Consider the following 57,671-nt stretch of genomic DNA (forward strand, 5'->3'; position numbering starts at 1 on the left):
ATTGAGAACTTCCTTCAGAGCTGGATTGCGTGACTGCGGATTCCAGATGGCATGCAGTTCGACGATGTCGATTGGGGCACCCCGCAACGGCACGTATGTCACCCCATCCACACCGAGACGTGCAGCGGATTCAGATACGACAGCAATGCCTCGGCCTGCGGCGACGAGGTTGACGATGGTGAGAATCTGACTGAGGGAATGGGCGACCTCGTTGGCTTCGACGTCGATGTAGCGCACTGTGAGGTCGTAGAAGTAGCGAGCCTTCGTGGCATCGTGCATGAGCAGTCTCTGCCCGGAGATGTCCTTCGTGCCGACCGAATCGAGAGCAGCGAACTCGTGGTCCGAGGGAACCGCGAGTACCAGTTGTTCGGATAGTACGAGAGCGGCACCGATGGTCTCTGGGATTCTGCCTGCGCGGCCGAGACCGATGTCGATCCGACCTTCCGAGAGGGCTTTGATCTGTTCAGCTGTGACCATTTCCGCGATCTCGACGCTGACTCCCGGAAGCCGCTCCGCCAGCGTCGAGACCAAGTCACCGAGGACCCCAAAGGTCGAAACCGCGGTGCAGCCGATGGTGATCTGCCCCCAGGACCCCTCGGCGATCTTCTGGGCACGTCGTGGTGCGCGTTCGACCGATGCGAGCAGACCATAGGCCTCCGCCAGAAATGCCTCGCCCGCCGGAGTCAGAGTCACCGTGCGGTTGTTGCGCTCGAAGAGGTGGACACCGATCGACTTCTCAAGCTTCTGGATCTGCCGACTTAGCGGCGGCTGAGTCATATTGAGTTCCTCCGCGGCGCGTCCGAAGTGGAGATTTTCGGCCACCGCGATGAAGCCGGTGATCTGTGCCAGGGTGAACTGCATTGCTCGCTCGATTTCTATCGGGGTCTCGTGCCGCTGCTGTTCTGCAGTGTATCCGCCACCGAAGCCCCCTCACCCCTCGATATCGACGACCGTCCGCAATCCTTTGCTGGGCTCGGCGAATTCCTGTGCCAGGTCTGACAGTCCGATCGGGCCGCCGAGGATGCTCTCCCACGGCATATTCCCGCCGTCTGCGGCCAGGAAGTCCACGGCTTCCTGCAGGTGGTGGGGCTCGAAATTGTGCACACCGGTGATGGTGCGCCACCCTCGCACGAGCTGTTCGGGATTGATCTCGATGTTGGGTCCAGGACTCACGCTTCCGGCGAGAACTGCGGTGCCGCCGATTCCCAGGCTGGCCACGCAGGTCTCCACGCCAGCGGTGGTGCCGGAGAGCTCGAGGGCGACGTCGACGTCTGTCGGCATCTCCTCTTCCAGGATCGTGCTCGCCCCGGTGAACAGGGCAAGATCCTGGCGCTGCGGCGTCGGATCGAAGGCGAGGACCTCGGCGGCATCGCGGGACTGGGTGGCTGCCACCGCGGTGAGACCCAGCATCCCGAGTCCGTTGACGAAGACTCGACGGCCTCGCAAGTCACCGGCGGCCTCGAGCATCGCCATGACGGTGGCGACGGCGCACCCTGCTGTGGCGGCCACGGCGTCTGGCACCGAATCCGGTACCGGAACGACTGCCACGCCGGCTGGCAAGTAGATGTGGGAGGCGTAGGTGCCGGACAATGCCCACCCGCTGCCGGTGGATTCGTGCCCGACCTTGGCCACCGACTGACATTTTGCGCTGAGCCCGCGTCGGCAGTTCTCGCAGTTCCCACACACCGAGGTGACCGAGAAGACCACGCGTTGGCCGAGTAGGAGCCCAGCCCGCGAATCCTCGACCACGCCGACGCCCTCGTGCCCGAGCACGGAGGGGCATGCTCCGGGGCGACGCCCGCGCACGGTGTGACGATCCGAGCCGCAGACGGTGGCGGTGGTCAGGCGAATGAGGCTCTCACCCTCGGCCAGTTCAGGACGGTCGAAGGACCGGGTCTCGAACTGATCCCCGCCGAGCCAGACGACGGCTTCGACCGTGTCCGCGAAGACTCCAGCATCGAACGAGGCCACCGCATCCGCCGAGGTGTCGGCCGGGGAAGCCTGAACCGGTGACGGTGCTTGAGCCTGCGTTTGAACCTCCGCCGTCACTGGTTCACCGCAGTCGAGGTTGCATCCGAGGCTGGCAAGTCGGCCAGAGCATCGGGAAGCCCCGCAACGGAATCGAGCACCAGGTGGGCACCTTCGGAAGCGAAGTCCTTCCGACTCAGGTGGCCGGTGAGCACACCCACCGAGGTGACTTCGGCGCGCAGTGCCGACTGCACATCCGCCGAGGTGTCGCCGACGCTGACGACCGCGGCCGTGTCCTCGACGCCGAGTTCCTTCATGACCGTCTCGATCATGTCGGGTGCTGGCCGACCGGCCTCGACCTCGTCGCCGCAGGAGGAGGCGTCGAAGGTCTCGCCCTGCTTCCATCCCATGGAGGAGAAGATGAGATCGGCGATCTCCCGAGCGAATCCGGTCGTCAGAGCGACCTTGATGCCCTGCTCGCGCAGAGTCGCCATCGCCTCCTCTATCCCGGGCAGCGGCTTCGGCGGATTGTCGGTGTAGGTGCGGCGCAGCTCCTGTCGAAACCATTCCCAGGTCTTCTCATGGAGTTCGTCATCGACCTCGATACCGCCGAGGCGGAGCAGATTTTCGATCGCCCACTTCTTCTCCGTGCCCATCCACTTCTGGAACACCTCGTCCGTGTAGTTCGCACCTTCGCGTTCCGTGGCCTCGCGCAGAACGCGGTAGACCTCGTCTCGGTCGTCGATGGTGGTGCCGGCCATGTCGAAGATGGCGAGTTCAATCATGCTGTTTCTCCTTTGAGCTGGGACAGAGTGTGTGGTGTCGGGTATGTGAAACGGGGTGTGTGAATGCGCAGGAGTGTCAACTGACGGTTGGACATCAGCGAATGGCTAAGCATCAGCGCACGGCCTTACGCAGCCACATCGACAGTGCTTCGACTGCGAGGACGACGGCGACCATGAGGATGAGGACCATGGTGACCACATCGAACTGGTTGACCCGCGAGGCGTTGAGCAGCAGGAATCCGATGCCGCCGGCGCCGACGACTCCGAGGAGTGTGGCCGAGCGGATGTTGTTGTCGAGTAGGTACATGGTGTGGGCGACGAAGGCCGGTGCCGCCTGGCGCAGTGTGGCCGAGAAGAACACCTGTGCCTCGCTGGCACCGGTGGCCCGCATAGCCTCCTGCACCTGGGTGTCCGTCTCCTCAAGCGAATCGGCGATGAGCTTCGACAGCAGGCCGATCGCTCCGATCGACAGTGCCAGCGTGCCGGCGACCTCGCCCAGGCCGGAGATGACGACGAAGATGATCGCGAGGATGAGCTCGGGAATGCCGCGCACGATCACGATGATCACCCTGAACGTCTGGTGCACATAGGCATTCGCCACGGCATTGCGGGCGGCGAGGATGCCGATCGGTATCGCGAGGACAGCACCGATGAGCGTGGCCGCGAGCGAGATCTGGATCGTCACCAGCAGCTGTTCGAAGAGGTTGGACATGGATCCGCCGGCCGATGGCGGGAAGAACAGCGCCAAAGTCTTCGGCAGGTCGAAGATCCCCTGCGCGAGTGCCGACCAGGACACATCCACGCGCCACAGGGCCGCGACAGTGAAGACCACGATCAGTGCGATTGAGAGGAAGCGTCTGATCCGGGCCGAACTCCACGGTGGTGTCAGGTGGAGATCGTTGACGCCGGACTCGCGGCCGCGGTTGAGCAGACGATCGACCCAGGTGCCGCCGGTGATTCTCTGCCCGGCCGACCTCATCAGCGCAGCGCGGATAGCGCCGGAGACGAGTTCGAGGCCGATGCACAGCAGCAGGACGAGCACTGCGAGAGCCATGCCCCGCTGATAGTCCAGGGTCCGCAGTGAATCGGCGATCGCCAGTCCGATGCCGCCCACGCCGACATAGCCCAACAGCACCGAGGTGCGCAGATTGATGTCGAATCTGTGCAGCGCCGTTGCGATGAGCTGGGGCATAAGGGTCTGTGGAATGGCCGCCATGATCTGCTGTGCGCGGCTGCCGCCGAGGGACTCCACGGATTCCCGTGGGCCGTCGTCGAGTTCCTCGATCGCGTCGGCGTAGAGCTTGGCGATCATGCCGACCGAATGGATGCCCATGGCGATGATTCCGGCCGTGGCTCCGAGCCCGAACATGCGCAGGAAGATGATTGCAAGCACCAGGTCGGGGACTGCCCGAGCCAGCACGGTCAGAGCGCGAGCGACCCACTGCGAGGTGACTCCCCACCGAGTCGGTCTGGCCGCAGCCAGCGCCACGGGAACAGACAATGCGACCGAGAGGAGGGTTGCCAGGAAGACGATGGCCAAGGTCTCGAACACCAGGGAGAGGGTCTCTGCCACAGGTGGGAAGTCGAGGGGGAACATGCGGGCGAAGAAGTTCACCGCCTTATCGAAGGAATCGACGATCGTCGCAATATCGATGCCGAGCGCACCGACGGACCACGCACCTCCGACGACCAAGGCGATCATGACGAGCGCGGCGGCGATGCTGGGCCCGGCCGGACGCGGACGAGCTGGAGCCTCGCGAACTTCAGGTGGGGCCTCGGTGAGCCTGGACATCAGCGGGTGACACCACTCGACATCGGGGTGCGGACGGATCCGGTAGCCGACGTGGATGCGGAACCTGCCCCAGCCTCGGCGGCGGAGATGTCCATACCGGAGACACTCGAATAGATCGTCGAGGCCTCCTCGGCGCTGAGGCCCTGCGTGGTGCGATCGAGGACCGCCTGGCCGCTGCGCAGGCCGATGATCCGATCGGCGAACTCGATGGCGAGCTGAACCTGGTGGAGCGAGGCGATGACGGTGAGGTCATCCTCCTCGGCGATCTGGCGCAGCAGGTTGATCACGTCGAGCGCGGAGACGGGATCGAGCGAGGCCACCGGCTCATCGGCCAGCAGCACCGTCGGATGCTGCATGAGCGCCCGGGCGATGGCCACGCGCTGCTGCTGACCGCCGGAGAGAGTGTCCGCACGCTGATAAGCACGATCGGCCAAGCCGACACGGTCGAGCTTCTCAACGGCTTCGCGGCGCACCGACTTCGGATACATCATCAGCGAGATGCGCGGTCCCTTGAGCGAGCCGAGCTGCCCGGCGCAGACATTCTCCAACACGGACATCGGACCGACGAGGTTGAAGGACTGGAAGATCACGCCGATGTTCCGGCGCAGCTCCCGCAGTCCTCGTTTCCCCACCGAGCTCACGTCCTGGCCCAGGACACGCACCGTGCCCGAGGTGGGTGAGTGCAGGCCGTTGATGTGGCGCAGCAGCGTCGACTTTCCCGATCCCGACAGGCCGAGCAGAACGGTGACCCGACCGGTGCGGAAGCCGACGTTGACGTCGTCGAGTCCGAGGACTCCGCCGCCGAAGTCCTTGGTCACATGGTCGAGCTGGACTGAGTAGATATCGTCGATCTCTCGCTGGAGTTCAGTGGTCTTGTCGTGGCTGGTGGTCCGATAGCTGTTCATGGGTGCGTCTCCTAGCCGACGTTCTTGCAGGCGTCTGCCTGGGTGGCGTCGCAGATGTCGCGGATGGAATCGAAATCTGAGTCCTCGACTGGTTTGTAGCCGTATTCGATCTCTTCAGGTAGGACGCAGTCGTCCTCGGAGGAGCAGATGCCGGCGTCGACCATGGCCGGAACGTTGGCCTTCTCGCGCAGGACGGTCGTGATCTGCTTGGCCAGTTCAGGGTCCAGGGACTCGTTGTTGACAGCGATCGGGTCCTCGGTGATGGGCTCGGACTCCCATGCGGGCTCCAGACTGCCGGGCTTGACCTGGTCGGATTCCTCGAGGGTCCCCAGCATGGTGTCGTGGGCGAAGGCCGCATCGCATTCGCCGGAGTCCAGAGACAGCAGCGAGGCATCATGACCGCCGGTCAGAACCTGTTCCATGTCCTTCTCCATGTCAAGACCTTCATCCATGATCCCCTTCATAGGCACGAGGTAGCCCGAGGTGGAGGCCTTGTCGACGAAGCAGACCGTCTTGCCCTTGAGGTCGCTCAGGCCCTTGACGTCCGAGCCCTTCTTGACGTAGGCCAGCGAGGTGTAGGCCGGGTCCTTCTTCGGATCACTCGTCGGAGCCGCCGCTGGTTCCATGTCGATGCCGGAGTCCTTGGCGATGACATAGGCGAATGGGCCGAACGAGGCGGCATCGATCTGGCCGGCCCGCATGCCTTCGATCACCGCTGCGTAGTCGGAGGCATTCTGGAACTCGACCGTCTTGCCGGTCTCTTCTTCGAGCAGCGCGGTGACGTTTTCGAAGGTCGATTCCAACGTGGACGATGACTCGGCCGGGACTGCGGCAAAGGTGATGGTGTCGCCGTCGTCGCCGGAGGAGCCGCAGGCGGCGAGCAGCGGGAGTGCGAGTGCTGCCGCCGTGAGTGAGCGGACGGTGCGGGTGCGAGCAGTGCGAGAACGGGAGGTGCAGGAACGGACGGCACGGGAGCGGAAGCGTGGGAACAGGGCCATGGGCGGCCTGCCTTTCGAGTGGTCGGGGTGATCGCTTGGCTTCATTCTTCGACACCTCGAAACAACATGTCTATACAATTCGACCCTGTTCACCGATCAGACATGACAACTTCATCGGCGGTTGGGGTGAGGGTCCGCGAATGTGGTGTCGGTCTCAGATGGAGGGCTGTGCGTCGGTCTCGGCCGGGGGGCCGCCGAGGATGCGGTCCGCGATCCCGAACGACAGAGTCATCCCGATGCCCGAGGTGACCACGGCGACCGTCGTCTGCGCGTCAGGGCGCACGAGGATCAGATTCGTCTCGGTGCTGTCGGCATACTGACCCAACCACCGTTGGCGAACCACGGGTTCATCGATGCCGAGGATGCTGGTGGCGCGATCAAGCAGCAGATCACCGACCCGTTCGTCGATGAAGGGTTCGGGACTGAGATCATAGGCGTGGGAGTCGCCGATAAGCAGTCCGCCGGGAATATCGGTGACCATGAGGTTGGCGATGACATCGACGAGCTCCGGCTCCCGCTGTGCCAGATCCTCACGCAGGGCCGATGCTCCCGGCATGGCAGCAAACCCGTCGTAGCGGGCCAACGAGCTGCCCGTGAGCATGGCGAACCCGCTCGGGATCCGCTGCGGGCGCTCAATCAGGGACATCACCAGCGTGCAGATACGCACCCCGTGCGCCTCGGCGATGCCCGGGAACAGGGAGGTGAGCTGGTGGCCGGGGCAGACGACAACCTGCTCACCGTGGACATCGCCACGGTTGGTGGACACGGTGCCGTCGGCCACCTCGGTGACGGTGGTATTCCAAGAGAAATCGACCCCCTCTCCGGCCAGCCACTCGGCGAGGGCAGGGGCGGCCTCGCGTGGGTCGACACGCATATCCAGGGGCAGATGAGCCCCGCCGATGGCGCCCAGGCTCGGGCTCCCGATGGCCGCAGCCACCTCCTCGGCACTGAGCATCGTTGCCTGAGTCGGACCTCGGTGATCTGTGAACTCCTGGAGGACGCGCAATTCCGGTTCGGTCATGGCGAGAATGAAGGACCCGGTCTCTGCCGCCCAGATCCCGGTCGCGGCGGCGGCTTCCAGCCAGCCGTCTCGAGACGCCATCGCCAGATCCTGGGCATCGTCGGCCTGCCCGGTGAAGCAGGCGTGCCCGAAGTTCTGGATCGATGAGCCCACGGGGCGGGCGGAACGGTCGATGACACGGACGCTGCGGCCCTGACGGTGTGCGCGGAATGCGGTGGCCAGGCCCAGAATTCCGGAACCTACGATGATGAGATCAGTTTTCGACATTCCCCCATCTTGGTCGCTTGTTGTCGTACGATGAGCACATGTATGTACAAGTTTGGCGACTGTTCACCTGAACGTGACATTGCGCTTCCCGGTCGGCACTCCCGGTTCATTCGCCCCCAATAGGAAGGAAGAGATGCCGCTGATCGGAGAGAGCGAGACCTCGAGCAGCGCAGTATCACGGCAAGTACAGCATCACGGCAGCACAGTTGGAAGCACGTGTCCCCATCCCGACCCCGACGAGGCCAGCACACATGACTCAGCAGCACACGCGACAGCAATACGACGAGATCGCCCACTACCTGCGGACAGCGATTCGTGAGGGGTATTTCCAGCCCGGCGACGAGCTGCCCTCAGAAGCGGAGCTGACCCGCAAATTCACCACCTCCCGCGGCCCTGTCCGGCAGGCCATGTCGACCCTGCGGACCGAAGGGCTGATCTCTTCGGGGCGCGGACGCCGTACGGTGGTGTTGGACAATGTGCCCACCCAGTCCTTCGACGACATCATCTCCTTCTCCCAGTGGTGCCACAATGCTGACATCGTCCCCGGTCAGCGCACCCAGTGGGTGACCCGCAGGCCTGCCGAGAAGTCGCTGGCCGCGAGTCTGCAGATTCCTGACGGTGATCCGGTCGTCTCCGTCTTCCGGCTCCGACTCATGGACGATGCCCCCACGATGGTCGAGCGATTGAACTATCCTCTCGAGTTCGGACGCCACGTCCTCGCCTTCGACACCGACTCCGGTTCGATCTATCAGGAACTCATCGACCAGGGCGTCGATATCAGCCGAACCTCACGGACAATCGACGCGATCGGCGCCAACGAGGACGACGCCGGACTGCTCGAAGTTCCCGTCGGAACACCGTTGCTGCGCGTTCGACGCCGCGCCTTCACCGGTGCGGGTGCACTGATCGAGTCCTCCGACGACCGCTACCTCCCGTGGAAGGCCAGCTTCACCATGAACTCCACCCGGGGCAATCCCAGCTCGATGGCCCTGACGTCGACCAACCTCGGCGATATCTGAGGTTGACCAATTCGGAGTAGGCTCACGACAAACGCATCGTCTGTTGGAAGGATCTGATCATGGCTGAGAACAATCACGACGTCGATTCGCACGAGCAGGTAGACCTCCTCGTCATCGGATGGGGCAAGGGCGGCAAGACCCTGGCGGGAACTATGGCTCGGGCCGGAAAGCGGGTCGCCGTCGTCGAGCAGTCCGATGCCATGATCGGCGGATCCTGCATCAACATCGCCTGCATCCCCACGAAGATCCTCGTCCACGACGCAGAGAACAAACGCGAGGGCGATGACACCGACGAGTACTTCGCCAAGGCCGTCTCGCGCCGCGACACCCTCACCGGTGCGATGCGGAAGAAGAACTTCTCCATGCTTGATGACCTCGACTCGGTTCTGCTGGTCTCCGGCCGTGCCGAGTTCACCGGCGAACGCGAAGTCCTCGTCACCGGCGGCGATGACACGATGACGATCACCGCCGACACCGTCGTCGTCAACACCGGTTCGGTCGCGAACATCCCACCGATCGACGGTGCGGAACTCGGCGGACGCATCTTCGACTCCGAAGCCCTGCAGCACGTCTCCCCGTTCCCTCAGCGCCTGGTCGTCGTCGGCGGTGGCTACATCGGACTCGAGTTCGCATCGATGTTCACCCACTTCGGATCCCAGGTCACCGTCCTCGACCGGGGTGAACGTCCCCTGGCCAGCGAGGACACCGATGTCGCCGAGGTGGTTGCCAAATCTCTGGCCGACGACGGTGTCACCATCGTCAACGAAGCTGCCGTGACCGCGGTCGCCGATGGCGCCGACAAGGCCACCGTGACGTATGAGGTCGGAGGTGAAGAGAAGACCATCGACGCCGAGGCGGTCCTCCTGGCTGTCGGCCGTGCGTCGGGAACCGAAGGGCTCAACCTGGACAAGGCCGGCATCGAGACCGACAAGCGCGGCTTCATCGCTGTCGACGAGCACCTGCGCACCTCAGCCGAGGGTGTCTATGCCGTCGGCGACGTCAACGGCGGACCGATGTTCACCTACATCTCCCTTGATGACAATCGGGTCCTCGCCGATCAGCTGCTCGGCGAAGGAAAGCGGACGACCGCGGACCGCAGCGCCGTGCCGTATACGATGTTCCTCACCCCACCCGTGGCACGCGTGGGACTGAGCGAGGACGCCGCCCGCGAACAGGGCTATGACATCAAAGTCGGAGCGAAGGCGATGGCCGACATCGCCGCAGCACCGAGGGCGAAGATCGAAGGCGACCCGCGCGGCATCGTGAAGTTCGTCGTCGACGGGGCAACAGACCACATCCTCGGCGCAGCACTCGTCCACGTGCACTCGCAGGAGGTCATCAACACTGTAGCCCTGGCGATGCGCCACAACGTCACGGCCACCGAGCTGCGCGACACGATCTACACCCACCCTTCGGCGACGGAAGCACTCAACGAGGTGCTTGGGGTTGTGAAGTAGGGACGCTCCACCGTTATCTCGGCGTCAGCTCGCGAACCAACCGATGAACACCTGAATGGTCACCCAGATGGTGAGCAGCGTAGTGGCAACCAGGATGATGTTCTCGAACAGGTTGGCCTTGTGTTTGCCGAAGTGGCTCTTTTTATTCGCCAGGATCAGCAGTCCGATGGCCACGAGCGGGACGATGATGGCCTGCAGACCCGTGACGAACACCGCCATAGTCACGAAGCCGGGCATTCCCGGTACGGACCAGAGGATCGGCGAGATGAGGATGAAGAGGCTGAACCATTTGAACAGAGGATCGTCCTCGAACTTGGAACCGTACTGTTGGCGACGAGCAGGGCGAACGATGTGCAGGCAGTCAATGATCACCTTCGGGAATCCGTTGGCGAACCCGACGACGCTGCTATAGAGAATGCCGAACGCGCCCAGGTAGAAGATGACTCCGCCGACGCTGCCGAGGTGGATTGTGAGGGCCTGCGAGATATCGTCCAGGTTCGACACTTGTATCCCATTGGGTCGGAGGATTTCAGCACCGACAACCCAGATCGAGAGGCTGATGACGATGGCGGCCGAAATTCCGAACAGGATGTCATTGCGTTGCAGCTTCTTGTAACTGATTCCCCTCCAGCCCTTGTCCCTGACGTAATAGGGGTAGAGGAAGTTCGCCATGGAGCCTGCCACCGCACCGATGAGTGATAGGGCGACAGCAAAGACGCCGAACGCTCCGGTGTTGTCAGGGATGCCGAATCCGATTGTTCCCTGGATGAGTCCGCCGATATCGGGGATCGAGTAGATCGCCAATCCCAGGAAGACCACAGTCATCATGGCCAGCAGGACCTTCATGCCCTTTTCGATGGTGTTGTAGACGTTCCGTCCGATGACGAAGACGCTGGCCAGAACCAGAATGCATGACCACAGGAAGGGGTCGCCGACAGTGACGATCTTGGCAACGGCCTCGCCTGCGCCCCTGATCATATAGCCGTTGAGCAGGTGCCCGCTGATGAGTGCGGCGATTCCGATTGCCCATGGATAGAATTTCGATACGTCGTTGTACCCCTCGACGATCGTCTGACCCTTGAGGTTGAGAACCTGATATCGGCCCATGATGTTGACGATGACGAACCGAATGAGCAGAGAAGCGACGAGCAGCCACATGAGGCTGTAGCCGTAGTTTGAGCCCGACACCGAGGCCGTGACCAGGTCACCGGCTCCCATCATGGCGAGGACGGCGATGATTCCTGGGCCGAATTCGCGGATTCCGCCTAAGAACCTCCGCCGTTTCGGTGCGGTGTCGGTCTGGCTCTCACTATTCACTGTCATGTGTTCCTCTTTCGGAATGTTTGCGTTTTGCAGAATGCCGCTGCGGTGCGTATCTGAAACTGATGAGAAGCTGTGGGGGATTGTTCAAAGCAGGTGTGTCCGGCGAGTAGTCCTGCTTCACGGTGTCCCCTGACTCGTAATTTCCCGCGCACTTCCGTGTGCTCGGTGAAATGGATGGCTTTAAGCCTATGGAAGGGTTTGTAGTGCTGTCCAAGGTTTTATATGCATCTACTGATGCGTGCAGGGTATTAGTCCCACGATCGCGGTATCCGGCTCTGCAGCGAATTCGGGCCTGGTCTGTAACCGCGACGGCTAATAGGGTGGGTTCATGGCGCATCCGCAGATGTTCGATGACGACGACCCGCAGTTGGCCCGCCTTCGGAAGGTCACGCTGAGCCTTCCCGGGGTGCAGGAGAAGGTCTCGCATGGGCGGCCAGCGTTCTTCACGAAGAAGATCTTCGCGTACTTCGGAGGCACACGGAAGCTTGTCACCGGTGAGATGGAGCAGCATCCGCAAGCGCTGCTGATCCTGCCGGATCCGATGGACGCCGAGGTGCTGATGGAGCGACCGGATGCCTTCGTCCCCATGTACTTAGGACCAACCGGCTGGATCGGTTTGGAACTCGAAACTCTCGGCGAGGACGACCTCAGCGACCTGCTCACCGACTCCTACCGGAATACCGCTCCTGCTGGTCTGGTCCGAGAACTGCCCGCGAAGGACTGAGGAAAAGGGACCCCCTCGTCCGCCTGCTGGGTACCGTGACGCGACAGTTGCGAGACTGGATACTCTCGAGGGCATGAGCAACCGCATCGTCATCACCACCGACTACCTCCGCCCGGGCGACACCGTCGACACGATGCTGCGAGACCGCGGCCTCGAGCCGGTCTACTTACCTGCGGGCGGAACTCGCACGGATGACGAGAAGTTGGCTCTGTTCGAGGGGGCCGTCGGTGCAATCGCTGCGAGTGAACCGGTCACGCGTGCAATGCTCGCAGCTGCCTCGTCGCTGAAGGTCATCGCCCGTGCCGGGGTCGGCTATGACAACGTCGACGCTGATGCAGCGGCCGAGTTCGGCATCCGCGTCTGCAACACTCCTGGAGTCAACCACCACGCCGTCGCCGAGCTGGCGCTCGCCCTTATGCTCGCCTGTGCTCGCCGACTCAACACCGTGCTGCCGGCTGTGGCCGAGGGCGAATGGCCGCGCGAGGCCGGCACCGAGCTGCGGGGCAAGAGTCTCGGCGTCATCGGCTACGGTCCCAGTGGCAAAGCGATCGCTGCGCTCGGTGTCGCACTGGGAATGCGGGTTCTCGTTTCCACAGCCCACCCCGATTCCGAACAGTCGTCGGGCATCGAGTTCGCCGACTTCGACACGACCATCAGAGCCGCCGACTACCTGACTCTCCACAGCCGAGCAGGCAAGGGTGACCCGATCATCGACGCCGCGAGCTTCGCTGGCATGAAGAGCTCTGCGATCCTCATCAATGCCGCACGCGGCTCCCTCGTCAATGAGGGAGCTCTCGTCCAAGCGCTCAAGGCAGGCGAGATCGCCGGTGCCGGACTCGACGTCCTGCACCGCGAACCCATGGTCGAGGACAACCCATTGCGAACGATGAGCAACGTCGTCATCACCTCCCACCTAGCCGGGCAGACGCTGGAGGCCAGGGAGCGCGCCGGAGTCGCGGCAGCTCGCGCCGTCATCGATGTCCTCGACGGAAAAACTCCACAGGGCGCAGTCGTCTGACTGAGCTCTGGCCGGAACCACCTCGGCGGTCATAGGGTTGGGGCATGTCCAATTCAGAGCACAGCTCAGCGATTCCGACCCTCGAACTCAACGACGGGGCCAGCATCCCGCAGATCGGCCTCGGCACCTACGCCATGCACGACGCCGAGGGCGTCGGCGCGATCATCTCCGGCATCGACAACGGGTACCGACTCCTCGATACCGCGGTCAACTACGAAAACGAGCGCGAAGTCGGCCAGGCCGTCATCGACTCCAAGGTCGGCCGGGACGAACTCTTCATCACCAGCAAGGTCCCGGGCCGTCACCACGGCTTCGACGAAACGATCGCCAGCACCGAGGAATCTCTGGCCAGGCTCCAACTCGAGCGCCTCGACCTCCACCTCATCCACTGGCCCAACCCGAGCGTGGGCAAGTACGTCGACACCTGGCGTGGCCTCATCGAGCTGCGCGAGCGCGGGCTGGTGACCTCGATCGGAGTCTCGAACTTCACCGAGTCCATGCTCCAGGAGCTCATCGACGAAACCGGGGTCACCCCGGCGGTCAATCAGATCGAACTCCATCCCTATTTCCCACAGAGCAAGCTCATCGAATTCCACAGATCCATTGGAATCCAGACCGAATCCTGGTCACCGCTGTACCGTGACCAGGGCCTGTTCGACGAGGCCCCCATCGCCGAGGCTGCGGCTGTCCACGGGGTTGAGCCGGCTCAGGTGGTCCTGCGCTGGCACCTCGAAGTCGGCAGCCTGCCGATCCCGAAGTCTGCCAACCCCGACCGGCAGAAGCTCAACGCCGATATCTTCGGCTTCAGCCTCACTTCCGCCGAGGTGGCTGCGATCTCTGGTCTCGAGCGCGGTCGGATGAAGGACCGTGACCCGCTGACCCACGAAGAGATGTGAGCGTTTCCGCGGCTAGTGCGACTGTGCCGCTGAGAACACTTCTTGCAGCCCCATTCGACTCGGGGCCGGTAACGACCGAGCGGTCGGGGGACCCTCTGACTCGAACGACTGGAGCAGGTAGGCGATAAGCCGTCGCGAGAGGTCCTGAGCATGCTCGGGCGGAGCCTCGCTGACACCGCCGTTGGCGAGGAAGATCAGCATGAGGTCGCTGGGGTCGAAGTCGGGTCGGAGCCTGCCTGACTTCTGAGCACGATCTACCAGGTCCGCGAAGACAGCCTCAGCATGCATGCGCTTCTCATCGATTCCTTGGCCCTCAGAAAATGCCGAGATAAACGCCTCCGTGAACCCACGGTCCTCGATCTGCATCCGGCCGAGGTCTTCGACGAATGAGCAGAATCCGCGCCACGGGTCAGGGTCGGCCGCAGCCTGAGTGAGGACCGACTCGCAATGGCTGATCTGGGTAGCGAACACCTCGGTGATCAGAGATCGGCGATCAGGGAAGCGTCGGAACAGGGTTGCAGCACCCACTCCTGCTCGGCGAGCAATCGCCGTCATGGGCACATCGATGCCGCGTTCGGCGAAGAGCTCCCGCGCCACCGTGAGAATGCGCGCCCTGTTGTCCGCAGCATCTGCGCGCAGCTTCTGTGCGGGCATTTGTTGAGTTTCGATCTGAGTCGTCTCGGCCATTTCTTCTCTCACTTCCGGAAAAGCGGAATGCGGCGATGGAATCACTGCTTAATCTACATGTAAGTGGAAACCACCTTCCACATATTGTGGAGAGTAGACGAGCGCCGAACGGCGCAGAGGAGAGACGCAGACATGAAGATTCTGATGTTCGGCCGTGGAGTCATTTCGACACTGTACGGATGGGCCCTGGAGAAAGCAGGAAACGAGGTCGACTTCTATGTCCGCCTCGGACGTGCCGCCGACTTCGGGTTCTCGGTCGACGTAGACATCAGGGACGGCCGAGCCTCTCGGCAAGGGAAGCCGGTGCAGGAGAATTGGCCCATCACGCTGCGAGAGGACCTCGAACCGGACCACGACTATGACCTCATCATCGTCAGCGTCAACCACGACCAGTTGGACAGCGCAGTCGACTTCCTCCACACCCGAGTCGGCGGGGCCACAATCCTCATCTTCAACAACGTCTGGGTCGAGCCTGCGGCTGCCGTCTCGCGGTTGCCCCGCGAGCAGGTCACTTGGGGATTCCCTGGTGGCGGAGGAGGCTTTGACGTCAACACCCTGCATGGCGGATTCGTCAAAAGCATCTTCCTCGGCGATATCGACGAGTCGAGCCGCACGGACCGGCACCGCGTTGTCCGTGAACTCTTCACGGACGCCGGATTCTCAATCTCTGACATCGCGGATTTCCGCAGCTGGCTCTGGTTTCACTTCATCCTTGACGCCGGAATCATGGTCGGATGGCTGCGGATGGGAAGTTTCGACGCACTCGTCCGCTCGCGCCCCGCACTGAAAGAAGTCGTGCGCCTCGTCCGAGAGATGATTCCCGTCCTCACAGCGAAGGGCGGGACCTCACGACTCGGAGCCGCAGCTACACGATTCATCCCCGCCAGCGTCATCAGTGTCGCAATGCAGAAGTTGCTGACCGGCGACAACCTGTATACCTTCATCATGACCCAGGCGCAGGCCACCGGACACAACAACTACAAGGCGCAATCCGACTACCCTCGAGATGTCCTCGCCGAGGCCCGTCGTCTCGGAGTCGCGGTTCCCCGGCTGGAAGCCAACGAGCCGGCGTTCAGGTAATGGTTCTGAACGTGCTCCACTAGAATGGGCACTCTATGGGAGCCGCTGACGCAGATGTCGACCCTGGGGCGCATTCCGCCCTCACCTTCCGCCGCACCACCCGTGCCGACTTTCCACTGCTGCAGCGGTGGTTGAGATCCGCCCATGTGTCCAGGTACTGGAACCACGAGACCGCAGACACAGCGATCGAACGTGACTTCGGCGGCAGCATCGATGAAACCGAGCCCTCCGCCGATTACATCGTCGCCGCAGGTGACGTTCCGATCGGTTTCGTCCAGCGCAGCGAGATCTGGGACTACGAGACTGAGCAGCGTGGACTCATCGAGATCGCCGAGGTCCCAGATCGGGCATTGACGATTGACTATTTCATCGGTGAGAGCAATGCGCTGGGCAGAGGACTGGGCGCGCAGCTGATCCGTGAGTTCACCGATCTCTGCTTTCGCGAGTGCCCTCAGGCTCCATCGATCGTCGTGCCCGTCGTCGCCGGCAATGTGGCGTCATGGTCGGCATTGGAGTCAGCCGGCTACACCTACGTCGCTACCGCGGATCTGCCGCCCGACAACCCGGTCGACGACGGTGAACACCGTGTGTACCGTCAGGTGAGGGGCTCGGAGTGACGAAACACGCATGATCGCCGAGGTGGGCCCGCCGATTGTGTGAGAATGTTCCCTGTGAGCTCGGAGCCGGAAAACCCGCATGCGTTGCAGTACCAGCGTGGACTGAGGCACCGGCGTTCTCTGCGGGGGACCGCAGCCGCTGTCTTCGCCACGTTCGTGGCGCTGGCCTCTCACATGATCGGCGGCGGTGAGCTGCCTTCAGCCATGGGTGTCCTGGTTCCCTTGGCGCTGTCGATGCTGGTCTGCGTTCTGCTCGCAGGTCGCAGACTGTCGTTGCTTCGACTATCCCTATCTGTGCTGGTCAGCCAGTCGCTGTTCCACCTGCTCTTCTCCGTGTTCACTCCGATGGCCGGGAGCCACAGTCCTGCGAACGCACTTGAGCGACATGCGATGCACCATTCCGGCCCGGAGGCCATGTCCGGCTCCGCGTCAGACGCCGGGGCGAGCATGCATGCGCACGCGTCACCGGGAATGCTGTTGGCGCACCTCGTCGCCGCTGTCCTCACAATCGCCATGATCTACTGGTCGGAAGCGCTGCCGGCGAAGATCGGCAGTTTCCTCCGACACGTCATCCACGCGCTCCTGCCCACTGCGGTGCGACCGATGCCGGTTCCGAACGGACCGAGGCCCCACCTCGGCCTCGCCCGGATCCTCCCTCGCCACCTCGGCGTTCTCCGCTCTCCTGTCCTGACCAGGGGACCACCAGCGGCAGCTTTCTGACCCCACCATCTTTGACCTCAGCGTCGGCGGAAATCCGCTGGCGTGCGCTCGCCTGGCCAAATTTCAGGACGGCGAGCGCTCTTCACAGAAAGCTTCACCATGACCACACCTTTGTCATCCCTGCCCGAAAACCGGCAGGACCAGCCGCGACGCCGCGGCACCAGTTGGCTCGGCGAACTCCTGCGCCGACTCCACTTCTATGCAGGGATCTTCGTCGGTCCCTTCATTCTCATCGCCGCACTCAGCGGCGCCCTGTATGCGATCAGCCCGCAGATCGAAAAGGTCGTCTACGCAGATGAGCTGACCACCTCGGCGACGGGCCCCGCCCTGCCGCTGGCCGACCAGGTCACGGCCGCCACGACCTACACTGGGGGAGGGGAGAGTATCAGCGCGGTGCGCCCGGCACCGAGACCCGGCGCGACGACTCGGGTGATGTTCGATGACCCGAACCTGGGCGAAAGCGAATCCCGGGCGATCTTCATCGACCCCACCACCGCCGAGGTGAAGGGCGACCTGAGCGTGTACGGAACCTCGGGATCCCTGCCCTTGCGAACCTGGGTCGATCAGCTGCACCGCAGCCTCCACCTCGGCGATTTCGGACGGTACTACAGCGAACTCGCCGCGTCGTGGCTGGGCATCATCGCGGTCGCCGGACTGTGCCTGTGGGTGATGCGCGCCCGACGGGCAAGGAAGGCCACTGCGCTGCTGCGGCCGTCGATGAAGCACAAGGGGCTGCGCCGCACATTCTCCTGGCACGCCTCGGTCGGCGTGTGGGCTGCGATCGGGATGCTGTTCCTGTCGGCGACCGGCATCACCTGGTCTCAGCTGGGCGGAGACAATGTGACGAAGCTGCGAGCGGCTCTGGATTGGTCGACGCCAGCGGTCTCGACGGAACTGGGTGCAGGCTCCGCCGAGTCCGGCGGTGGTTCGGTGGGGGAGTCGGGAGCTGGAGAGCACACCGGGCACGAAGGCCACGCGCGCCATGACGACGGTGCTCATGCGGGACATGGCGGCGAGGCTGCGTCGAATTCCTCCGGCGTCGATCCCGCGGACTTCGACATGACCCTGACCATGGCACGCGATATCAACGTCAATACCGGGCTCGTTGAGATCCTGCCGCCGGCCGATGATGATTCGGCGTGGGTGGTCCAGGAGATCCAACGCAGCTTCCCCACCGAGGTCGATGCTGTCGCGATCGATGCCGACACCATGGAGGTCACCGATCGTGTGGACTTCTCCGACTACGGGCTTGCCTCGAAGCTGGCGCGGTGGGGCGTCGACCTGCACATGGGAACGATGTTCGGTCTGGCCAACCAGATCGTGCTCGTCGGCCTCGCAATCGGAATCGCGTCCATGGTTGTGTGGGGCTATGTGATGTGGTGGCAGCGCCGACCCAAGCACGATCCGAGCCGGAGCTTCGGCGTCACACCTGTTCGTGGTGCGCTGGCCAATGCGCCCTGGTGGTCGGTGGCTGCGGTTGGGCTCACGGCCGTGGTGATCGGGGTATTCCTGCCGATGGTGGGGATCAGTCTGTTGGGATTCCTTGTTGTTGATGGGGTGCTGGCGCTGTGGGCGAGGCGGCGCGCCCGCAGGTGACACCAGAACGCCGGACCGAGATCACTCGGTCCGGCGTTCGTTCTCCTGCCCGCAGATCAGCCCCATCCAGGGACGACGAAGATGAGCCAGGTGACGATCGGTGCGATGAGGACCATCGAGAAACCCCATCTCATGAGCTGCTTGAAGACCTGATCGCGCTGCTCCTCCGGCGAGTTCGCAACGACCAGTGCACCCGAGGTGGAGAAGGGGCTCGAGTCGACGACCGAGGACGAGATGGCAAGGGCGATGATCAGCCCGATCTCACCGACGCTGCCGGTGAGCAGGAACGGCACAGCCAGTGGGATGAGAGCTCCGAGGATGCCGGTTGTCGAGGCGAAGGCCGAGACGACGGCACCGATGAAGCAGATGAGCACGGCGGCGAAGAGCGGGGCTCCCATACCGGCAACGAGGTTGCCCAGCCAGTCGATGGTGCCCAAGCGCTCCATGAGTTCGACGTAGGTGACGATGCCGCAGATGAGGAGCACTGTGGGCCAGGCGATCTTGCTGACCGCACCCTTGCTCACCTTGGGCGAGAAGAACGAGATGATGACGGCGATGCAGATCGCGGTGAAGCCGACGTCTTGGTTCAGCGGTGGAACCACCATGACCGCCAACACGATGAGGCCGATGAGGGTGACGATGCGGTTGCGATCCAACGTGGTCACCGGTGCGCCGATGTCATCGTCCTTGACCATGGTCGTCTGCACGGACCTGCGTGCCGCGCGACGCTGCGGATCATTGCGGGGAACCTCCGGCTGAGTGCCGGATCCGCCGCTGCCATCTGCCTCGCCGTCAGCCTCGGCGTCAGCACCGGCGTCGGTGCGGCGGGTGTCTTCCAGGCCATGGCCCAAGTCCCGCTTGCCCAGCAGGTCACGTCCACCGAAGAGGAAGAAGCAGATGAGGCCGAGGATGAAGTTGAAGACGAAGGAGGCGAGGAACAGGAGCACGGGGCTGCCTGGCAGATCATTGCGTTCGACGACCTGGTTGGTGATGGTTCCGAAGATGCTCAGTGGTGAGAAGCCGCCGGCAGTTGCTCCGTTGATGATCATGAGGCCCATGAGCAGCGGGCGGATGTCGTAGCGTCGGGCGAAACCCATGCCGATCGGAGCGATGATCGCGATGGCGGCGGGGACGACGGAGCCGAAACCCGAGAGGAGCGCGGTGACGACGAAGAACACCCACGGAATCAGGGCGATTCTGCCTCCCACCGCCTTGACGAGGACATGGACCAGCCAGTCGACCGTGCCATTGTCCTTCGCCAAGGCGAACAGATACGTCACCCCCACAAGGATGAGGAAGAGGTCGGCCGGGAACCCGGTCAGGAGAGTGTCGGCATCCTCTCCGAGGACGAAGGTGCCGAAGAGGAAGGTCGCCATGAGCGCCAGCGCACCCATATGGACCGAGACGAAGGTGGCGATGACGAACAGGGCCACGAGGACGAGGATGGACGCTAATTCAAGAGACACAATTCGCTCCAATGCGATGTGTAGAGTCATCGGAACAGCCTCTTTGCCGCCCCGTACTTTCCATGATGCGGAATCTTGATAGACCTTTTGTGAAAGCTTGCCCCTATCGGACGATCGAGTCAAGGGTTTCCTGGCAATTGGGAAACGGCGAGTCTCATTGTAGGTAAGCCGTGTATCTGCGCTGGTGGCAGAGCTGGAGTCCACCCTGCAAATGAACCATTTTCTGATCGTCATCCGTGTGGTAGCGTAAAATGAAACCTTTGTATCGCATCGTGGAATCAGAGAGGATTCTCCGACGATGAACCCGACAGCAGAAGTGATCAGCCACCGTTTCGCCAGCGTGCGCATGACGAGCCTTGTTCCTCTGCGTCCGTCTCCCACCGCTCTCTGGTACCTCCTGGCCGCTCGGCCGAACTCGACTCATACTCCGTGCCGAGAGGCACGCGAAAGGGAAGGACGATCATGACTCACAGCGGACGGCACTTTCTCCAGATCCCAGGGCCCAGCAATGTTCCGGACTCCGTGCTGCGAGCCATGTCCATGCCGACTATCGATCATCGGGGCCCGGACTTCCAGGAGCTCTTCTCCCACGTCCTGACCGGAGTCGCCGATATCTTTCGAACCTCCAACCAGGTCATCATCTACCCGGCCACGGGCACCGGCGCCTGGGAAGCCGCGCTGGTCAACACGTTGAGCCCGGGCGATGAGATCCTCTGCTACGAGACCGGCCACTTCTCCAGCCTGTGGAAGGCCATGGCCGAGAAGTGGGGTCTCAAACCCACGATGATCGAAGGCGACTGGCGCACAGGAGCCGACCCGGAGAAGATCCGCGCAGCCCTGACCGAAGACACTGGCCACCGGTTCAAGGCCGTCTGCGTCGTCCATAACGAGACCTCGACCGGTGTCACGAGCCGGATCCCGGCGATTCGGGCCGCCCTCGACGCCGCCGATCATCCCGCGCTGCTCATGGTCGACACGATCTCCTCACTGGGATCCGTGGACTACCGCCATGACGAGTGGGGCGTCGACGTCACGGTCTCCGGCTCACAGAAGGGATTGATGCTGCCGCCGGGGATGTCGTTCAACGCTGTCAGCGACAAGGCTCTCGAAGCCCATGAGAAATCCACGTTGCCCAAGTCCTTCTGGAACTGGACCGAGATGCTCGCCTCCGGGAAGAATGGACAGACCCCCTACACCCCGAACACGAACCTCCTCTACGGGCTCAAAGAAGCACTGCGGATCCTCAACGAGGAAGGCATGGACAACGTCTTTGCCCGTCATATCCGCTTCGGTGAGGCGACCCGGGCCGCGGTCGAAGCCTGGGGTCTTGAGGTGCTGTGCACGAATGAGAACGAACACTCACCGGTCCTCACCGCAGTGCTTATGCCCGAGGGGCACGACGCCGATGAGCTGAGGAGAGTCATCCTCGAGAAGTTCAACATGTCTCTGGGCGCGGGACTGTCGAAACTCAAGGGGAAGATCTTCCGCATCGGCCACCTCGGCGATCTCAGTGACCTCACGCTGGCTGGGACCCTCTCGGGTGTGCAGATGGGCCTGCAGCTGGCAGGTATCAAGGTTGATCCCTCGGGCGTGGAGGCCGCCCTCGACATTCTCAGGGACACCTGAGGGACGGCCCCACTTCCACGGCAACGCTTCACTCAACGAGTCAGCCTCCGCACGATCGATTGGTGAGAAGACAATGGGCGACTTCATCGCAGACCTGACTGACAGCATTGCAGGCACGGTCGACACATCGGCGCGCAGGAGAGCGGAATACGCGGTCGACGCATCGAACTACCGTGTGCCACCGCAGGCCGTCGCCTTCCCCACGACCACGGCCGATGTCGCCGCCATCCTCGACGTGGCCCGGTCCCACAAGGTACCGATCACCTCACGCGGCGGAGGCACCTCGCAGGCCGGCAACGCCATCGGAACCGGAATCGTCATCGACTTCTCCCGCCATCTCAACCGGGTCCTCGACATCGACCCGGTCGCCAAAACCGCGCGTGTGGAACCGGGTGTCCTCATGAGCGACCTGCAGAAGACCGGTGCCCCGCACCGTCTGCGCTTCGGACCCGACCCGTCGACGAAGAACCGTGCCACGATCGCGGGCATGATCGGCAACAACTCGTGTGGACCACATGCGATCTCGGCCGGTCGGACCGTAGACAACGTCGTCGAAATCGACGTCATCGATGGGCTGGGACGACGCTTCACCGCTGGAGAAGGACTCGACCCGGTGGCCGGGTTGAGCGATCTTGCGGCGAACCACCTCGGCGCCATCCGCACCGAATTCGGACGCTTCAGTCGACAGGCTTCGGCCTACGCCCTTGAACACCTGTTGCCGGAGAACGGGCCCAACCTGGCACGCTTCCTCATCGGCAGTGAGGGCACGCTGACGACGACGCTGGAAGCGGTGGTCTCGCTCGGGGACGTGCCGAACTCGCCGACGGTCCTCGCCCTGGGCTACCCGGACATGTTCGTCGCCGCCGACGCGGTTCCACGCGTTCTGCCCCACGGACCACTTGCCGTCGAAGGCATCGACTCCCGCCTCATGGACATGGTCCGCGCCCACAAGGGCAAGGACGCGGTCCCCGAACTCCCCGCAGGTTCCGGGTGGCTGCTCATCGAAGTCGCCGGGGCCACTGCCGCCGAGGCGGTCGCGAATGCGCAGGTCATCGCCGACGACTCCGGCACAGACTCCTACCGCATCATCCCCGCCGGCCCAGAGGCCTCGACTCTGTGGGGCATCCGCGCCGATGCCGGGGGACTGGCCGGACGCACCGAGACGGGCGACCCGGCCTGGACCGGGTGGGAAGACGCCGCGGTTCCGCCAGACATCCTCGGCGACTACCTGCGGGAGCAGGACGAGCTGATGAACAGCTACGGGGTCGTCGGACTGCCCTATGGCCACTTCGGCGACGGCTGCGTGCACATGCGCACGAACTTCCCCTTCGACCAGCCTGGCGGCACGGAGATCTTTCGCAGCTTCCTCATGGACGCCGGTCGCCTGGTCACCAAGTACGGCGGGTCTGCCTCCGGCGAGCACGGCGACGGTCGTGCCCGCTCAGAACTCCTGGCATTGCAGCACTCGGATGAAGCCATCACTGCGTTGGAGGAGGTCAAACGCCTCTTCGACCCGCAGAATCTGCTCAACCCCGGTGTCATCGTCGATCCGCTGCCACTGGATCAGGACCTGCGCCGTCCGGCTGCGATCTCGATCGGCAGCACCGACGGCGGCTTCTCCTTCTCCCATGACAAGGGCAGCTTCACCAACGCGATCCACCGGTGTGTGGGCGTGGGCAAATGTCGCGCCGACACCACGGGCTCCGGCGGGTTCATGTGCCCGTCCTACCTGGCTACTCGCGATGAGAAGGACAGCACCCGCGGTCGTGCCCGTGTGCTTCAGGAAGTCACCAACGGCGGCCTCATCGACGACTGGAACCACCAGGCAGTCCACGATTCGCTGGACCTGTGTCTGAGCTGCAAGGCCTGTGGCAGCGACTGCCCTGCCGGGGTCGATATGGCCCAGTACAAATCCGAGGTCCTCCACCGCACATACAAGGGACGATTCCGGCCGCTCTCGCACTACTCACTGGGCTGGCTGCCCACATGGGGAAAGGCCCTGACCGCGGTGCCCGGTGTGAGTGTGATCGCGAATGCGGCACTGTCGTTCCGGCCGTTGGCCAAGCTGGTCTTAGCCGGTGGCGGCATGGACCCCCGGCGCGGCATGGTCAGCTTCAACGCCCAGCGCTTCTCGAGGTGGGCGAAGAAGAACGTCTCCTCTTCCGAGGCGCGCGATGAGCTGGTGGGCGAACACTATGTGCGCAGCTCCACAGTGCGGCGCGGAGCCCGGCCGCAGGTGCTGCTGTGGGCAGACTCCTTCTCCGAGTACCTCTCCGACGCCGGCGCCCGAGCCACGGTCGAGGTGCTTGAGACTGCCGGATTCGAGGTCCTGCTTCCCGAATCCCAGGCATGCTGCGGTCTGACTCTGATCTCCACCGGTCAGCTCGACGCGGCACGCACCAAGCTGAATCACACCATGGAGGTGCTGGCCCCGTACGCGCAGAAGGGGATCCCCATCGTCGGCATCGAGCCCAGCTGCACCGCCGTCCTGCGCAGCGATCTCAAGGATCTGTTCCCCGATGACAGTCGGGCCAGCCTGATCGCGGCGCGCACCTCCACCATCGCCGAGGTGCTGGTGGAGTCGGACATCGACGTGCCCGATCTGTCTGGTCAGACCATCGTCGTCCAGCCACACTGCCACCAGCATTCGGTCATGGGCTTCGCCGCGGATCGAAAGATCCTCGACCGCACCGGAGCCACCATTCGCGAACTGGCCGGCTGCTGCGGGCTGGCGGGCAACTTCGGCATGGAGACCGGCCACTACGATGTCTCGGTCGCCGTGGCGGAGAACGCTCTGCTGCCAGCACTGCGCGATGCCCCGGAGGAGTCGATCTATCTCGCCGACGGCTATTCGTGCAGAACCCAGGCAAGTGACCTGGCGGAGGTGCAGGGACTGACCTTGGCCCAGCTGCTGACCGGAGCGGCCGCGGGTGCTGAGCACTCTGCACGGGCGAAGCGGTTGCCTGAAAGTGCGGGGGCGTGAGTGCACTAGCGCTCTGAAACAGAGAAGTGCGGCGCATCAGATAGATGCGCCGCACCGCAATGAACGGCCGTGGATGCTACGTATTCTGAGCCGTTCGGTTACCGGAGTGCATCCTCCTTCGCTGCGGTGTCAGCCTTGCGTGTCTTGAGGTTACGCAGCACTGCAGTCACCAAGGGATAGGCGAGGGCGATGAGAGCCGCGACCGTGAGGATGAGCGATAGCGGACGCTGGAACATGATGAAGAGGTTTCCATCGCCCATCGCCGAGGTCTGGACCAGGTACTTCTCCAGCAGCGGTCCCAGCACCAGGCCGAGCACGAAGGGCGCTGCCGGGAAGTCGAAGCGCTTCATGAAGTAGCCGAGCAGCCCGGAGAAGAACACGATCCACAGAGTGAACGTGTTGTTTCCCAGAGCGAAGGCGCCCACGAAGCTCATCATGAGCACGATGGGGTAGAGGAAGACGTACGGAATCCTGAGTATCTGAGCGAAGACCGGAGCCATCGGCAGGTTGAGCACCAGCAGGATGAGGTTGCCGAAGAAGAAGCTCACAAGCAGACCCCACACCAGGTCAGGTTCCTGCTGGAAGAGCAGAGGACCGGGCTGGAGTCCGAAGATGACGAACGCACCCAGAAGCACGGCCGTCGTGCCGCTTCCGGGAATGCCGAGCGCGAGGGTGGGGATGAAGCTCGCATTGGCAGCGGCGTTGTTCGCAGCCTCCGGAGAAGCAACGGCTTCCGGGGCACCCTTGCCGATGAGGTGCTTGAATTTGCTGACCTGCTTCTCCACGCCGTAGGCGAGGAACGTCGCCAAGGTGGCACCCGCTCCGGGAAGAACACCGACGGCGAAGCCCAGGGCGGTGCCTCTTGTGGCGGCTGGGGCGGACCGGGTGAGCTCCTCCTTCGTCACCAGAAGATCCTTGAAACGTGCACGGATGGGTTTCTCACCGCCTCGGCGGATCTGGTGGAGTACCTCACCGACGGCGAAGATTCCGATCATCACAGCTACGAAGTCCAGTCCGGAGAGCAGATTGACGCTGCCGAAGGTGAACCGTGCTGTGGAAAACCCGGATGCCACTCCGACCATCGACACGAGGAGGCCTGCCGCGGCCATTGTGATGCCGCGCAGAATGTTCTCACCGGCAAAGGACACGATCGTGGCCATGCCCAACAATATGATCGCGAGATTCTCCGCTGGCCCGAAGTTGAGCGCGAAATGTGCGATCGGTTGGGCCAAGGCAATGAGGCCGATGAGTGAGATGATTGCGGCGAAGAACGACGCCAAGGCGGAGATCGCCAAGGCTGCTCCCGCTCGACCCTTGCGTGCCATCTGATACCCGTCGAGGGTGAGCACGACGCTCGACGAGTCTCCGGGAGTGGAGATGAGGATCGAGCTGATCGAGGACCCGTACTGGGATCCGTAATAGATTCCGGCCAACATGATGAGAGCGGTGACTGGTTCGAAGGCCAGGGTCACGGGTAGCAGGATGGCCACACCTGTGGTGGAACCGAGTCCGGGCAGCAGACCGATGACGGTTCCGAGAAGGACGCCGACGAAGCACCACAGTAGGTTTTCGGGGCTGACTGCGGTTTCCAGCCCGAGCATGAGATTGTCGATCATGGAGATTCCTCAGATCAGTCCGAGCATCCCGGTCGGCAGGGGAACCGACAGGACGAGCCCGAAGACGATGTAGACGAAAACGGCTGCGCCGATCGTTGTGGCAGCTGATGTCCACCATTTCTGCTTCTCCACGACGAGAAGCAGGAAGAGGATCGCGGCAGCCAAAGAGATGATGAGGCCGATGACAGGAATGAGCGCGAGGGCGACCCCGAACGTGATGAAGATGTAGAACGGAGCGCGGTTGCGCTGCTTCTCCGTTCGCCCGAAGGTATCGAGGTCGTCGCTCGAACTGTCATCGGGGCGAGACTCCGCGACGGCGTCCATCGATTCCGCTGCATTGGCTTCGATCTCTTCGACTGCAGACATGATGCGACCTCCAGAGGTGCCAACGCGTGCGAAGAAGAGGCGGAAGATCTCAGCGGAAGAAGCCAAGAAGATGAAGGTCCCGGTGAGGAATGGAAGCATTCCCGGCCCGACCTGCCCACCTTCCACGGTGATCCCGTAGCCGAATCCCATGATGGCGGCCACGCCTCCGACGACTCCGAGGATCGCAGTCCCGACAACATCGGCGAGCTCTGGCTTGTTCCGTGGCGGATTCTTCTCCGTTTCGATTGCAGTGCTCATCGTGGACTCGCCTCCAATCCCGCGGTTCGACGATTCTCGGCCATCCGCACAGCGAGGTCGAAGGCATGGGAGCTGGGCCCGAGATCGGCCGCTCCGGTGCCGACGATGTTATGTGCGGTGCCGTGTGCCGGTGTGGCGATGGGAATCGGAATCCCACCGTGAACGGTGACTCCCTGATCGAAGCCCAACAGCTTCATCGCGATCTGACCCTGATCGTGATACATCGTCACCACTCCGTCGTAGTCCCCACCGACTGCGCGAGCGAAGAGAGTGTCGCAGGGGAATGGTCCCTCAACATCGATTCCACGCGAGCGGGCCAACTCGATGGCCGGGGCGATGTCATCGATCTCCTCTCTGCCGAACTTCCCGCCCTCACCTGCATGAGGGTTGAGCGCACAGACCGCCAGTCGCGGCGTTGGGGTGCGGGTCTGAGTCACAACACGATTGAGCAGCTCAATGGTCTCAAGGACCTTGCCGGCACTGATGCCCTCGGCAATCTCCGAGACCGGAACATGCGAGGTGACACGTGCCGTGACGAGCGACTCGATGAAGTTGAGCTCCGAGGTGAAGCCGCCGAAGTTGAGCCGCTTGGCGAACCAGCGCAGCTCGTCTTCCTCGGTCATACCTGCCTGCCCCATGGCTCCCTTATTCAGGGGAAAGAACATGACGCCGTCTGCCCCACCGCCGGCACACAGGTCGAGCGCGGTGGCCAGGTCGGCAAGCGCGCGCTCACCTGCGGCAATGCTGACTTCACCCACCGGAATGGTGGGCCCTTGGTACATAGTGCCGAGGAACTCGATGCCCTCACGGTCAGGAATGGTCACTGCCGCCGTCTGCGCGAAAGAGTCCAGCTCCGCCTCGGTTGCAGTGACAAGCAATCGCGCCCGAGCACGATTAGCGGGATCGGCGAGGAGCCGGGCCATGAGCTCGGGACCGACGCCGGAGAGATCTCCGGGAACGAGGACGATTCGGGGGATGTCTGGCGTCATGATCATTTCCCGATCGCATCCCGAAGCTCTTTGTCGTTCTCGCCGAGGTAGGTGGCGAAGTCGTCGCCATAGGCGGCGTTGGGCTGCATCATGTTGTCTTCGATGTAGGTCTTATACGCATCCGACTTCTCAAACTCCTTCGCCTTCTTGATCCAGTACTCCTTCGCTTCCTCCGGAATGTCTCCGGGAGCGATGACGCCGCGGAACTGAGCGAAGGCAACGTCGATGCCCTGTTCCTTTGCGGTCGGAATGTCTTTGAGCTCCGGGTACTCGTAGCGCTCGTCGGCCGCGGCGCACAGAGGTTTGAGATCGCCCGATTCCAACTGTCCCGACACTTCGCCTGGATTCACCGAGATCGCTTCGACCTGGCCGCCGAGAGCCGCAGTGATGGCCTCGGCTCCTGATTCGAAGGGCACTCGGTCGAACTTGGCTTTGGTGGCCTTCTCCATGAGGGTGAACGTGATGTTGTCGAGACCGGTTGCACCGGAGATCGCTACGACAGTGCGTTCCTTCTTGCCCTTGTCCGTGAGATCGGAGCAGGTCTTGAGCGGAGAGTCGGCCTTCGTGACGATCAGTGTGTAGTCGTCGCCGAGCTTCATAATCGGAGTGAAGCTCTCATAGGTGAACTTCACATCCTGAGTTGCCGGAAGAGCGAGCATCGCAGTCTCCGTGGCCAGGAGATAGTTCGGATCGCCGCTGCGACCGAGGAACTCCGAATAGCCGACAGCGCCGGAACCGCCGTCGATGTTCTGCACCGTGATGGTCTTGCCCGTAGCTTCCTCAAGCCCCGAGGCAGTGGCGCGGCCTGCGATATCGCTTCCACCGCCAGCAGCAAAGGGCACGATCATGGTGACATTGCCCTTCGGCTCGAACTCTCCGCCGGCTGTGTCACCTGATGCTTGGCCGCAGGCACTGAGCCCCAGTGCGAGAGTGCCGGTCACGGCCGCGGTGGTGAGCAGTTTCTTCGAATGCATTTCTATCTCCCTTGACAGAATCTTCAGTGGTGCCCGATATTGTGCTGATGTTGTAGTCGGCTGGGGTCAGTGGCGATGGCTCAAGTGGTCGCAGACAGCGAAGCGCGTACCTCCTCGAGCCAACGATCAGATTCCGGAGTCGCTCCATCGAGCTGGTCGACGGTGTCGACGAGGAATGACAGGTTTCCGTGGTCGTCGAATTCGCGTTCGATCTCATCAGGGTCGCGACGCAGAATGACGTCGAGCATGCGCGCATGCCTGGCGACGTTGCCGTCGAGGTCCTCGATCTCGCGCCGAGCCTGATTGTTCAGGGCCATGCACATCTGCAGCTGCATCGCCATCGCCCGGTACGTCGATTCGATCCTCGCGTGGCCGGCCAGTCCGACGACCGCATAGTGGAATTCGAATCCGGCCGCGACCATGTCGCCTTCAGAGCCCGATTCTGCGATCGCTTCCATCGTGCGCAGCGTCTCCCGGCAACGTTCGACCCTGTCTGGAGCGAGCTCGGGCAGCGTCAGACTCATGGCCATCCGTTCGAGTTCACGGCGCAGGGTGGCGATCTCGAAGACATCATGCTGGGAGATCGACATGATCCTCACGCCCTTGCGCGGCACGTGTTCGACGAGGCCGGTATGAGCGAGTTCTTTGAGCGCCTCACGGAGCGGAGGGCGTGAAATTCCCAGTTCTTCACACAGGCGCTCCTCCACGAGACGTTCTCCCGGCATGTAGTTTCCTGCCAGGATCGTCCCTTCGAGAGCTTGCCTGGCCAATGTCGCCAAGCTGGGTTGAGATGCGATGAGAGTTACCACTTCCGGATAGATCCTCTTTTGTATACAGTAGTGTGAAGACTGTAACGCGGATCACACCAGCAAATCAATGGTTTGTCCAAGGTTGGACACGCGATTCCTACAGGATCGATGAATATCAGAGGAGGATCTCATGGATGAAACCGAATCCGGCTCGACTGGCGGTGGCGAAGGACCCCTCTCCGGGGTGACCGTTCTTGAACTCGGAGTGTTCATGGCCGGACCGTTCGCAACGATGCAGCTTGCCGACCTCGGCGCACGGGTGATCAAGATCGAGAATCCCATCGGCGGTGACCAGACACGGAGCACAGGGCCCTTCATCAACGGAGAGAGTGCCCCATACATGCTCATCAACCGGAATAAGGAATCAATCACCCTCGATCTCAAGAGCGAGGTCGGGCAGGAAGCCTTCATGCGACTGGCGGAGACAGCCGACGTCGTGGTGGAGAACATGCGGCCCGGAGTCATGCAGCGCCTCGGAGTCGCCTATGAAGACGTCCGTGAGCGCAACCCCGGGATCATCTACGCCTCGGCATCCGGATGGGGCCAGGACGGCCCACTGTCGAAACTGGCCGGGCTCGACATCATGGCCCAGGCGCGGAGCGGGCTGATGAGCATCACAGGCCAACCCGACTCGCCGCCGGCCAAGGTAGGCGTGCCCATCTGCGACCTCACCTCGGCGATGTATGTCGCTCTGGCGCTGACCTCGGCTCTCTATGAGCGCAACAGCTCGGGGGAGGGGCAGTACATTGACGTATCGCTCTTCGAAAGCGGAGTCTCCTACGCCGTGTGGGAAGCCGCAGGGTATTTCGTCGAAGGAAAGGTAGGGCGACCGAACGGCTCCGCACACCAGAACCAGGCTCCCTACCAGGCAGTCCATTCATCCGACGGGTTCGTGACCATCGGTGCGAACACCCCTCGCAATTGGGTGCGGTTCTGCAACGGGCTAGGACTGGAGGAGCTGCTCGATGACGAACGATTCCAGGAGTCCTATGACCGACTCACGCACAGGGAAGCGCTCATCGCCCTCATCGAAGTGAAGACGACGAGGATGACAACCGACGAAATCGTCGAGGTCCTCAATGAGGCAGGCGTACCCTGCGCTCCGATCAGCGACTACTCGCAGGTGTTCACCGATGCGCATCTGGCCAGCCGCGACTTCTTCTGGGACTCCGAGCACCCGGTGGCCGGCACCGTGCGACAGATCGGCTCTCCGATGCGATTGTCACGGACACCGGCCAGGCGCGGACCTGCGGGACCATCCCTCGGTGCCGACAACTCACTACTCGACGAACTCGGGTTCTCGGCAGACGAACTGGCCGAACTGAAGTCACAATGAGACGCGTACAGGGAAAGGCACGACAATGACCGAAGCAGCAGATTCAGGGGCAAAGACGGACAACCTGCTCATCGAGAGCGAGGACGGTGTCCTCACCGTCACCTTCAACCGGCCCGAGGCGCGAAATGCGATGACCTGGGACATGTACATGGGCCTTGCCGAGGCGTGTGAGACGGCCGATGGAGACGACTCCATCCGTGTCATGGTTCTGCGCGGAGCGGGTGGGAAGGCCTTCGTCGCCGGTACCGACATCGCACAATTCACCGAGTTCGACGGTCCCGCGGGCGTCGCGTACGAGAAGCGCATCTCTGAGGTGCTCGCCCGTCTGCGAGCCGTGAACATCCCGGTCATCGCAGCGATCGACGGGTACTGCGTCGGTGGAGGCCTCGGGATCGCAGCTTGTGCCGACGTTCGCGTCGCCTCACCGAGGGCGCGCTTCGGGGTGCCGATCGCGCGGACCCTGGGCAACTGCCTCTCCGGTGACACCCTGGGTCTGCTCATCGAACTGCTCGGGCGTGCCCGCGTAGTCGATATGCTGCTGCGGGCACGGTTCATCGAGGCCGATGAAGCCCTGGGCGCTGGGTTCGTAGGACTCGTCACCGAGGACATCGCCGAGGCGACCGCTGAGTGGGCGGCCACGCTCAAGGGGCACGCACCGCTGACGATGTGGTCTGTCAAGGAGGTCGTTCGCAGGCTTTCCGATTCAGGTGGTTCCGTTGACGACGAGGACATCGTCGAACGAATCTATGGCTCGCAGGACTTCCACAACGCCGTGCACGCGTTCGTCAGCAAGACTCCTTACGAATGGCGGGGGCGCTGACCGCGTCGCTGGCTTGGGCGTGCCCGATGATGTCAGGCGTCGTAGGTCCGCATCACCTGTGAGTCGTCGCGACGGAGGTGACCCAAGTCGGCCGCGTCAGCGAATTTTCTGGCCGCCACCGGGAGCAGGGCCAGCTCGATGTCGACGTCCTCGGCCACCTCGGCGACGATGGTGGTGTCCTTGACGAGGATGCCGACGGCGCTTGCGACCTCGACGTCGACATCCTTGAGCATCCGCGGGCCGCGATCACCGAGCATCCAGGAATTCGCGGCACCGGCCGTCATCGCTTCGAGAACCTTGGCTTGGTCGAGACCGAGCCGCTCGGCCAGCGACAGTGCTTCCGCGGCGGCCACGACGTGGACGGAACACAGCAGCTGATTCACCGCCTTGAAGGACTGACCGTCTCCGATGCGTCCGCCACAGTCGATGATCGTCCCGAGCGACTCGAGAACCGCCCGTCGGGACTCGAGCACCTCCTGCGGACCCGAAGCGAGCATCCGCAGAGTGCCGGCCACGACTCCGGCGATGCCCCCAGTGACAGGAGCGTCGAGGACTCCGATGCCTTGCGCCTCGGCACGCTGCGCTGCGGCTCGCACCGCTTCTGGCCCGACTGTGGACATGATGACGAGCACAGCGTCTGGCGACATGAGTGAGAGCAGCCCAGGTGTTCCTGTCTCCTCGTTCCCGTCGAGCGCCTGCGTGAGCTGACTGCCGTCGGCGACCATGACGATGACCGTCGCCGCAGACTCTGCCGACAGAGGTCGTTCCTCATTCGGCAGCCCCGCTTCCGTGGCACGAGCGCGAGGCCCCGGGAACGGATCGACGCCCGTGACATGGAATCCTGCCCCTTGCAGCCGCAGGGCCATGGGCAGGCCGATGGCTCCGATTCCGAGGAACGTGATGTGGTCGGCGCTGACAGTCATAGATCCTCCATTGGATCGTGTCGTTGATGCGGTCGGTGCGGTCGGTGCAGGAGATCAGTGGAAGTAGAGGCCGCCGTTGATGCTCAGGGTCTGTCCCGTGATGTGTCCGGCGCCCTCGCTGATGAGGAATTCGACGGTTGCAGACACATCTTCGGGCACCGAGATCCGCCCCAGAGCGGTCGCGGCCCCCATCGCCTCGCGGCGTTCGTCATCGAGTGGGCCGCCCATGATGTCGGTATCGACCGGCCCCGGGGACACCGAGTTTGCAGTGACACCGTGCGGGCCGAGTTCCAGGGCGACTCCGCGCATGAGGCCGACGATTCCTGCTTTGGCTGCGGCGTAGGCGGTTTTCGAGAACGTTCCGCCGCCCTTCTGTGCCGTGACAGAGGACAGGCCGATGATGCGACCCAGTCCGTTCTTCGCCATGATTCTGCCGAAGGCTTGGGTGACGAGGTGTGTCGCGGTGAGGTTGTTCGTCATCACCCGCGCCCATTCGTCATCGGTGATCTCGAAGTAGGTCGTCGAGGAGGAGACACCGGCGAAGTTCGCCAGAGCGACGATTTGGGGCAGGCCTGCTTCGAAGGCGGCTGCCGCCTCGGCGATCTGATCTGATCGGGTCACGTCGACACCCCTGCCAAGGGCGGTCACACCATATTCTTCGGTGATCTCGGAGGCGAGATCCTGGGCTTCGCCGCTGCGGCGAGCAATGAGTCCGAGGTTCCAGCCGGAGCGTGCAAGACGGTGGGCGGTGTGGCGACCGATTCCATTCGCGCTGCCGACACCGGTGAGAATCGCGGTGCGTTCGGCAGGGAAGGCCGGGCCCAGGGAGATCGATGACTGAGCGCGGGTGGATGAAGTCGTCATGAGTGCGTGGTGCCTTTCGTCGTTTGTGCGGTGGAGAGGAGCCCGATGAGGTAGTTTCTGTTCTCTGCGCAGACGCCGAGGCTGTCGCCCCCGTACTGCTCCATGAGGAAGGGGCCGTCGAAGCCGAGTTCCACGGCGCGGGTGACCATTGCGCGGTAGTCGATGAGGCCGTCGCGCATCGTCGTCGGATGGGAGGTGAACCAGGACCCGTCGGCGGCCTCATCTCGCTGGTAGTTCTTCATGTGCCAGTAGTTCGCGTAAGGGAGAGTGAGTTCATGCATGGCTCGCCAGTCATCGATGGGGCGGTGCAGACGGACGAGGTTGCCGATGTCGGGGTTGAGCCCGACATTGTCGAGTCCGATCTCCTCAACGAGACGGACGGCGGACTCGGCGGTGCCCAGGTAGGTGTCCTCGTACATCTCCAAGGACATCGGCAGGCCCACCTCGGCGGCGTGCTGGCCCAACTCGCGCAGACGGTGGACTGCCAGTGCACGGACCTCGGGGTCGTCTGGATCCTCCCAGCCTTTCGCCGTCCAGAACCAGAGTGCCTCGCGTTGGGCCTGGGAGAAGGGCTGATGCAGTCCGGTTGAGAACACTTGGCAGCCGAGTTCGGCGGCCGCGTCGATGGTGCGGTGAGCGTAGTCGAGGTTGGCCTCGCCCTGGTCGGGGTCGATGATCGACTGGCGTTGGACATGGATGGAGGTGAGTTCGACACCCGCCGAGGCGGCCAGGTCCTTGAAGAGGCCGCGGCGTTCGGATGAGAGATCGGCTGGGCGAATGTGGCTGTCGGCGATCTCGAGGGCGGTGAAGCCGAGAGCGGAGACCGTGGAGAAGATTCCGGCCCAGGTCTGAGGGTCGGCTTCATGGAGGGGCAGGCCGCTGGGGTCGGTGGGGGAGAAGCCGTGCATGCAGCAGGCGATCGTGTGCTCGGTTGGGCTCATGGGTCCTCGTGGTTCTCTTGGGTGGGAGGTTGAGGGTCTTCGACGAGCGCGCGGTGGGCGACCATCCTGACGTGGTGGCGCATGGCCGCTTCCGGTGCGGTCGGGTCTGGTGAGGCGAAGGCTTCGATGATGGCTCGATGTTCGGACAGTGCTTCGTTGACGTCGGTGATGCCGTGGGGCAGCGCCTGTCTCAGGCGGTGGACCTGGGCAGCCAGGTCGTGTGACATCTTCACGAGGTAGCGATTGCCGCAGTGCTCAAGGATTGTGTCGTGGAAGTCTCGATCCCGGGCGAAGTACTCCTGGGCCGCACTGACCTGGATTCGGCGCGCGTCTTCGGGACTGCCGGCGACCTCGTCGCCTTGTTCGGTCGTCTCCCGTACTCTGTCGCCGGCCTTCTCGTGCTCGGCTTGGGCGGCTGCCAGTGAGCTGAGCAGGTCCTCGCTGGCCGGTGTCGCCAGCCGTGTCGCTGTCGTCTCCACCGTTTCGCGGGCGATGAAGAGCTCTTGGAGCTGTCCGCGATCCAGGGGAGGGGAGACGCGGTAGCCGCGCAGGGCTTCGCGGACGACGAGGCCGGTGCGTTCGAGGTCGACGAGCGCTTCCCGCACCGGCGTCGGTGAGACGTTGAGCTGCCTGGCCAACCCGTCGATGGACACTCTTTCGCCAGGTGAGATCTCTCCGGTGAGGAGAATTTCGAGGATGTGTTCGTAGACGAGGTCGCGGAGTCCACGACGTTCGATGTCTGCGCGGGGGATCGGAGACTGTGCATTCATGAATTCAGCATAATGACATCGGCGAGTTCATCGAGGATTCTCGGCACTGAATCGGGGTCGTGGGCGAAGCGTCCGAGGAAGAGTCCGTCGACAGCGGGACCCAGCTGAGCGAGCAGACCTGGGCCTGCGCTTCCGCCGTAGACGAGGCGGAAGTCGAGACTGGGAAAGTGGATTCGAGTGCGTGCCCGCACCGCTTCGCAGACGGCGATGATGTGTTCCGGGGCGGCAGGCTGCTGCGCACCGATCGCCCATATCGGCTCATAGGCGAGGACGACGCCGCCTGCGGGTGACAGGCCACCGGCAGTCGAGGGCAGGGCCGAACGGATCTGGGCGACCACCTCGGCGGCGGCAGATTCCGGTGAGCCGGCGGTGTTCTCTCCGACGCACAGGATGGGGAGCAGTCCGTGGCGCAGTGCGGCAGATGTCTTCGCATGGACGATGTCGTCAGTCTCGTGGAAGTGTCGACGGCGCTCGGCATGGCCGACTTCGACGTAGCGGCAGCCAAGTTCGGCAAGTACGGCCCCGGAGACCTCCCCTGTCCAGGCACCAGCCTCCTCAGCGGACAGGTTCTGGGCACCGATCTGCAGGGGTCCGCGCAGATCGAGGCACGCGGGGATCGATGGAAACTGGGGGAGGAGCACAAGCTCAGCCGTCCCCGAGGTGACTGCCGGGTGGGCGTGCGTGAGCTCGGTGACTCTGGTGGCCCAGTCGACTGTCTGTGCGTGGGACATGTACATCTTCAGGCTGATCCCGAGGAGTCGGTCCGGGAGAGCCGGCGACGGTGCTGAGGGGGCAATGTGCGAGGGCATGTCAGTCATGGATCAGCGAGATTCGTAGGCGCTGATCTGTGCCACTTTGTCGTTCGAAGCGCTCGCCGGATCGAAGGTGTATCCGATCCATTCCCTGGCCAGACGCCGGGCGAGCTCGAGGCCGATGACGCGTTGGCCCATGCAGAGGATCTGGGCATCGTTCGACAGGACCGAGCGTTCGACGCTGAACGAATCGTGCGCCGTGGCTGCTCGAATGCCCTTGACCTTGTTCGCGGCGATCGCCACACCGAGCCCGGTGCCGCAGATGAGTATTGCGCGATCGGCATCGCCTCGAGCGACCATTTCGGCAGCGGAGGTCGCGATGGAGGGATAGAAGGTGTGTGATTCGGAGTCGACGCCGACGTCGACGACCGAGGTGATGCGTTCGTCATCTCCGAGGTCGGACTTGATGATCTCTTTGTAGTCGAATCCCGCATCGTCAGATCCGACGACCACTCGCAGGCTCATGATCGGGCTGCCTTTCGCTCGGTGCTCTGGATGATTGGCGTAGGAGTGTCAGTGGTGAACTGGTCTGCAATCGCCGAGGCGATCATCGCCAGGGAGATCGCGCCCGGATCCGGTGTACCCAGGCTTCGATCACCGTGTGCGCGGGCACGGCCGCGAATTGCGACGAGGTCTGTCGTGGATTGGGCCGCCCGAGCAGCTGCATCTGCGGCATGGGTGGTTGCACGCGCGAAGACTGACGGCGTGGAGTCGGGACCTGCAGAGCTGACAGCGTGGGAGAACTGTGTGGCGAAGGGGGCGAGAGCATCGAGAAGAGTTTTGTCTCCGAGCTCGACTCCGCCGAACGTGCGGACCTCATCGACTGCGGCATTGATGGCGGTGGAGATCGCAGCAGGTGTCGGCTGGGAGTCACCGGCGAACCCTTCCGCCAGTGTGCTGATGATCCGTCCCCAAATGGCGCCGGAGGTGCCTCCTCCGATGTCGGCCCAGGCTTCACCGGCTGAGGTCAGTACCGCCTCGGCGCCATGGCCGTTGGCAATGGCATCTGCGGCGGCGCGTGCTGCTGCCTTCGACCCGCGCTGCATTCCGATTCCGTGATCACCGTCCCCGGCGACGCTGTCGAGGCGACCGAGCTCACCGGCTGCGTCATCGAGGACTGCGGCGATTCGTGTGAGGACGGTAGAGATTTCTCTGCCCAACTGCTGTGAAGCCGCGGAAGCGGGAGTCGGGACTGCGATTGCCTCGTGTTCCTGTTGAGGCTGCTGTCCTGTGAAGCTGGTTGGAAGGTGTGCGGTCCCGAGCTCGCCACGGGTGTACGCGGCTGAGGAGCAGGGAGCTCCCCACAGCGGCTCGAGCTCATCGTCAAGCCACAGGAGGGTGAGCGAGAGTCCGGCCATGTCGAAACTCGTGCAGAATTCCCCGACCTCGGGGTCGACAAGTTCGTATCCGGCCTCTCTCAACAGGGGGTCGATAAGGCCGTAGAGAAGATAGAGCTCCTCGTATTTGACCGTGCCCAGTCCGTTGAGGATGGGCACGACCCGCCGTGACGAATCGGGTGCTTCGACGAGGAGGCGGGAGACCAGGAGCTCAGCCAGTTGGATCGCCGAGGGGAGCGGGACCTCGTCGATTCCCGGTTCACCATGAATGCCCAGACCGATGGCCATATTGCCCTCGGGCACAGTGAACAGCGGTTCGTCGGCTCCCGGCAGGGTGCAGCCGGAGAACGCTACTCCGATCGAGCGGGTGCGGTCGTTGGCTGAGCGGGCAAGGCGCTCGACTTCGTCCAGGTCGAGGCCAGCTTCGGCGGCGGCGCCGGCGATCTTGAAGACGACGAGGTCTCCGGCGATGCCGCGACGTTTGTCGATCTCGTCCCTGGATGCGCTGAAGATGTCGTCGGTGACGACGACCGTGCGTGCCTCGATCCCTTCAGCGCGAAGCTGTTCCTGGGCCTGGTCGAAGTTGAGAACGTCTCCGGCGTAGTTGCCGTAGCTGAAGAGGACGCCGCGGCCCTGATCGCAGCTGCGGGCCACGGACATGATCTGCTTCGTCGAGGGTGATGCGAAGACGTTTCCCATGGCCGTTCCATGGGCCAGGCCGGGGCCGACGAGTCCTGAAAATGCAGGGAAGTGGCCGCTGCCGCCTCCGATGACGAGAGAGACTGTGGGTTCGCTTGCTGCGGTGGAGCGCACGACTCCGCCATCCACGGCTCGCACCCAACGGGACGAGGCGAGCGCAAAGCCGCGTGACATGTCGGAGACGAAGTCATTCGGGTCATTGAATAATCGGGTCACGAGTTCCCCTTCGAACTGATTCCTATTTCATAGATCCTATAGGATTATTGTTCGAGTGCAAGGGGTCATGAGTGGCAGCGATCATTGATCAGTCACACGACAACGACGTCCCGCGACACTGCCTAGTGTCGCGGGACGTCCTTGTGAGGTCGGCAGCTCCGGTCAATCAGCCCCAGTAAGAGGCCGACCGTGTCCGCACGCTGTCGCGGAACTGGCCCGTTGACTTCTCCAGGAGTTCACCGGTGCCCCAGTCGAGGACCACTCCGTACTTCCGGACGACATCATGGACGGTGATGTCGTTGGCGCGATAACGACGGGCAACCTCGGCGGGATCGGAATCGAGCCACGATGCGCGCTCGGAACGAATCTGTGCACGCAGTTTCGTCGAAGCGGCTTCGTCGATTTCGTACTCGTCGAGTTCGGCATCGATCTCTGTGATGACGACACCGTAGTCCTTGGCTGCTCGATCGATGGAGACGTAGCCGTCGATGACGTCTTCAAGTACCTCGGCGCTCGGGCGCTCGAGCGGATCTCCGAAACCGCCGCCGCCGGCGCTTGGTCTTTCAAACGTGTCACCGGGGGAGATGGACACGTTCGAGAACGTTGCGCCCAAGTACTTGGAATCTTCAGAGGACGGATTTAGCCACACGCCGTGTGGGATCGAGGGGAGCCCGCCGTTGATGCCCCAGGTGGTGGAACGACCGCGGTCGCAGCAGTAGCTCATGACGGCTCCGGCCGCATCGGTGAGAATCCCGCCTTTGTTGACGCCGCAGCCTCCGCGGAACCTGCCGGGTCCGCCCGAATCCGTGTTGATCGAATGCTGCGTGGTGATGACAGGAGTGAGGCGTTCCTGTCCCTCGACGGGCTGCACAGCGAGTCCCGTGCCGAAGACCGGTGAGGTAGCGGACGACCCGTCCTTCGTTGAGCGGCCGCCCCAGCCGCCTGCCATCCAGTCGTACCACATGAAGTACGGGCTCGACTTGGTCCGGCCATCGTGGCCGCCCACCAGCAGATACTCGAGGTTGAACGCGCAGGCCATAGCACGCTCCGGCATGATGTGGGACCAGAGCTCGAAGATCGCGTTCATGACCTTTTCGTATGGGCCCGAACAGAAGCCGGTCACGGCATGTGGCCAACCGGCGTTGACAACAGTGCCTTCCTCGCCGATCTCTGCCGTCACCGCTTCATAGAAACCGGAGTTGAGAGGTACCTCGGGGAAGAATGTCTTGGTGCCGGCGTAGATCGCGGAATACGTGGTTCCGTAGCCAGAATTGAGGAACGTGGACACGGCCTCGGCCGAACCTGTGAGGTCGTAGTGGATGCCTTTGCCATCCAGCGTGAGCTTGACCCGGACAGGTGCCAGCCCCTCGCCTTTTGCGGGATCACCATCGAGGTAATCCACGGTCTCCCATTCGCCTTTGGGGAGGTCGCCGAGGCTGGCAACAACAGTACGGCACACGTAGTCCTGCGTCTCCTGCATTGCATCGAGGACAGTATCTTTCGAATACTTGTCGACGAGCCGCAGAACCTCGCGCTCGCAAACTGCAGTTGCCTCGGCCTGAGCATTGAGATCGCCGAGAGCCTGATCGGGCGCACGAGTATTCGACACGAGCAGCTGCGCCACGTCGTGGAGGAAGCGCCCTTTGTGCCACACGCGAAGCGGTGTGATGCGCAGCCCTTCACCGAAATGCTCACTGGCAGAGACATCGAATGATCCAGGTACGGACCCACCGATGTCTGCCCAGTGTCCCTTGTTCTGTGCGAAGCCGATGATCTCGTCTTCGGAGAAGATGGGCCGAATAAAGCTGACGTCATTGAAGTGCGTGCCGCCACGATAGGGATCATTGATGAGGAACACATCACCGGGATTGATGTCGTCGCCGAACTCTTCCATGACTGCTTTGCATTGGAAGTGAAGCGTCCCGACGTGGACGGCGATGTCCGCACTGCCCTGCATGACGGTGTTGCCGTACTTGTCGCACAGGGCTGAGGAGAAGTCACGAGAATAGATGACAAATGAGTAGCAGGTGCGAAGGATCTGCTCGCTCATGAGGTCAACGCTTGTAGCGAAGGCGTTCTTGAGCACTTCGAACGTGACGGGGTCGAGTGTGGACGAGCGGTCGCTGACACTGGAGATCGTAGTCATTGTTCTCTCCTCAATTCGCGGACGTAGTTGATTCGTTCGAGGCCGATGCCAGAGCTGGTTCACCGGACTCGGTGGACAGAGTGATGCGAATGTTGAACCATTCGTCGATCACCGCGGAGGAGCCCGGCGGGATGACTGTCGTCGCATCGATCTGATTGAGAATGGCAGGTCCGATGAATGCTGCTCCCGAGGGAAGGTTCTCCCGCTGGTAGACAGGCGTGGAGTGCCATTTCCCTTCGAAGTAGACCTCACGGACCTCTAGCGGCTCTCCAGGATCCTTGGAGCTGACTGGTGATGGCTTGAAGCTTGGTTTCGGTGTCTTGCCCAGGGCTTTGAGGTGAAGTTGGTAGATCTCAACCGGGGTCTCGTCCTGTCGGAATGCGTACTGCTTCTCGTGCTCTTCGTGGAAGAGCTGGACGGCTTCTCGCAATGCGTGAGGCCCGGTGCCCATCTTGACCTGCAGAGAACGCCATTGACCTTGGTAGCGCATAGAGATGCCGCGTTCGAAGACACCATCGGCTTCGGCAACTTTTTCGTGCCTCAGCCGATCCCGACCCTCGAGTTCGAGCTCTTTGAAATGCTGGTCCACGGCCTCAGCGTCGGCGTCTTCTGCCGAACCGGTGAACATCTGAGAGAGGTCGTGCTGAATGTCGACGAGGAGACATCCCAACGCCGAGGTGACGCCAGGGCTGGGCGGAACGACGATGGTCGGAATGTTCAATTCCTTCGCCACGTCCGCACCGTGAAGGGCTCCGGCTCCGCCGAATGCAATGAGCGCGAAATCGCGGGGATCAAGGCCGCGCCGAATGGAAACCAGGCGGACAGCGTCGGCCATATTTGCATTGGCGACCTTGATGATCGAATCGGCCGCAGCATCAATATCAAGGCCAAGGGGCCCAGCGACCTTCGACTCGATTGCTTCCTTCGAGCTAGCTCGGTCCAATGTCATCTCACCATCGGCGAGATCAGTTCCCAACCGACCCATCCACAGGTTCGCGTCGGTGTTCGTCGGTTCGGCACCGCCGCGACGGTAACAGGCAGGCCCGGGATCAGCTCCGGCCGACTGAGGTCCGTTGCGCAGCGATCCCGCAATATCGATATGAGCCAGAGACCCGCCACCGGCACCGATGGTGAGGACCTCGATGCTGGGGAAGACGATTGGATGACCGTATTCGACCTCCCAGTCATTTGTCACCCGAAGTTCGCCGTCGGCCACGAGCGAGATGTCGGTTGATGTTCCGCCCATGTCGAGCCCGACGGCGTTGTTGAACCCGCACTGTTCGGCCACATGTTGGGCCGCAATTGCCCCAGCTGCGATGCCGGAGGCAGCCAACCGTACGGGGAACCGCTTGACCATCTCGGAGGTCATTGATCCACCACCGGAGTGGAGTAGGAGCAGCTCCCCGGCGTAGCCGTCGTCCGTGAGGCTCTTATCCAGCTTCTCGACGTAACCCGAAACCAGCGGTCCAAGGACTGCGTTGGCGACAGTGGTGTTGAAGCGGTTGTGTTCGAAGATCTCAGGCAGAATCTCCGCTGAAGTGGAAATGCTGGCTCCTGGAAGCTCTTCGGCGAGGAGCTCGCGCATCTGGACTTCGTGCACGGCATTGGCATAGGAATTGATGAAGCAGATGGCGACAGTGTCCACGCCCCGCTTCTTGAGCAAACGCCCGAGCTTGCGCGCTTCATCTTCATCCAGAGCGGTCACGATATTGCCCGCGTAATCGATGCGTTCGGTGACTTCGAACCGGTCACGCCGACGGATATAGGGGCCCGACACATCAGAGTAGGCGTCCCACAGATCGTCTTTCGTCCCGTCGCGGATCTCGATGACGTCGCGGAAGCCCTTCGTCGTCACCATCGCCGCTTTGGGAAAATTACGAGTGATGAGCGCATTCGTGGCAACAGTGGTTCCATGAGAGAACAGTTCGACGTCGCTGAGGTCGATGTTCGCTCGTTTGACCCCGTTGAGGACAGCATTCATCGGATTGTCTGGGGTAGATGGTACCTTCGTTACCCGCATTGACTGGGTGGGTTCGTCGAAAATGCAGATGTCGGTGAAGGTGCCGCCGACATCGACAGCGACTCGCAGATTAGCCACGTGATCTCCTTTGATTGTGATCTGGAATACATCCTGGGCTGGTTGCGGGTGTTGGGTCAATGGAGGAACCGAAGGATAAATTCGCTGATATTGTAAAAGTTACAAGAGTCGTCGAACGGCGCTGGTGAGCTGGTCGGAACCCTGAATGCGCGAGGAGGCGTGGTGGAGAGATCGCGGGAGTGGGTGTTCGACGAGCTGTTGGCATCTCTAGGTGCTGCGGATCCTCTGGAGTCGGTGCTGCGGCGCGCGGCCAGGGCCTGCGGAGGGTCCGGGCTGGTCGTCAACGAGCTGGGGGAGGTCATCAGGTCCGTCGGGGCGGCTCCCAGTCATCTCATCTCAGACTGGGTCCTTTCTGCCGATCTGGCGGATGCCGCGCAGACTCAGATCGGACGGTGGGTCGTGCGGGCCCGTGCGGCGCGAATCAGGCAGAGGGATCATGTCATCGTCATCGCTGTCCACGAGGAGTCCGAGTCGGGTAGTAATGTCCGTGAGTCGGGGCGTCCTGGGCGTGGCACTGTTGCTGACGTGTCACTCGTCTTCGACACGATGACCAAGATTCTCAATGCGTTTGAGGGCTTCGAATCCTTCTCGATCAGCACGCGCCGGGAAGAGTCCGCACGACTTATGCGTGACCTTGAGGCGGGGATATCACCGGGAAACGAACCAGCACGATGGAGATCGCTGGAGAGCTTCGGGTTCGCACCCTACCAACCTGTTCGAATCGTGCGCGCACGAACAGGCGCAGGATCATCGAGGACCACACGGCAGTCACCCACCCCGATACAGGGGATCGTCGCCAGTGACACCGGCTACACCACCTCGGCGGTGGAGCACACTGCTCTGTGCGCCGAAGGCTTCGTCCTCGAGGACTACTTCGCCGCTGACGTCATTGGGGTCGGGATCTCCGAACCCTTCACTGCACTCAGTCAAGTTCCTGAGATGTTGCGATCGGCAGACGTGGCCATCGAGGCTGCCGCGACTGGAGCATTCGTCTACGTCGACTCTATGCGCCCGGTGGTCTGGGCTGCAGCTCGAATGAGCTCACGTTTCGACCGCCTCGTCGTTCAACGCTACCTCGACAGGATCTCCCGGAATTCCGATTCCTGGACGACACTGACCACATTCGTCGACTGCGGTGCGAACATCGCTGAGGCGGCTCGTCATCTGCAGGTCCACGAGAACACCGTCCGGTACAGGCTGGCGCAGATCGAGAACATTCTCGGCTCGCGCCTGAGTGAACCGAAGGCGATGGCCGATGTCGTCATCGCGCTCGAGTGTCGACGGCAGGGTCCGGGGGAGTGAGAGTATGCGCGAGCACCCTCTTCAGCGCGGGTTCTAGGTAATCGGCAAATCTCGCCGGATTCTCGGCATGAGGAAAATGGCCAAGCTCGGGCATTTCACAGAAGGACGAGTTCGGAATCGCCTCGGCGAGGCGCCGTGACGCTTCCGGCGGAACTGTCGTGTCGTAGCTTCCGCTGAGCACAGCGATGTGCGGACTCGAAGGTCTCAGCAGATTTCTCACTGGGTCGACATCCCATTGCTGGTATGACTCGATGTCGGCCACATAGAGGCCATGGCCGCCGGACGAGTATCCCCACCACACGCGTTTCCGGAACTCTGCGGGCGATGCCGGATTCATCAGTCCATATGTCCATTCTGGGACGAAGTGAGTCTGATCGATGTCGGTCGCCCGCAACTGAGGGACTGACCGGTTGCGCACTCGCGGACCCGCCTGACATGCGACGGCGCCGGCGAAGTATTGCGGATAGGTTGACACGGCGTGGACGACGGCAGCCCCGGCCATCGAGACGCCCAGGAGTACCGGCGCAGGTCCGCCGATCGCACGAACGGTGTCGGCGATGAATTGTGAATACGTCTCCGGGGTCAGCATCCAGTCGCCGACGGCCGTGCCGAAAGTCGGCGAGGAGCTTCCGTGCCAGGGCAGGTCGACAGTGATGAGTTCGAAGCGGTCCGTGAGATCCGACTCGGTCATGAGGCCGTGCCATTGAGTGCTTGCACTGCCGGCGGTGGCCAGTGCAATGATCGGCGGTCCGCCGCCGCAGCGTTCAACGTGGACATCGGCAGTGCCCACCGCCGAAGACACCCGGTGATATTCTCCACGAGCTTTCAGGGGTCGACAGGGGACGAAGTCTGTCGGCCGATCTCCGCGCAGTGCCTCGATCGCGGCGCGGACAAGATGCATATGCCGGACGTAGGCGATGGAGTCACCGGTGAGTGAAATGGTACCGGTCCGCACCAGGTGGATGACACTCTGTTGACCGGGGGCTGGGTCCGAGCGGGTAAGTTCATCCCAGACCTCGTTCGTGGCTCGCAGCGCGAAATCAGGAGGACTGTCGTGGTGATTGCAGCCACCATGGCTGACGAACTCATCGGCGTGGAGGTCGCCGTCGGTGAACCGCACGCGACGTCTCCAGTTGTCCCCGACGACGTCGAAAGCGACCGAGGCTCCTCGCGCAAGAGCAATGAGTTCCTGTGACTGCACGAGGAGGTCGACTGAATACTTCATAATTCGCCGATCGTCGCCGCCAGGCAATTGAGCGGCCCCGTGAGGGGAGTGTGTCGTTCGAGTTCGCCTGCATCATGGCCGCTGACCAGGACCGTCGCCGTGTTTTCACGCAACCGGTCTAGCGCGCGATATGACTGTGGCAGATCGGTCATCGACAGGAAAAGCATGTCCCGCTCGAGCTCCTCATGAAAATGCACCGCATCGCTGGCCAACACTACTGGTCCCTCGCTCGTGGTGACAGTGACTATCGCCTGGCCGGGTGTATGCCCGCCGAGCATCGTGACTTCGATGCCCGGCGCCACGGTGCAACTTTCTTCGAAGAGCGTCAGACGCGACTGTTGCTCGGCCTTAGCCAGTTCTCGGACTGCAGCTTGATCCCCGAAATGCGCGAACAGTGTCTTCTCGGCCAGCTCGTCGGTCCAGAACTCCCATTCGGCTCGTGAGATGTACACCTGAGAGTTGGGAAAGGCACCGATATTGCCGACGTGGTCGTAGTGGGCATGAGTGATGATCACCGGCGCGCCGCCAGCGGGGTCGATGCCGAGCTTTCGCACTGCCTGCACAGGGTCGACGAGGATCTCACGGTCTCTTCGCTTGCCCTCAACTGCCGAATACCCGGTGTCGACGATCACCACCTGATCACCTCGGCGCAGCACCCAGAAATAGTAGTCGACTCGGTGGGGTCCGTCAGGTTCGTTGTAAAACGAATAATTGAGGAACGCATCCGATCGCACTGTTTCACGCGTGCCATGTCGGATGATCACGATCTGCCAGGGATCATCATCCGGCGCCGAGGTGGTGGTGATGTTCATATTCACAGGTCCATTCCCAGGGTGATGGTGGTTTATTCTCCGGAGCCGCCGGCATGGGCTTGCACTGTGGGTTCGATGCCTTCAGCTCCGACCACTTCCCGCCAAGCCTCGAAGCCGGTCTGGAAGGCGACGATCCCAGCTTCGGGCAGAGCAATTTCTATGGCCTCCAAAATTTCAGTCTCGGAGACCCCAATGTCGAGCGCTACGCGGATATGTGACTGGATGTGGCCCTTCGACGCGCGCATAACTGTGAGGGAGACGATGAAGATGAGTTCTTTCGTCCGCCGGTCGAGGGTGCGTTGGTCCAGGTACGCGGCTGAAACGACATGATTTGCTGCCTGTAGCACGGGGAAATCCTGTTTGGCCATGATTTTGTGGTAGTCGAGCACATAGCCTCTTTTGGTGGCCATATCGTCGATGTAGGCCTGTGCTTCAGCGGTATTTTCGGTCATTTCTGCATCCTTTTCTTTGGGTTGATCTGCTTTGTGGTGATCTGCGGTGGCGGCTGGGCGGTGTTGGCTAACGATCAAGTCCGTAGAGTCGGCTGATCTCGGTGTGATCAGGCGTATCACCTAGATCAGCGCGGCCAGTGTTCAGCTTGTCGAAGGCGACATCAGTGACGGGTGTTTCCAAGGAATGCGCCAGTCCCATAGCGATGGTCATGTCTTTGAGCATGAGGTCGTAGGCGAATCCGCTCGTGAAATTCTGCGGGAGGATGTATTTCGTGACCTTGAGTTCAGATGCTTGGCTGCGACCGGTCGCTGAGTTGAGAACCTCAGCCATCTTCGTCGGTTCGATGCCGAAGTCATCGGCCATGGTCAAGGCCTCGCAGGCCACGGCGATATTGGTGGCGCTGACAAGGTTGTTGATGGCCTTCGCCGCATCGCCGGCACCCTCATTGCCCACGTGGATGATCGTCGTGCCCATGACTTCGAGGTGGGGCCGTGCTTTGGCGACGGCTTCATCCGTGCCTCCGACGAGTATCGACAGCTCACCGGTCCGGGCCTTTGGTACGCCGCCGGAGACGGGGGCATCGACATAGTCGACCCCGAGCTCTTGAGCTTGCCGGGCGAGATCTTGGGTGCTCGTAGGTTCGCTCGAACCCATATCGATGATGAGGGTACCTTCGCTGAGGCTGCGCAACAGGCCATTGTCGCCGGTGAGTGTGTCCTCGACCTGACGGCTGCTGGGGAGCATAAGGATAACGGTGTCGATTCCGGCAGGGAGCGAGCTCAGGTCGGTGACTGGAATGGCTCCTCCCTCCTCGACCACCTGTGCAGTGGCTTCATTAGAGAGATCGAAGACTGCAGTGGTGAATGTCTTGGCGTGCAAGGCAGCCATGGGCGCACCCATCCGCCCGAGTCCGATGAAGAGCGTTGTAGCCATCTGTTCGTTCCTTTGCGATTGCTGGAGTCGTCAGTCGAAACTGACCGAGTTCTGCGGACTGGTGTGCACCTTCAGCTCGAAGACATCGGGCCGGGAATAGTGACCGACGGAATCGAAGTCGAGGTGGGACCGGGTTTTGATCTCGGCATCGATTTCTGCGTAGAGGATCGTCTCCTCGTCGAAGACCGGCCCGGCCAGAACCTCTCCGGTCGGGGCAATGATCATGCTGCCGCCGCGCATGACGGTGTCGCCGTGTGGCAGCTCCTCATCGAAGGGGTGGTCGTCTGGATAGGCCGCCTTAGTGATGTGTTGGCAGGCGGAGAGAACATGCGTTCGTCCTTCGAGCGCGATATGAGTCATGGTCGCGGCCCAGGTGGGACGATCATCGGCAGTGGGCGCGCAATATACGTCGATGCCGTTGGCATACATGGCTTGACGTAACAGCGGCATGTAGTTTTCCCAGCAGATGACCGAGCCGACCCGACCAAGAGGGGTATCCATCGTGTCGAGCGTCGAACCGTCACCGAATCCCCAGATGACGCGTTCCGATCCGGTGGGCATGAGTTTGCGGTGGGCACCGGCGACCCCTGTCTCCGGATCGAGCATGAGCGCCGTGCAATAGAGCGTGTTGCCAAGACGTTCGATGATTCCGACGACTGCAAAGATTCCGTTGTCTTTCGAAGCTTTGACGAGCCGCGCGACTTCTGGCCCCTCAAGCTCGATGGCACCTGCAGAGTACCGTTGAAATTCGTGCCGGCCGCGCTGAGTGCGCATGCCGACGGGGGCTCCGAAGGTGCTTCCCTTCGGATACCCGCCGATGAAGGCCTCGGGGAAGACTGCCAGGGTGGCTCCCTGTGCGGCGGCTTCGTTCATCAGACGGATGGTCTTGTCGGTCGAGGCCTGCGGATCGAACGGTATCGATGCGGCTTGGATGACTGCTGCGGTGTACAAAGGTTTGTCCTCTCTAGACTCAACCATGGGAGATGTCGATGCCTTTGGTCTCTTTGAGCATCGGGACAAGGATCGCCAGGGCGATGATCGCGATGACTATGACGTAGAAGGCGGGTGAGATGAGTAATCCAGTGCCTGCGACGAGGGCCGCTGCGATGAGTGGACCGGGACCAGCAAGAGCGGCATAGGCGACGTTGTACCCGATCGCCGATCCAGTGGCGCGGATCGAGGCCGGAAAGACTTCGACAAGCAGGACGTTGTTAACCACTGCGGTGCAGGCGACGAAGAAGGCGAAGATCGTGAGGGCAATGCCGGACAGCAACATGTTGGCGGTGCTCATCAGCAAGAAAGCTGGGATGGACCAGACGATGAGACCGATGAGCCCGGTGAACAGGACTGGCCTTCGCCCGAATTTGTCGGTGAGTATCCCAACCAATGGATTGAATGCCACGTAGATAGCCATGACGATGCCGCAGACGATAAGTGCGTCTAACCGGTCCATTCCTGCTGCAGTCGACAGGAAGTTGTTCATGTAAGTGATGAGGTAATAGAGACTGACTCCGAAGATGCCTGCGAACGCCAGAGTCATGATGAATGCCTTCGCCTTCGCCGAGGCGGATGTCGGTTCGAGAGTGTTCGAGGCACGTTTGCGCTCGACTTCCTCGAAGACAGGGGTGTCGACGAGCTTGCGTCGGATATAGATGGCAACGACCGCCATGATGATAGAGGCGAGGAACGGCACTCGCCAGCCCCAGGAATTCAATGATGATTCGTCCATGACCGCGGTGAGAACCGCCGCGGTGACCGTGCCGACGAGGAACGCCAGACCGGCCGTAGCCGTGACCATGCTGGCATAGATGGCGCGTTTGCGGGTGGGCGCACTCTCGCCGATGTAGGCCGCGGCACTGGTCCACTCGCTGCCGGCGAAGGCTCCTTGGGCTAGCCGCAGAATGACGATGATGATCGGTGCCGCTATTCCGATCGATGCATAGGAGGGAATCACACCGATGAGCGCCGTGATTGTTCCCATGCCGAGAACAGTGATCATAAGTACGGTCTTGCGTCCGAACTTGTCGCCGATCGGACCAAGAATAAGTGCGCCGAATGGACGGGAGATGAATCCGACTGCAAAGACTGCGAGAGACGACAGCATTTCGGCCGTGGGGTCACCCGAGGGGAAGAACTGAGCGCCGATGATGGCGGCGAAATATCCATAGATGGCGAAATCGAACCATTCCATGAAGTTGCCGATGCCGACTGCCACCATGCGACGAGTTCTGTCGGCTTTGCTGAGTGTCGTCAGAGGCGCGTCGGTGCGCTTCTCTGCTGAGGTTGTATCCATGTGTAAGCTCCGTCGATTACGTGTTGCCGAATGGGGTTTCGGCTACTGACAACACTCTCTGCCGGTACTAGAAAACAGTCAAACAAATGTTTATAATCACTAGTATTAATAAGATTGGTTTAAGTCAGGTTGATCTCAACCTGCTCGTCGTGTTTCAAGCCCTCATGCAGGAGGGCAGTGTGACCCGGGCGGGGTATAAACTGAACCTCTCTCAGAGCGCGGTCAGCGCGGCCTTAGGCAGACTGCGGAAGCTCTTCGACGATCCGCTTTTCGAGCGCAACCGTGGTGGGATGTCTCCGACAGCGAAGGCTCTTTCCCTTTCAGTGAGCCTCGGGCCAAGCCTGAGCAACATCGCCAACGTCATCCTCGAGGAAACGGAATTCGAGCCGTGGCAGAGCTCGCGCACCTTCCATTTGGCAATGTCCGATGACATTGAAGTTCTATTCAGCCCATGGATCGCTAAGCAAAAGCTGGATCATAACTGGGGCGTGAACTTCGCTATTCACCAGACAAATAGTCAACTGTGGCGAACCACCCTCGACGACCCGCTTATTGACATCGTCCTCACCACGACACCACCTCAATTGCCCAACGACGTCCAAACGGAGCCGCTTTTCTCCGGCGATTATCGGTGCCTTCACAATCCGCAGTTGCTTCGGCTTTCACAGCCGCTGACCGAAAGTGAATACATCGAAACCCGACATGTGCGGGTGTCTTACAACTCGCAGCGCGGTTGGGTTGACGATGTGCTCTCGGTAATGGGCCGCACTCGCAATACTCTGTGCACTACTAGCCATTTCCTCGGGCTTGTCCCGATCCTGCGCGACCTGCCCGTGATTGCGACGATTCCAGAGCCAGTTGCGGTGCGGATCGGTGAGATCATCGACGTTCAGGTCTCGCCCGTTCCGATCAAGATGCCTCGATTTACTATCTCCGCGATTTGGAAGACGGAGATAGACGGTCTCATCGAGAACAGCTGGATCCGGCAGATCCTCAAGAACTTCGTTCAGTCTCATGGTTTGTAGTAGGCAAGACTCGGTGGATCCCCGCGTACTCTGGGAACATGCCCCGCCATCTGCTCACGAGCACCCCTCCGGAGTCGCCCCGTCCCGAATCCGAAGTTCCCGTTGATTTGGCTCAGCCCCCGAGCCACCGCGCCCCCATCCCCGCCCGTCGCTCCCTCATCGCCCTCTTCGCCGTCCTTCTGGTCGCCTGGGTGGCCATCGCGGGAGTCGGTGGCCCCTATTTCGGCAAGATCTCCGAGGTTGCCACCAATGACCGTTCGAGCTTCCTCCCCGAATCTGCTGAGTCGACGAAGGCTCAGGCGCTCATCGAGCAGTTCAGTGACCTCGACTATGTTCCGGCGATCGTCGTGCTCGAAGACACGGACGGGCTGAGCAAGGGCAGCACGACTGACCTTGAGGATCTGGCCGAAAGACTCGACGACGAGGGGCTGTTGGCCGCCGACGCCTCACCTGTCATCCCTTCCGAAGACGGCGACGCCCTCGAGCTCATTCTCCCGGTCTCTGTCGACACCACCGCCGAGGACGTCGAGCAGATCCGCTCGATCATCGCTGGAACCTTCCCGATAGCCGCCGCAGCCGATAGTCCCACCGGCGATGCCAACTCAATGCCCACCTCGGCGGATGTGTACGTCACCGGCCCGGGCGGGTTCTCCGCGGACCTCACCGAGGCCTTCGCCGGGATCGACGGCATACTTCTGCTCGTCGCGCTCATCGCGGTCTTCGTCATCCTCATCATCGTCTACCGTTCGCCACTGCTGCCGGTCATCGTTCTGTTCACCTCGGTGGCAGCACTGTCGGCCTCGATCTTCTTCATCTGGCACCTCGCGGATGCGGGAATCCTGCTCATCAACGGCCAGGTTCAGGGCATTCTGTTCATCCTGGTCGTCGGCGCCACCACTGACTACTCCCTCCTTGTGGTCGCCCGCTTCCGTGATGCGCTGCTGACCGAACGGGATCGAGTCAGAGCCGGACTGGCTGCGTTCAAGGGCGTCGTCGAGCCGATCGCGGCCTCTGGCGGGACCGTGATCGCCGGTCTTCTGGTTCTGCTGCTGACCGACCTGGCCTCGACTCGTGCGCTCGGCCCGGTGGCGGCGATCGGCATTCTGGTGGCGATGCTCGCGGCGCTGACATTCCTGCCCGCGGCTCTGATGATCATCGGCCGGGCCGTGTTCTGGCCCTTCCGCCCGCAGGTCCGCACCACCACTTCTGCACCTGCGAAGAAGGGTATGTGGACTCGCATAGCCGAGGCTGTCGCTAAGCGTCCGCGCGTCATCTGGATCGGTCTCGTCGTCCTCCTTGCCCTCCCGCTCATCGCGTTCCCCCAGTTCAAGGCCTCAGGCATCGCGCAGAGCGACTTCGTCCTCGGCGACTCCGAGGCCCGTGATGGCCAAGATGTGCTGTCCGAGCATTTCCCCGGCGGATCCGGCTCACCCACACAGATCGTCGTAGCGAAAGACCAGCTCGAGGATGCGGCGAAGGCGGTCGGCAACCTCGGCGGGGTCGAATCGATTACCGTCGTCGCCGATGAGTCACCCAGCGGGACGATCGCCATCGACGATGACGGACAGCTGCAGGCGCCACGGGGCCAAGCACCGCAGGGCCAGGGCGCACCCGACTCGACCTCGACGCCTCCAACGAAACCCCCGGCACCCACCGAGGTCGACGGTCAGGTTCTCCTCGAAGCGACACTGACCGACCCGGCCGACTCCCTGGCCGCCGAGTCCACGGTCACCGACATCCGCGACGCTGTCCATAAGGTCGACTCCGAAGCTCTGGTGGGCGGGGAGACCGCGGTCGACCTCGACACGAACACCACCGCCGAGGCGGACCGGACCTTGGCGATTCCACTCATCCTCATCGTCATCACCATCGTCCTCATCCTCCTGCTGCGCTCACTCGTGGCCCCGCTGCTGCTCGTGGCACTGACGGTGCTCTCCTTCGGTACGGCTTTGGGTGTCTCCGCGCTGGTGTTCAACCACCTCATCGGCTTCCCCGGTGCCGATCCCTCGGTACCGCTCTACGCGTTCGTCTTCCTCGTGGCGTTGGGCATCGACTACAACATCTTCCTCATGTCCCGCGTCCGCGAGGAGTCGTTGCGCGTGGGCACCCGCAAGGGAGTGCTGGAAGGGCTCGTGGCTACGGGCGGGGTCATCACCTCGGCGGGGATCGTGCTCGCGGCGACCTTCGCCGCGCTCGCCGTCATCCCGGTCATGTTCCTGTTCCAACTGGCCTTCATCGTCACCTTCGGCGTCCTTCTCGACGCGATCCTCGTACGCTCACTCGTCGTCCCGGCCCTCGTCCACGACATCGGCCGAAACGTATGGTGGCCATGGCGGAAGCGCATTCCAGGAGACTGATGATCCGTGCGCGGCTGAGGGACCCGACTGGGAACTCCGGCAGCGATCAGACCGCTTTGTCACTCGGGTGGGCAGACAGGTTCCGGAAGCGCACAATAGAAGGATCGACGTTCGAGGAAGGCTGAGACATGTCTGAAACCGTGCAAGATTCCACCGGCGCGAAGGTGAAGGTAGAACACGATGAGCAGAACTCGGAGTTCGTGGTCCGAATTGACTCAGGAGAGGTCGCCGGACGAGCGCGCTACCTCGACAGACCCCGGCCACAGTCCGAGAGGATCATCTATCACGTTGAAGTCGACAGCGGGTTCTCGGAGCGAGGGTTGGAGAAGATCCTCATCTCCCATACGCTCAAAGACACCAGCAACAGCAATCTCATGGTGGTGCCCGTCTGCCCGCTGATCGTCGCACGGCTCAAAGAGCACGGCAACGATTTCCTCGCCATCGGTGGCCGTTATCGCTGGGCCACGGAGGCGGACGTGGAGTTCGTGAAGCAGACTCCCTGAAGTATTCGGCCGAGCAGCCTCGGCTTGTTGGTTCCACCTTCGATCAGCGCCGGTGGCCGGGTCGATCCGCATCCACTGGATTTGTCCGCACAATGTGGAAGACTGACGGTGTCTGAACTGGGACGCCGCCTCGGCGGGAGTCTGATCGTGAATGCGAAAGTGGGACCGACATGAGCAATGTGGAGACGAAACCGGACGAGGTCGTGTGCAAGACCGGCGGACTGCCCGGCCCCGACTGTGCGCAGGTGGGACGAGCCCCAGTTGAGATCCTCACCGCCCGCGACGTTCCCCTGGGCGGACCACGTGCCATGGGCGTGCGCCGGACCCTCCCACAGCGTCAACGCTCCCTCATCGGCCCCTGGTGCTTCGTCGACCACTACGGCCCCGACGACGTCTCCACTTCGGGCGGCATGGATGTCGCCCCGCACCCGCACACCGGTCTGCAGACCGTGAGCTGGCTCTTCGAAGGCGCCATCGAACACATCGACTCCGGCGGCAACCAGGGCATGGTCCTGCCCGGCGAGGTCAACCTCATGACCTCCGGCCGCGGCATCTGCCACTCCGAGGTCTCGACCGAGGACACCACAGCCCTGCACGGCGTCCAACTCTGGTTGGCGCTACCCGATTCCGTGCGCAACCGAGAGGGAAGGGACTTCGAGCACTTCGCCCCCGAGGTCACACCCTTCGACGGCGGCGAGATGCTCGTCTTCCTCGGCGAGCTGTGGGGAACGCGCTCGCCAGTTGCCACCTATTCTCCGCTCATGGGCGCCGAGGTGTGCCTGCGTCCCGGTGCCACCATCGACCTGCCGATCAACGAAGAGTTCGAATACGGGGTCCTCGTCGACTCCGGCGACATCACAGTCGAGGACGTCGAACTGCCGACCAATGCCCTCGGCTACACCGGTGTGGGCCTGTCCGAGATGCGCATCAGCAACCGGGCTGAGACCGACGCCCGCCTCGTCGTCATCGGCGGCGAACCCTTCAACGAAGAGATCCTCATGTGGTGGAACTTCATCGGCCGCACCCACGAGGAGATCGCCCAGTACCGCGAAGAATGGCAGGCCGAAGGTGATCGCTTCGGCGCCGTCGAGGGCTACGTCGGCAAGGGAGGCCCCGGTGAGAACGCCGATGGCCTGTCCAGGCTGCCCGCGCCGAGGTTGCCCGACGTTCGCATCAAAGCGCGTAAGAACCCGCCCCCGCACGTCCAATCCTGACCCAGAACCCACCCGAACAAGGAGACGAAACCATGAGCGAAGCACTCACTGACAAAACCGGCGAGACCGTCACTGTCGAACTCGACGAGGCCCGCGGTGCCTACGTCATCCGGGACGCCGCCGGTACGGATGCCGGCCGCGCCTTCTTCCTCACTGCACCCGACGGGGAACGGATCTTCCACCACACCGAGGTCGACGAGGCGTTCGGCGGACGCGGACTCTCGAAGGTGCTGGTAGCGCAGTCGCTCAAAGCCAGCCGGGAGCAGGGCGTGACAGTGGTGCCGGTGTGCCCACTGTTCGTACGGAAGCTCAGCGAAGCCGGCGACGAATACCTGGCTGAAGGCGGAAAGTTCCGCCGGGCCACCGGAGCAGACATCGATTTCGTCAAGCGGGAGGCCTGAGAGTTGTCCGGAGTCAACGTCAATCGTCCCTACATCGACAAGGTCCACCCCGAGGTCTACAAGGCCATGATCCAAGCCGCGGCCGCCTCCCGAAAGGCCGCCCGCGCGGAGGGCCTCAGCGATGGACTCCTCGAACTGGTCAACGTCAGGGTCTCCCAGATCAACGGATGCCGCACCTGCCTGAGCATCCACGCCCCAGCAGCCCGGAAAGCCGGAGTCGAGGAGCTCAAACTCGATCTGCTGCCGACCTGGCGTGAGGCTGAGATCTTCGATGGTCAGGAACGCGCCGCACTGCTTTTGGCCGAGACGTTGACCGTCTTCGACAAGGCGGCCGATCGCAATGAGATCGCCATCGAGGCCGGAGAGTACCTCTCCGCCGAACAGATCTCGGCAGTCGAATGGACGGTGACGCTGATCAACGCCTTCAACCGCATTTCGATCGCCAGCAACCACCCGGTCGCCCGCCCCCGCACCGCGGACAGCTGAGCACATGAGCGAAGCAGGGAACCCGAGAGTCGACTTCCGCTCCGATACCGTCACCACACCCAGTGCCCGAATGCGCAAAGCCATGGCCGACGCCGAGGTGGGCGACGCCGTCTACGACGAAGATCCGACGACCAATCGGCTCGAGTCGATGACTGCCGAAATTCTCGGCAAAGAGGCGGGCCTCTTCTTCCCCTCGGCCACGCAGGCCAACCTCGCCGGGATCATGGCTCACTGCGGCCGCGGTGACGAATACATCGTCGGCCAGACAGCCCACGCGTACCGCGACGAAGGCGGGGGAGCAGCAGTACTGGGATCGGTCCAACCGCAGCCGCTGCCCAACGAACCCGATGGGATCATCGATCTCGATGCAATCACCTCGGCGATCAAACCCGATCACTTCCACAACCCGATCACCCGGCTGCTGACTCTGGAGAACACCTTCAACGGACTGCCCCTGCCGGCCGACTACATCGAGGACGCGACCGAACTGGCGCGCAGCCACGGTCTGTCGACTCACCTCGACGGGGCACGGGTCATGAACGCAGCAGTGGCCACCAGCACTGAAGCCTCGGCGATCGCAGACCGGTTCGACTCGGTCTCGCTGTGCCTGTCGAAGGGCCTCGGCGCCCCTGTGGGCGCGCTGCTCGTGGGCACGAAGGAACTGGTGGGCCGGGCCAAGCGAATCCGCAAGACTCTGGGCGGCGGCATGCGCCAGACCGGAGTCCTCGCCGCGGCAGGAATCTACGCGCTCGAGCACAATGTGGACCGCATGCGCGAGGACCACGACCGGGCGAAACGACTGGCCGAGATCTTCGCGGACTTCCCCGAGCTGGGAGCAGGGGAGGCACGCACGAACATGGTCTTCCTGTATCCGGACGGAGTCGACATGGACGCCTTCTCAGCATTCCTCGCCGACCGTGACATCATCACCGGCGGAGCACACGGGAAGCTGCGCTGGGTCACGCATCTCGACATCGACGACGAGGCGATTGAGCGTGTACGGCGGGCGTGCAAGGAGTTCTTCGGACGGTGACCTCAGCGGTCGGGGCGTTCGCGACTCAGTTCTTCTTCGGACCGTCATAGATACGACGGCTGAACACGATCACAAATGTCAGCGCGAGCGCCACGATGCCGGTGATCGCGAACAGCAGGGCCCACCGATCGTCCTCGCCGAGGGTGCCTCCGACCGCCGTGCCCAACGCGCTGCCGGCGAAGAGGAATCCGGCGAACAGTGCGACCACTGTCCCGCGTGCCTGCGGCAGGACCGCGGTGGCCCAGGTCTGCAGCGAGGAATGCTGGAATGACCAGGTCGTTCCCAGCAGAAGAGCGGCGATGATGACCGTCAGCGTCGACAGATGGATGGTGAGAAGCCCGAAGGCGATCACCGTGGCGGTACCGCCGATGGCGATGAGCCGCGGCATGCTCAATCGTCGACTGAGGGCTTTGACCATGCGGGTGGTGATGATGACGCCGACCCCATAGGCCGCGGTGGCAAGGCCAGCGACGGCCGCGCCGATGCCCTGCGACTGCAGCGCCGGTGCCAGCAGCGTCAGCACCCCGAGGACCACGGCGCCCTCGACGAACGCCAAGGTGATGACGATGAGTACCCACCGGTGGGTAATCGCGGCTCGGATGGTTGCGATGACTCCGCCCTGTTCCTCACGTGGTGGTTCCGGCAGTCGGCGAAGTCCGAAGGCGCAGACGATCGCGAGGACAGCGGGGATGGCGAAGACGATTCTCCAATC

General features: G+C 62.5%; 52 protein-coding genes (2 of these 52 running past the window's edge). 21 read left to right on the forward strand and 31 right to left on the reverse strand.

Features of this window, described 5'->3' with window-relative positions; genetic code table 11:
- The 7 genes from LQ788_RS01305 to LQ788_RS01335 form a co-directional block, all read right to left on the reverse strand.
- Nucleotides 1–861 carry the 5' portion of a LysR family transcriptional regulator gene (locus LQ788_RS01305; protein ID WP_231444520.1) on the reverse strand. The gene continues 18 nt to the left of window position 1, outside the view, so the window shows 861 of its 879 coding nt (coding positions 1–861); it begins with the start codon at nt 859–861; its stop codon lies beyond the left edge, outside the window.
- 69 nt (nt 862–930) lie between these two features.
- Complete coding sequence (locus LQ788_RS01310) at nt 931–2,049, reverse strand: alcohol dehydrogenase catalytic domain-containing protein (RefSeq protein WP_231444522.1); 1,119 nt, start codon at nt 2,047–2,049, stop codon at nt 931–933.
- Complete coding sequence (locus LQ788_RS01315) at nt 2,046–2,753, reverse strand: phosphonatase-like hydrolase (RefSeq protein WP_231444523.1); 708 nt, start codon at nt 2,751–2,753, stop codon at nt 2,046–2,048. The genes LQ788_RS01310 and LQ788_RS01315 overlap by 4 nt, the downstream gene beginning before the upstream one ends.
- A gap of 112 nt (nt 2,754–2,865) precedes the next feature.
- A complete protein-coding gene (phnE, locus tag LQ788_RS01320; protein ID WP_231444526.1) occupies nt 2,866–4,545 on the reverse strand; it encodes a phosphonate ABC transporter, permease protein PhnE in 1,680 nt (559 codons plus the stop codon).
- Nucleotides 4,545–5,450, reverse strand: coding sequence for a phosphonate ABC transporter ATP-binding protein (phnC, locus tag LQ788_RS01325; RefSeq protein ID WP_231444528.1), 906 nt, complete (start codon nt 5,448–5,450; stop codon nt 4,545–4,547). Before phnC ends, phnE begins: the two co-directional genes overlap by 1 nt.
- A gap of 11 nt (nt 5,451–5,461) precedes the next feature.
- Nucleotides 5,462–6,493: a phosphate/phosphite/phosphonate ABC transporter substrate-binding protein gene (locus LQ788_RS01330; protein ID WP_231444530.1), complete on the reverse strand. Its 1,032-nt coding sequence runs from the start codon at nt 6,491–6,493 to the stop codon at nt 5,462–5,464.
- A 109-nt stretch (nt 6,494–6,602) separates the two neighbouring features.
- Nucleotides 6,603–7,736 carry a TIGR03364 family FAD-dependent oxidoreductase gene (locus LQ788_RS01335; RefSeq protein ID WP_231444531.1) on the reverse strand — a complete coding sequence of 378 codons (1,134 nt, stop codon included), beginning with the start codon at nt 7,734–7,736 and terminating at the stop codon, nt 6,603–6,605.
- A 251-nt stretch (nt 7,737–7,987) separates the two neighbouring features.
- Between LQ788_RS01335 and LQ788_RS01340 the strand changes: the two genes are divergently transcribed.
- On the forward strand, nt 7,988–8,755 hold the full coding sequence (locus LQ788_RS01340) for a GntR family transcriptional regulator (RefSeq protein ID WP_231444533.1): 768 nt from the start codon (nt 7,988–7,990) through the stop codon (nt 8,753–8,755).
- Between the two features lie 59 nt (nt 8,756–8,814).
- On the forward strand, nt 8,815–10,212 hold the full coding sequence (locus LQ788_RS01345; RefSeq protein WP_231444535.1) for an FAD-dependent oxidoreductase: 1,398 nt from the start codon (nt 8,815–8,817) through the stop codon (nt 10,210–10,212).
- A 24-nt stretch (nt 10,213–10,236) separates the two neighbouring features.
- Here the strand turns inward: LQ788_RS01345 and LQ788_RS01350 are convergent, their stop codons facing one another.
- Nucleotides 10,237–11,535: an Nramp family divalent metal transporter gene (locus LQ788_RS01350; protein ID WP_231444537.1), complete on the reverse strand. Its 1,299-nt coding sequence runs from the start codon at nt 11,533–11,535 to the stop codon at nt 10,237–10,239.
- A gap of 328 nt (nt 11,536–11,863) precedes the next feature.
- Between LQ788_RS01350 and LQ788_RS01355 the strand changes: the two genes are divergently transcribed.
- From LQ788_RS01355 to LQ788_RS01365, 3 genes are all read left to right on the forward strand, one after another.
- Nucleotides 11,864–12,259 (forward strand): MmcQ/YjbR family DNA-binding protein, encoded by a 396-nt coding sequence (locus LQ788_RS01355; protein WP_231444539.1) that lies wholly within the window; start codon nt 11,864–11,866, stop codon nt 12,257–12,259.
- Nucleotides 12,260–12,332: 73 nt separating this feature from the next.
- A complete protein-coding gene (locus LQ788_RS01360) occupies nt 12,333–13,277 on the forward strand; it encodes an NAD(P)-dependent oxidoreductase (protein WP_231444542.1) in 945 nt (314 codons plus the stop codon).
- A 44-nt stretch (nt 13,278–13,321) separates the two neighbouring features.
- A complete protein-coding gene (locus tag LQ788_RS01365; protein WP_231444544.1) occupies nt 13,322–14,173 on the forward strand; it encodes an aldo/keto reductase in 852 nt (283 codons plus the stop codon).
- Nucleotides 14,174–14,185: 12 nt separating this feature from the next.
- On the opposite strand, the gene LQ788_RS01370 is transcribed toward LQ788_RS01365, so the two are convergent.
- Nucleotides 14,186–14,827, reverse strand: coding sequence for a TetR/AcrR family transcriptional regulator (locus LQ788_RS01370; RefSeq protein WP_231444546.1), 642 nt, complete (start codon nt 14,825–14,827; stop codon nt 14,186–14,188).
- A gap of 165 nt (nt 14,828–14,992) precedes the next feature.
- On the opposite strand from LQ788_RS01370, the gene LQ788_RS01375 reads away from it, so the two are divergent.
- From LQ788_RS01375 to LQ788_RS01390, 4 genes are all read left to right on the forward strand, one after another.
- Nucleotides 14,993–15,940: a ketopantoate reductase family protein gene (locus LQ788_RS01375; protein ID WP_231444548.1), complete on the forward strand. Its 948-nt coding sequence runs from the start codon at nt 14,993–14,995 to the stop codon at nt 15,938–15,940.
- 35 nt (nt 15,941–15,975) lie between these two features.
- Nucleotides 15,976–16,557: a GNAT family N-acetyltransferase gene (locus LQ788_RS01380; protein WP_231444551.1), complete on the forward strand. Its 582-nt coding sequence runs from the start codon at nt 15,976–15,978 to the stop codon at nt 16,555–16,557.
- Between the two features lie 45 nt (nt 16,558–16,602).
- A complete protein-coding gene (locus tag LQ788_RS01385; RefSeq protein ID WP_231444553.1) occupies nt 16,603–17,277 on the forward strand; it encodes a hypothetical protein in 675 nt (224 codons plus the stop codon).
- Nucleotides 17,278–17,376: 99 nt separating this feature from the next.
- On the forward strand, nt 17,377–18,873 hold the full coding sequence (locus tag LQ788_RS01390) for a PepSY-associated TM helix domain-containing protein (protein WP_231444555.1): 1,497 nt from the start codon (nt 17,377–17,379) through the stop codon (nt 18,871–18,873).
- Between the two features lie 56 nt (nt 18,874–18,929).
- On the opposite strand, the gene LQ788_RS01395 is transcribed toward LQ788_RS01390, so the two are convergent.
- Nucleotides 18,930–20,339: an SLC13 family permease gene (locus tag LQ788_RS01395; protein WP_231444557.1), complete on the reverse strand. Its 1,410-nt coding sequence runs from the start codon at nt 20,337–20,339 to the stop codon at nt 18,930–18,932.
- A 462-nt stretch (nt 20,340–20,801) separates the two neighbouring features.
- On the opposite strand from LQ788_RS01395, the gene LQ788_RS01400 reads away from it, so the two are divergent.
- Nucleotides 20,802–21,965 (forward strand): pyridoxal-phosphate-dependent aminotransferase family protein, encoded by a 1,164-nt coding sequence (locus tag LQ788_RS01400; RefSeq protein WP_231444559.1) that lies wholly within the window; start codon nt 20,802–20,804, stop codon nt 21,963–21,965.
- Nucleotides 21,966–22,038: 73 nt separating this feature from the next.
- Entirely contained in the window at nt 22,039–24,948 is a 2,910-nt protein-coding gene (locus tag LQ788_RS01405) for an FAD-binding and (Fe-S)-binding domain-containing protein (RefSeq protein WP_231444561.1), read from the forward strand.
- A 98-nt stretch (nt 24,949–25,046) separates the two neighbouring features.
- On the opposite strand, the gene LQ788_RS01410 is transcribed toward LQ788_RS01405, so the two are convergent.
- The 5 genes from LQ788_RS01410 to LQ788_RS19830 form a co-directional block, all read right to left on the reverse strand.
- Complete coding sequence (locus LQ788_RS01410; protein WP_231444562.1) at nt 25,047–26,564, reverse strand: tripartite tricarboxylate transporter permease; 1,518 nt, start codon at nt 26,562–26,564, stop codon at nt 25,047–25,049.
- A 9-nt stretch (nt 26,565–26,573) separates the two neighbouring features.
- Nucleotides 26,574–27,188 (reverse strand): tripartite tricarboxylate transporter TctB family protein, encoded by a 615-nt coding sequence (locus LQ788_RS01415; RefSeq protein WP_231444564.1) that lies wholly within the window; start codon nt 27,186–27,188, stop codon nt 26,574–26,576.
- Nucleotides 27,185–28,177 (reverse strand): 4-hydroxythreonine-4-phosphate dehydrogenase PdxA, encoded by a 993-nt coding sequence (locus LQ788_RS01420; RefSeq protein ID WP_231444566.1) that lies wholly within the window; start codon nt 28,175–28,177, stop codon nt 27,185–27,187. Before LQ788_RS01420 ends, LQ788_RS01415 begins: the two co-directional genes overlap by 4 nt.
- Nucleotides 28,178–28,179: 2 nt before the next feature.
- Nucleotides 28,180–29,151, reverse strand: coding sequence for a tripartite tricarboxylate transporter substrate binding protein (locus LQ788_RS01425; RefSeq protein ID WP_231444568.1), 972 nt, complete (start codon nt 29,149–29,151; stop codon nt 28,180–28,182).
- Nucleotides 29,152–29,231: 80 nt separating this feature from the next.
- Nucleotides 29,232–29,960 carry a GntR family transcriptional regulator gene (locus LQ788_RS19830; RefSeq protein ID WP_262908294.1) on the reverse strand — a complete coding sequence of 243 codons (729 nt, stop codon included), beginning with the start codon at nt 29,958–29,960 and terminating at the stop codon, nt 29,232–29,234.
- 130 nt (nt 29,961–30,090) lie between these two features.
- Between LQ788_RS19830 and LQ788_RS01440 the strand changes: the two genes are divergently transcribed.
- Nucleotides 30,091–31,296 carry a CaiB/BaiF CoA transferase family protein gene (locus LQ788_RS01440; RefSeq protein ID WP_231444570.1) on the forward strand — a complete coding sequence of 402 codons (1,206 nt, stop codon included), beginning with the start codon at nt 30,091–30,093 and terminating at the stop codon, nt 31,294–31,296.
- Between the two features lie 25 nt (nt 31,297–31,321).
- Nucleotides 31,322–32,116 carry an enoyl-CoA hydratase gene (locus tag LQ788_RS01445; RefSeq protein ID WP_231444572.1) on the forward strand — a complete coding sequence of 265 codons (795 nt, stop codon included), beginning with the start codon at nt 31,322–31,324 and terminating at the stop codon, nt 32,114–32,116.
- A gap of 32 nt (nt 32,117–32,148) precedes the next feature.
- Here the strand turns inward: LQ788_RS01445 and LQ788_RS01450 are convergent, their stop codons facing one another.
- From LQ788_RS01450 to LQ788_RS01490, 9 genes are all read right to left on the reverse strand, one after another.
- Entirely contained in the window at nt 32,149–33,039 is an 891-nt protein-coding gene (locus tag LQ788_RS01450; protein ID WP_231444573.1) for an NAD(P)-dependent oxidoreductase, read from the reverse strand.
- A 54-nt stretch (nt 33,040–33,093) separates the two neighbouring features.
- The gene (locus LQ788_RS01455) at nt 33,094–33,903 is read right to left on the reverse strand and encodes an SDR family NAD(P)-dependent oxidoreductase (RefSeq protein WP_231444576.1); all 810 of its coding nucleotides are present in this window, start codon (nt 33,901–33,903) and stop codon (nt 33,094–33,096) included.
- Entirely contained in the window at nt 33,900–34,844 is a 945-nt protein-coding gene (locus LQ788_RS01460; protein ID WP_231444578.1) for a sugar phosphate isomerase/epimerase family protein, read from the reverse strand. Before LQ788_RS01460 ends, LQ788_RS01455 begins: the two co-directional genes overlap by 4 nt.
- Entirely contained in the window at nt 34,841–35,614 is a 774-nt protein-coding gene (locus LQ788_RS01465; RefSeq protein WP_231444580.1) for a GntR family transcriptional regulator, read from the reverse strand. Before LQ788_RS01465 ends, LQ788_RS01460 begins: the two co-directional genes overlap by 4 nt.
- Complete coding sequence (locus tag LQ788_RS01470) at nt 35,611–36,432, reverse strand: triose-phosphate isomerase family protein (RefSeq protein ID WP_231444582.1); 822 nt, start codon at nt 36,430–36,432, stop codon at nt 35,611–35,613. Before LQ788_RS01470 ends, LQ788_RS01465 begins: the two co-directional genes overlap by 4 nt.
- 3 nt (nt 36,433–36,435) lie before the next feature.
- The gene (locus tag LQ788_RS01475) at nt 36,436–36,891 is read right to left on the reverse strand and encodes a ribose-5-phosphate isomerase (protein WP_231444584.1); all 456 of its coding nucleotides are present in this window, start codon (nt 36,889–36,891) and stop codon (nt 36,436–36,438) included.
- Nucleotides 36,888–38,678 carry a dihydroxyacetone kinase family protein gene (locus LQ788_RS01480; protein WP_231444586.1) on the reverse strand — a complete coding sequence of 597 codons (1,791 nt, stop codon included), beginning with the start codon at nt 38,676–38,678 and terminating at the stop codon, nt 36,888–36,890. The genes LQ788_RS01475 and LQ788_RS01480 overlap by 4 nt, the downstream gene beginning before the upstream one ends.
- A 166-nt stretch (nt 38,679–38,844) precedes the next feature.
- A complete protein-coding gene (locus LQ788_RS01485) occupies nt 38,845–40,824 on the reverse strand; it encodes a hydantoinase B/oxoprolinase family protein (protein ID WP_231444588.1) in 1,980 nt (659 codons plus the stop codon).
- Nucleotides 40,825–40,834: 10 nt separating this feature from the next.
- Nucleotides 40,835–42,922, reverse strand: coding sequence for a hydantoinase/oxoprolinase family protein (locus tag LQ788_RS01490; RefSeq protein WP_231444590.1), 2,088 nt, complete (start codon nt 42,920–42,922; stop codon nt 40,835–40,837).
- A 159-nt stretch (nt 42,923–43,081) separates the two neighbouring features.
- Between LQ788_RS01490 and LQ788_RS01495 the strand changes: the two genes are divergently transcribed.
- A complete protein-coding gene (locus LQ788_RS01495) occupies nt 43,082–44,224 on the forward strand; it encodes a PucR family transcriptional regulator (protein ID WP_231444591.1) in 1,143 nt (380 codons plus the stop codon).
- Here LQ788_RS01495 and LQ788_RS01500 read toward each other — a convergent pair.
- From LQ788_RS01500 to LQ788_RS01525, 6 genes are all read right to left on the reverse strand, one after another.
- Nucleotides 44,184–45,449: an alpha/beta fold hydrolase gene (locus tag LQ788_RS01500; protein ID WP_231444593.1), complete on the reverse strand. Its 1,266-nt coding sequence runs from the start codon at nt 45,447–45,449 to the stop codon at nt 44,184–44,186. The genes LQ788_RS01495 and LQ788_RS01500 overlap by 41 nt on opposite strands.
- On the reverse strand, nt 45,446–46,261 hold the full coding sequence (locus tag LQ788_RS01505; protein WP_231444595.1) for an N-acyl homoserine lactonase family protein: 816 nt from the start codon (nt 46,259–46,261) through the stop codon (nt 45,446–45,448). The genes LQ788_RS01500 and LQ788_RS01505 overlap by 4 nt, the downstream gene beginning before the upstream one ends.
- Nucleotides 46,262–46,293: 32 nt before the next feature.
- Nucleotides 46,294–46,713 (reverse strand): carboxymuconolactone decarboxylase family protein, encoded by a 420-nt coding sequence (locus LQ788_RS01510; RefSeq protein ID WP_231444597.1) that lies wholly within the window; start codon nt 46,711–46,713, stop codon nt 46,294–46,296.
- A 67-nt stretch (nt 46,714–46,780) separates the two neighbouring features.
- Nucleotides 46,781–47,647 carry an NAD(P)-dependent oxidoreductase gene (locus tag LQ788_RS01515; RefSeq protein WP_231444599.1) on the reverse strand — a complete coding sequence of 289 codons (867 nt, stop codon included), beginning with the start codon at nt 47,645–47,647 and terminating at the stop codon, nt 46,781–46,783.
- Between the two features lie 30 nt (nt 47,648–47,677).
- Nucleotides 47,678–48,625 (reverse strand): carbon-nitrogen hydrolase family protein, encoded by a 948-nt coding sequence (locus LQ788_RS01520; protein WP_231444601.1) that lies wholly within the window; start codon nt 48,623–48,625, stop codon nt 47,678–47,680.
- The gene (locus LQ788_RS01525) at nt 48,618–49,940 is read right to left on the reverse strand and encodes an MFS transporter (RefSeq protein WP_231444603.1); all 1,323 of its coding nucleotides are present in this window, start codon (nt 49,938–49,940) and stop codon (nt 48,618–48,620) included. The genes LQ788_RS01520 and LQ788_RS01525 overlap by 8 nt, the downstream gene beginning before the upstream one ends.
- A gap of 86 nt (nt 49,941–50,026) precedes the next feature.
- Between LQ788_RS01525 and LQ788_RS01530 the strand changes: the two genes are divergently transcribed.
- The 7 genes from LQ788_RS01530 to ltaE all read left to right on the forward strand — a co-directional run bounded on the left by LQ788_RS01530 (nt 50,027) and on the right by ltaE (nt 56,959).
- The gene (locus tag LQ788_RS01530; protein WP_231444605.1) at nt 50,027–50,965 is read left to right on the forward strand and encodes a LysR family transcriptional regulator; all 939 of its coding nucleotides are present in this window, start codon (nt 50,027–50,029) and stop codon (nt 50,963–50,965) included.
- 38 nt (nt 50,966–51,003) lie between these two features.
- Complete coding sequence (locus LQ788_RS01535; protein WP_231444607.1) at nt 51,004–53,322, forward strand: MMPL family transporter; 2,319 nt, start codon at nt 51,004–51,006, stop codon at nt 53,320–53,322.
- Between the two features lie 128 nt (nt 53,323–53,450).
- Nucleotides 53,451–53,825 carry a GNAT family N-acetyltransferase gene (locus LQ788_RS01540; RefSeq protein ID WP_231444609.1) on the forward strand — a complete coding sequence of 125 codons (375 nt, stop codon included), beginning with the start codon at nt 53,451–53,453 and terminating at the stop codon, nt 53,823–53,825.
- A 170-nt stretch (nt 53,826–53,995) separates the two neighbouring features.
- On the forward strand, nt 53,996–55,039 hold the full coding sequence (locus LQ788_RS01545) for a pirin family protein (protein ID WP_231444611.1): 1,044 nt from the start codon (nt 53,996–53,998) through the stop codon (nt 55,037–55,039).
- 32 nt (nt 55,040–55,071) lie between these two features.
- The gene (locus LQ788_RS01550) at nt 55,072–55,440 is read left to right on the forward strand and encodes a GNAT family N-acetyltransferase (RefSeq protein ID WP_114384992.1); all 369 of its coding nucleotides are present in this window, start codon (nt 55,072–55,074) and stop codon (nt 55,438–55,440) included.
- A gap of 3 nt (nt 55,441–55,443) precedes the next feature.
- Nucleotides 55,444–55,926 (forward strand): carboxymuconolactone decarboxylase family protein, encoded by a 483-nt coding sequence (locus LQ788_RS01555; protein WP_231444613.1) that lies wholly within the window; start codon nt 55,444–55,446, stop codon nt 55,924–55,926.
- A gap of 4 nt (nt 55,927–55,930) precedes the next feature.
- Nucleotides 55,931–56,959, forward strand: coding sequence for a low-specificity L-threonine aldolase (gene ltaE, locus LQ788_RS01560; RefSeq protein ID WP_231444615.1), 1,029 nt, complete (start codon nt 55,931–55,933; stop codon nt 56,957–56,959).
- Between the two features lie 25 nt (nt 56,960–56,984).
- Here ltaE and LQ788_RS01565 read toward each other — a convergent pair whose 3' ends face one another.
- Nucleotides 56,985–57,671, reverse strand: partial view of an MFS transporter gene (locus tag LQ788_RS01565; protein ID WP_231444618.1) — the 3' portion only. 435 nt of this gene lie beyond the right edge of the window; only the last 687 of its 1,122 coding nucleotides appear in the window; its start codon lies beyond the right edge, outside the window; the stop codon is at nt 56,985–56,987.

Origin of the sequence: Brevibacterium zhoupengii, from assembly GCF_021117425.1 — a bacterium.
Lineage (GTDB): Bacteria > Actinomycetota > Actinomycetes > Actinomycetales > Brevibacteriaceae > Brevibacterium > Brevibacterium zhoupengii.

Coding starts and splice junctions, on each gene's coding strand:
- LQ788_RS01315 (WP_231444523.1), bottom strand. CDS start 2,753: ATGATTGAACTCGCCATCTTCGACATGGCCGGCACCACCATCGACGAC.
- phnE (WP_231444526.1), bottom strand. CDS start 4,545: ATGTCCAGGCTCACCGAGGCCCCACCTGAAGTTCGCGAGGCTCCAGCT.
- phnC (WP_231444528.1), bottom strand. CDS start 5,450: ATGAACAGCTATCGGACCACCAGCCACGACAAGACCACTGAACTCCAG.
- LQ788_RS01330 (WP_231444530.1), bottom strand. CDS start 6,493: ATGAAGCCAAGCGATCACCCCGACCACTCGAAAGGCAGGCCGCCCATG.
- LQ788_RS01335 (WP_231444531.1), bottom strand. CDS start 7,736: ATGTCGAAAACTGATCTCATCATCGTAGGTTCCGGAATTCTGGGCCTG.
- LQ788_RS01340 (WP_231444533.1), top strand. CDS start 7,988: ATGACTCAGCAGCACACGCGACAGCAATACGACGAGATCGCCCACTAC.
- LQ788_RS01345 (WP_231444535.1), top strand. CDS start 8,815: ATGGCTGAGAACAATCACGACGTCGATTCGCACGAGCAGGTAGACCTC.
- LQ788_RS01350 (WP_231444537.1), bottom strand. CDS start 11,535: ATGACAGTGAATAGTGAGAGCCAGACCGACACCGCACCGAAACGGCGG.
- LQ788_RS01355 (WP_231444539.1), top strand. CDS start 11,864: ATGGCGCATCCGCAGATGTTCGATGACGACGACCCGCAGTTGGCCCGC.
- LQ788_RS01360 (WP_231444542.1), top strand. CDS start 12,333: ATGAGCAACCGCATCGTCATCACCACCGACTACCTCCGCCCGGGCGAC.
- LQ788_RS01365 (WP_231444544.1), top strand. CDS start 13,322: ATGTCCAATTCAGAGCACAGCTCAGCGATTCCGACCCTCGAACTCAAC.
- LQ788_RS01370 (WP_231444546.1), bottom strand. CDS start 14,827: ATGCCCGCACAGAAGCTGCGCGCAGATGCTGCGGACAACAGGGCGCGC.
- LQ788_RS01375 (WP_231444548.1), top strand. CDS start 14,993: ATGAAGATTCTGATGTTCGGCCGTGGAGTCATTTCGACACTGTACGGA.
- LQ788_RS01380 (WP_231444551.1), top strand. CDS start 15,976: ATGGGAGCCGCTGACGCAGATGTCGACCCTGGGGCGCATTCCGCCCTC.
- LQ788_RS01385 (WP_231444553.1), top strand. CDS start 16,603: ATGTTCCCTGTGAGCTCGGAGCCGGAAAACCCGCATGCGTTGCAGTAC.
- LQ788_RS01390 (WP_231444555.1), top strand. CDS start 17,377: ATGACCACACCTTTGTCATCCCTGCCCGAAAACCGGCAGGACCAGCCG.
- LQ788_RS01400 (WP_231444559.1), top strand. CDS start 20,802: ATGACTCACAGCGGACGGCACTTTCTCCAGATCCCAGGGCCCAGCAAT.
- LQ788_RS01405 (WP_231444561.1), top strand. CDS start 22,039: ATGGGCGACTTCATCGCAGACCTGACTGACAGCATTGCAGGCACGGTC.
- LQ788_RS01410 (WP_231444562.1), bottom strand. CDS start 26,564: ATGATCGACAATCTCATGCTCGGGCTGGAAACCGCAGTCAGCCCCGAA.
- LQ788_RS01415 (WP_231444564.1), bottom strand. CDS start 27,188: ATGAGCACTGCAATCGAAACGGAGAAGAATCCGCCACGGAACAAGCCA.
- LQ788_RS01420 (WP_231444566.1), bottom strand. CDS start 28,177: ATGACGCCAGACATCCCCCGAATCGTCCTCGTTCCCGGAGATCTCTCC.
- LQ788_RS01425 (WP_231444568.1), bottom strand. CDS start 29,151: ATGCATTCGAAGAAACTGCTCACCACCGCGGCCGTGACCGGCACTCTC.
- LQ788_RS01440 (WP_231444570.1), top strand. CDS start 30,091: ATGGATGAAACCGAATCCGGCTCGACTGGCGGTGGCGAAGGACCCCTC.
- LQ788_RS01445 (WP_231444572.1), top strand. CDS start 31,322: ATGACCGAAGCAGCAGATTCAGGGGCAAAGACGGACAACCTGCTCATC.
- LQ788_RS01450 (WP_231444573.1), bottom strand. CDS start 33,039: ATGACTGTCAGCGCCGACCACATCACGTTCCTCGGAATCGGAGCCATC.
- LQ788_RS01455 (WP_231444576.1), bottom strand. CDS start 33,903: ATGACGACTTCATCCACCCGCGCTCAGTCATCGATCTCCCTGGGCCCG.
- LQ788_RS01460 (WP_231444578.1), bottom strand. CDS start 34,844: ATGAGCCCAACCGAGCACACGATCGCCTGCTGCATGCACGGCTTCTCC.
- LQ788_RS01465 (WP_231444580.1), bottom strand. CDS start 35,614: ATGAATGCACAGTCTCCGATCCCCCGCGCAGACATCGAACGTCGTGGA.
- LQ788_RS01470 (WP_231444582.1), bottom strand. CDS start 36,432: ATGACTGACATGCCCTCGCACATTGCCCCCTCAGCACCGTCGCCGGCT.
- LQ788_RS01475 (WP_231444584.1), bottom strand. CDS start 36,891: ATGAGCCTGCGAGTGGTCGTCGGATCTGACGATGCGGGATTCGACTAC.
- LQ788_RS01485 (WP_231444588.1), bottom strand. CDS start 40,824: ATGACTACGATCTCCAGTGTCAGCGACCGCTCGTCCACACTCGACCCC.
- LQ788_RS01500 (WP_231444593.1), bottom strand. CDS start 45,449: ATGAAGTATTCAGTCGACCTCCTCGTGCAGTCACAGGAACTCATTGCT.
- LQ788_RS01505 (WP_231444595.1), bottom strand. CDS start 46,261: ATGAACATCACCACCACCTCGGCGCCGGATGATGATCCCTGGCAGATC.
- LQ788_RS01510 (WP_231444597.1), bottom strand. CDS start 46,713: ATGACCGAAAATACCGCTGAAGCACAGGCCTACATCGACGATATGGCC.
- LQ788_RS01515 (WP_231444599.1), bottom strand. CDS start 47,647: ATGGCTACAACGCTCTTCATCGGACTCGGGCGGATGGGTGCGCCCATG.
- LQ788_RS01520 (WP_231444601.1), bottom strand. CDS start 48,625: ATGGTTGAGTCTAGAGAGGACAAACCTTTGTACACCGCAGCAGTCATC.
- LQ788_RS01525 (WP_231444603.1), bottom strand. CDS start 49,940: ATGGATACAACCTCAGCAGAGAAGCGCACCGACGCGCCTCTGACGACA.
- LQ788_RS01530 (WP_231444605.1), top strand. CDS start 50,027: ATGTTTATAATCACTAGTATTAATAAGATTGGTTTAAGTCAGGTTGAT.
- LQ788_RS01535 (WP_231444607.1), top strand. CDS start 51,004: ATGCCCCGCCATCTGCTCACGAGCACCCCTCCGGAGTCGCCCCGTCCC.
- LQ788_RS01540 (WP_231444609.1), top strand. CDS start 53,451: ATGTCTGAAACCGTGCAAGATTCCACCGGCGCGAAGGTGAAGGTAGAA.
- LQ788_RS01545 (WP_231444611.1), top strand. CDS start 53,996: ATGAGCAATGTGGAGACGAAACCGGACGAGGTCGTGTGCAAGACCGGC.
- LQ788_RS01550 (WP_114384992.1), top strand. CDS start 55,072: ATGAGCGAAGCACTCACTGACAAAACCGGCGAGACCGTCACTGTCGAA.
- ltaE (WP_231444615.1), top strand. CDS start 55,931: ATGAGCGAAGCAGGGAACCCGAGAGTCGACTTCCGCTCCGATACCGTC.